This is a genomic window from Promicromonospora sp. CA-289599, from assembly GCF_050936155.1.
GTDB lineage: Bacteria > Actinomycetota > Actinomycetes > Actinomycetales > Cellulomonadaceae > Promicromonospora.
Window position 1 is genome coordinate 2,335,922 of record NZ_JBNJNI010000001.1, and the last position, 55,772, is coordinate 2,391,693.

At 69.7% G+C, this 55,772-nt stretch carries 49 protein-coding genes, 4 tRNA genes, 3 rRNA genes and 1 riboswitch (2 of these 57 running past the window's edge); of the genes, 17 read left to right on the plus strand and 39 right to left on the minus strand.

Going from position 1 to position 55,772, the window contains the following annotated elements; genetic code table 11:
• Both ACQEVI_RS10375 and ACQEVI_RS10380 read right to left on the minus strand, forming a co-directional pair.
• A protein-coding gene (locus ACQEVI_RS10375; RefSeq protein WP_432897863.1) for an ABC transporter permease crosses the window boundary here: on the minus strand, window positions 1-1,154 show its 5' portion. It extends 541 nt beyond the left edge of the window; 1,154 of the gene's 1,695 nt are visible here — the first part of the coding sequence; it begins with the start codon at window positions 1,152-1,154; the stop codon falls past the left edge of the window.
• Window positions 1,130-2,215, minus strand: a complete 1,086-nt coding sequence (locus ACQEVI_RS10380; protein ID WP_432897866.1) for a thiamine ABC transporter substrate-binding protein — start codon at window positions 2,213-2,215, stop codon at window positions 1,130-1,132. The genes ACQEVI_RS10375 and ACQEVI_RS10380 overlap by 25 nt, the downstream gene beginning before the upstream one ends.
• A riboswitch (TPP riboswitch) is annotated at window positions 2,210-2,314 on the minus strand. (Overlaps the previous gene by 6 nt.)
• 37 nt (window positions 2,315-2,351) lie before the next feature.
• On the opposite strand from ACQEVI_RS10380, the gene ACQEVI_RS10385 reads away from it, so the two are divergent.
• The 3 genes from ACQEVI_RS10385 (at window position 2,352) to ACQEVI_RS10395 (ending at window position 3,418) form a co-directional block, all read left to right on the plus strand.
• Window positions 2,352-2,633 carry a DUF4235 domain-containing protein gene (locus tag ACQEVI_RS10385; protein WP_116677200.1) on the plus strand — a complete coding sequence of 94 codons (282 nt, stop codon included), beginning with the start codon at window positions 2,352-2,354 and terminating at the stop codon, window positions 2,631-2,633.
• Between the two features lie 78 nt (window positions 2,634-2,711).
• Window positions 2,712-3,182: a cyclic pyranopterin monophosphate synthase MoaC gene (gene moaC / locus ACQEVI_RS10390; protein WP_432897871.1), complete on the plus strand. Its 471-nt coding sequence runs from the start codon at window positions 2,712-2,714 to the stop codon at window positions 3,180-3,182.
• Entirely contained in the window at window positions 3,179-3,418 is a 240-nt protein-coding gene (locus tag ACQEVI_RS10395) for a MoaD/ThiS family protein (RefSeq protein WP_432897874.1), read from the plus strand. Before moaC ends, ACQEVI_RS10395 begins: the two co-directional genes overlap by 4 nt.
• A 29-nt stretch (window positions 3,419-3,447) precedes the next feature.
• Here the strand turns inward: ACQEVI_RS10395 and ACQEVI_RS10400 are convergent, their stop codons facing one another.
• From ACQEVI_RS10400 to ACQEVI_RS10410, 3 genes are all read right to left on the minus strand, one after another.
• Window positions 3,448-3,945, minus strand: a complete 498-nt coding sequence (locus tag ACQEVI_RS10400; RefSeq protein WP_432897877.1) for a MogA/MoaB family molybdenum cofactor biosynthesis protein — start codon at window positions 3,943-3,945, stop codon at window positions 3,448-3,450.
• Window positions 3,942-4,883, minus strand: a complete 942-nt coding sequence (locus tag ACQEVI_RS10405; RefSeq protein WP_432897880.1) for a sulfite exporter TauE/SafE family protein — start codon at window positions 4,881-4,883, stop codon at window positions 3,942-3,944. Before ACQEVI_RS10405 ends, ACQEVI_RS10400 begins: the two co-directional genes overlap by 4 nt.
• A 186-nt stretch (window positions 4,884-5,069) precedes the next feature.
• Window positions 5,070-5,528 carry an RrF2 family transcriptional regulator gene (locus tag ACQEVI_RS10410; protein ID WP_432897883.1) on the minus strand — a complete coding sequence of 153 codons (459 nt, stop codon included), beginning with the start codon at window positions 5,526-5,528 and terminating at the stop codon, window positions 5,070-5,072.
• Between the two features lie 111 nt (window positions 5,529-5,639).
• Here ACQEVI_RS10410 and ACQEVI_RS10415 point away from each other — a divergent pair, with 111 nt between their 5' ends.
• The 4 genes from ACQEVI_RS10415 to ACQEVI_RS10430 are packed head-to-tail and all read left to right on the plus strand — an operon-like array spanning window position 5,640 to window position 8,693.
• Window positions 5,640-6,050: a TOBE domain-containing protein gene (locus ACQEVI_RS10415; RefSeq protein WP_357451482.1), complete on the plus strand. Its 411-nt coding sequence runs from the start codon at window positions 5,640-5,642 to the stop codon at window positions 6,048-6,050.
• Window positions 6,047-6,850 (plus strand): molybdate ABC transporter substrate-binding protein, encoded by an 804-nt coding sequence (gene modA / locus ACQEVI_RS10420; protein ID WP_432897887.1) that lies wholly within the window; start codon window positions 6,047-6,049, stop codon window positions 6,848-6,850. The genes ACQEVI_RS10415 and modA overlap by 4 nt, the downstream gene beginning before the upstream one ends.
• Window positions 6,847-7,614, plus strand: a complete 768-nt coding sequence (locus tag ACQEVI_RS10425; protein WP_432897890.1) for an ABC transporter permease — start codon at window positions 6,847-6,849, stop codon at window positions 7,612-7,614. Before modA ends, ACQEVI_RS10425 begins: the two co-directional genes overlap by 4 nt.
• Entirely contained in the window at window positions 7,611-8,693 is a 1,083-nt protein-coding gene (locus ACQEVI_RS10430; RefSeq protein ID WP_432897893.1) for a sulfate/molybdate ABC transporter ATP-binding protein, read from the plus strand. Before ACQEVI_RS10425 ends, ACQEVI_RS10430 begins: the two co-directional genes overlap by 4 nt.
• Before the next feature lie 29 nt (window positions 8,694-8,722).
• Here ACQEVI_RS10430 and ACQEVI_RS10435 read toward each other — a convergent pair whose 3' ends face one another.
• The 11 genes from ACQEVI_RS10435 to ACQEVI_RS10485 all read right to left on the minus strand — a co-directional run bounded on the left by ACQEVI_RS10435 (window position 8,723) and on the right by ACQEVI_RS10485 (window position 21,316).
• Window positions 8,723-9,979, minus strand: coding sequence for an AGE family epimerase/isomerase (locus ACQEVI_RS10435; protein ID WP_432897896.1), 1,257 nt, complete (start codon window positions 9,977-9,979; stop codon window positions 8,723-8,725).
• 194 nt (window positions 9,980-10,173) lie between these two features.
• Window positions 10,174-10,290, minus strand: a 5S ribosomal RNA gene (rrf, locus tag ACQEVI_RS10440).
• A 150-nt stretch (window positions 10,291-10,440) separates the two neighbouring features.
• A 23S ribosomal RNA gene (locus tag ACQEVI_RS10445) occupies window positions 10,441-13,568 on the minus strand.
• 586 nt (window positions 13,569-14,154) lie between these two features.
• Window positions 14,155-15,676: ribosomal RNA gene (locus tag ACQEVI_RS10450) — 16S ribosomal RNA — on the minus strand.
• The 16S, 23S and 5S rRNA genes sit together here, the layout of an rRNA operon.
• A gap of 707 nt (window positions 15,677-16,383) precedes the next feature.
• On the minus strand, window positions 16,384-17,070 hold the full coding sequence (locus ACQEVI_RS10455; RefSeq protein ID WP_432897899.1) for a 3-oxoacid CoA-transferase subunit B: 687 nt from the start codon (window positions 17,068-17,070) through the stop codon (window positions 16,384-16,386).
• Window positions 17,067-17,780, minus strand: a complete 714-nt coding sequence (locus ACQEVI_RS10460) for a 3-oxoacid CoA-transferase subunit A (protein WP_432897901.1) — start codon at window positions 17,778-17,780, stop codon at window positions 17,067-17,069. Before ACQEVI_RS10460 ends, ACQEVI_RS10455 begins: the two co-directional genes overlap by 4 nt.
• A complete protein-coding gene (locus ACQEVI_RS10465; RefSeq protein WP_432897904.1) occupies window positions 17,777-18,970 on the minus strand; it encodes a thiolase family protein in 1,194 nt (397 codons plus the stop codon). Before ACQEVI_RS10465 ends, ACQEVI_RS10460 begins: the two co-directional genes overlap by 4 nt.
• 72 nt (window positions 18,971-19,042) lie before the next feature.
• On the minus strand, window positions 19,043-19,837 hold the full coding sequence (locus tag ACQEVI_RS10470) for an IclR family transcriptional regulator domain-containing protein (RefSeq protein ID WP_432897907.1): 795 nt from the start codon (window positions 19,835-19,837) through the stop codon (window positions 19,043-19,045).
• Between the two features lie 291 nt (window positions 19,838-20,128).
• A complete protein-coding gene (locus tag ACQEVI_RS10475) occupies window positions 20,129-20,779 on the minus strand; it encodes a PAS and ANTAR domain-containing protein (protein ID WP_432897909.1) in 651 nt (216 codons plus the stop codon).
• 163 nt (window positions 20,780-20,942) lie between these two features.
• A tRNA-Arg gene (locus ACQEVI_RS10480) sits at window positions 20,943-21,015 on the minus strand.
• A 209-nt stretch (window positions 21,016-21,224) separates the two neighbouring features.
• Window positions 21,225-21,316, minus strand: a tRNA-Ser gene (locus ACQEVI_RS10485).
• A gap of 238 nt (window positions 21,317-21,554) precedes the next feature.
• Here ACQEVI_RS10485 and ACQEVI_RS10490 point away from each other — a divergent pair.
• Entirely contained in the window at window positions 21,555-23,267 is a 1,713-nt protein-coding gene (locus ACQEVI_RS10490; protein WP_432897912.1) for a GMC oxidoreductase, read from the plus strand.
• A 91-nt stretch (window positions 23,268-23,358) separates the two neighbouring features.
• On the opposite strand, the gene ACQEVI_RS10495 is transcribed toward ACQEVI_RS10490, so the two are convergent.
• The 5 genes from ACQEVI_RS10495 to ACQEVI_RS10515 form a co-directional block, all read right to left on the minus strand.
• Window positions 23,359-23,443, minus strand: a tRNA-Ser gene (locus ACQEVI_RS10495).
• Window positions 23,444-23,569: 126 nt separating this feature from the next.
• The gene (locus ACQEVI_RS10500) at window positions 23,570-24,208 is read right to left on the minus strand and encodes a GTP-binding protein (RefSeq protein WP_377141902.1); all 639 of its coding nucleotides are present in this window, start codon (window positions 24,206-24,208) and stop codon (window positions 23,570-23,572) included.
• Between the two features lie 172 nt (window positions 24,209-24,380).
• Entirely contained in the window at window positions 24,381-24,791 is a 411-nt protein-coding gene (locus ACQEVI_RS10505) for a DUF742 domain-containing protein (RefSeq protein ID WP_020017526.1), read from the minus strand.
• A 10-nt stretch (window positions 24,792-24,801) separates the two neighbouring features.
• Entirely contained in the window at window positions 24,802-25,251 is a 450-nt protein-coding gene (locus ACQEVI_RS10510; RefSeq protein WP_020017525.1) for a roadblock/LC7 domain-containing protein, read from the minus strand.
• A 42-nt stretch (window positions 25,252-25,293) separates the two neighbouring features.
• Window positions 25,294-29,457 (minus strand): ATP-binding protein, encoded by a 4,164-nt coding sequence (locus ACQEVI_RS10515; RefSeq protein WP_432897917.1) that lies wholly within the window; start codon window positions 29,455-29,457, stop codon window positions 25,294-25,296.
• Between the two features lie 142 nt (window positions 29,458-29,599).
• Between ACQEVI_RS10515 and ACQEVI_RS10520 the strand changes: the two genes are divergently transcribed.
• Window positions 29,600-30,577 carry an NAD(P)H-quinone oxidoreductase gene (locus ACQEVI_RS10520; RefSeq protein ID WP_432897920.1) on the plus strand — a complete coding sequence of 326 codons (978 nt, stop codon included), beginning with the start codon at window positions 29,600-29,602 and terminating at the stop codon, window positions 30,575-30,577.
• A gap of 94 nt (window positions 30,578-30,671) precedes the next feature.
• Entirely contained in the window at window positions 30,672-31,295 is a 624-nt protein-coding gene (locus tag ACQEVI_RS10525; protein WP_432897923.1) for a bacterial proteasome activator family protein, read from the plus strand.
• A 59-nt stretch (window positions 31,296-31,354) separates the two neighbouring features.
• On the opposite strand, the gene ACQEVI_RS10530 is transcribed toward ACQEVI_RS10525, so the two are convergent.
• From ACQEVI_RS10530 to ACQEVI_RS10540, 3 genes are all read right to left on the minus strand, one after another.
• Window positions 31,355-32,473, minus strand: coding sequence for a hypothetical protein (locus ACQEVI_RS10530; protein WP_432897926.1), 1,119 nt, complete (start codon window positions 32,471-32,473; stop codon window positions 31,355-31,357).
• A 104-nt stretch (window positions 32,474-32,577) separates the two neighbouring features.
• Entirely contained in the window at window positions 32,578-33,153 is a 576-nt protein-coding gene (dcd, locus tag ACQEVI_RS10535; protein ID WP_377225883.1) for a dCTP deaminase, read from the minus strand.
• Between the two features lie 23 nt (window positions 33,154-33,176).
• The gene (locus ACQEVI_RS10540; protein ID WP_432897929.1) at window positions 33,177-33,662 is read right to left on the minus strand and encodes a TM2 domain-containing protein; all 486 of its coding nucleotides are present in this window, start codon (window positions 33,660-33,662) and stop codon (window positions 33,177-33,179) included.
• 156 nt (window positions 33,663-33,818) lie between these two features.
• Between ACQEVI_RS10540 and ACQEVI_RS10545 the strand changes: the two genes are divergently transcribed.
• Window positions 33,819-33,892, plus strand: a tRNA-Gly gene (locus tag ACQEVI_RS10545).
• A 104-nt stretch (window positions 33,893-33,996) separates the two neighbouring features.
• Here ACQEVI_RS10545 and ACQEVI_RS10550 read toward each other — a convergent pair.
• Together ACQEVI_RS10550 and ACQEVI_RS10555 are read right to left on the minus strand one after the other, a co-directional pair.
• Window positions 33,997-34,374 (minus strand): hypothetical protein, encoded by a 378-nt coding sequence (locus tag ACQEVI_RS10550; RefSeq protein WP_432897932.1) that lies wholly within the window; start codon window positions 34,372-34,374, stop codon window positions 33,997-33,999.
• The gene (locus tag ACQEVI_RS10555; RefSeq protein ID WP_432897935.1) at window positions 34,362-34,661 is read right to left on the minus strand and encodes a hypothetical protein; all 300 of its coding nucleotides are present in this window, start codon (window positions 34,659-34,661) and stop codon (window positions 34,362-34,364) included. Before ACQEVI_RS10555 ends, ACQEVI_RS10550 begins: the two co-directional genes overlap by 13 nt.
• A gap of 140 nt (window positions 34,662-34,801) precedes the next feature.
• Between ACQEVI_RS10555 and ACQEVI_RS10560 the strand changes: the two genes are divergently transcribed.
• Entirely contained in the window at window positions 34,802-35,527 is a 726-nt protein-coding gene (locus tag ACQEVI_RS10560) for a GntR family transcriptional regulator (RefSeq protein WP_432897938.1), read from the plus strand.
• Window positions 35,528-35,580: 53 nt separating this feature from the next.
• Here ACQEVI_RS10560 and ACQEVI_RS10565 read toward each other — a convergent pair whose 3' ends face one another.
• Window positions 35,581-36,492 (minus strand): hypothetical protein, encoded by a 912-nt coding sequence (locus ACQEVI_RS10565; RefSeq protein WP_432897941.1) that lies wholly within the window; start codon window positions 36,490-36,492, stop codon window positions 35,581-35,583.
• Between the two features lies 1 nt (window position 36,493).
• Window positions 36,494-37,534 (minus strand): SPFH domain-containing protein, encoded by a 1,041-nt coding sequence (locus tag ACQEVI_RS10570; protein WP_432897944.1) that lies wholly within the window; start codon window positions 37,532-37,534, stop codon window positions 36,494-36,496.
• A gap of 88 nt (window positions 37,535-37,622) precedes the next feature.
• Here ACQEVI_RS10570 and ACQEVI_RS10575 point away from each other — a divergent pair, with 88 nt between their 5' ends.
• Entirely contained in the window at window positions 37,623-38,399 is a 777-nt protein-coding gene (locus tag ACQEVI_RS10575) for an NUDIX hydrolase (protein WP_432897947.1), read from the plus strand.
• On the opposite strand, the gene ACQEVI_RS10580 is transcribed toward ACQEVI_RS10575, so the two are convergent.
• Together ACQEVI_RS10580 and ACQEVI_RS10585 are read right to left on the minus strand one after the other, a co-directional pair.
• Complete coding sequence (locus tag ACQEVI_RS10580) at window positions 38,368-39,420, minus strand: pirin family protein (RefSeq protein WP_432897950.1); 1,053 nt, start codon at window positions 39,418-39,420, stop codon at window positions 38,368-38,370. The two genes, ACQEVI_RS10575 and ACQEVI_RS10580, sit on opposite strands and share 32 nt — an antisense overlap.
• 522 nt (window positions 39,421-39,942) lie before the next feature.
• A complete protein-coding gene (locus tag ACQEVI_RS10585; RefSeq protein WP_432897953.1) occupies window positions 39,943-40,767 on the minus strand; it encodes a hypothetical protein in 825 nt (274 codons plus the stop codon).
• Window positions 40,768-41,257: 490 nt separating this feature from the next.
• On the opposite strand from ACQEVI_RS10585, the gene ACQEVI_RS10590 reads away from it, so the two are divergent.
• The gene (locus tag ACQEVI_RS10590) at window positions 41,258-41,863 is read left to right on the plus strand and encodes a TetR/AcrR family transcriptional regulator (RefSeq protein ID WP_432897956.1); all 606 of its coding nucleotides are present in this window, start codon (window positions 41,258-41,260) and stop codon (window positions 41,861-41,863) included.
• 99 nt (window positions 41,864-41,962) lie between these two features.
• On the opposite strand, the gene ACQEVI_RS10595 is transcribed toward ACQEVI_RS10590, so the two are convergent.
• From ACQEVI_RS10595 to ptsP, 3 genes are all read right to left on the minus strand, one after another.
• Window positions 41,963-43,099: a magnesium and cobalt transport protein CorA gene (locus ACQEVI_RS10595; RefSeq protein WP_432897959.1), complete on the minus strand. Its 1,137-nt coding sequence runs from the start codon at window positions 43,097-43,099 to the stop codon at window positions 41,963-41,965.
• A gap of 311 nt (window positions 43,100-43,410) precedes the next feature.
• Complete coding sequence (locus tag ACQEVI_RS10600; RefSeq protein ID WP_432897962.1) at window positions 43,411-44,289, minus strand: sugar phosphate isomerase/epimerase family protein; 879 nt, start codon at window positions 44,287-44,289, stop codon at window positions 43,411-43,413.
• A 93-nt stretch (window positions 44,290-44,382) separates the two neighbouring features.
• The gene (gene ptsP, locus ACQEVI_RS10605) at window positions 44,383-46,032 is read right to left on the minus strand and encodes a phosphoenolpyruvate--protein phosphotransferase (RefSeq protein ID WP_432897965.1); all 1,650 of its coding nucleotides are present in this window, start codon (window positions 46,030-46,032) and stop codon (window positions 44,383-44,385) included.
• 209 nt (window positions 46,033-46,241) lie between these two features.
• On the opposite strand from ptsP, the gene ACQEVI_RS10610 reads away from it, so the two are divergent.
• Entirely contained in the window at window positions 46,242-46,748 is a 507-nt protein-coding gene (locus ACQEVI_RS10610; protein WP_432897968.1) for a PTS sugar transporter subunit IIA, read from the plus strand.
• 98 nt (window positions 46,749-46,846) lie between these two features.
• Here the strand turns inward: ACQEVI_RS10610 and ACQEVI_RS10615 are convergent, their stop codons facing one another.
• From ACQEVI_RS10615 to ACQEVI_RS10630, 4 genes are all read right to left on the minus strand, one after another.
• The gene (locus ACQEVI_RS10615) at window positions 46,847-47,500 is read right to left on the minus strand and encodes an HAD family hydrolase (protein WP_432897971.1); all 654 of its coding nucleotides are present in this window, start codon (window positions 47,498-47,500) and stop codon (window positions 46,847-46,849) included.
• 62 nt (window positions 47,501-47,562) lie between these two features.
• Window positions 47,563-48,495: a hypothetical protein gene (locus ACQEVI_RS10620; RefSeq protein ID WP_432897974.1), complete on the minus strand. Its 933-nt coding sequence runs from the start codon at window positions 48,493-48,495 to the stop codon at window positions 47,563-47,565.
• A 249-nt stretch (window positions 48,496-48,744) separates the two neighbouring features.
• Window positions 48,745-50,691 (minus strand): NHL domain-containing thioredoxin family protein, encoded by a 1,947-nt coding sequence (locus ACQEVI_RS10625; protein WP_432897977.1) that lies wholly within the window; start codon window positions 50,689-50,691, stop codon window positions 48,745-48,747.
• A 10-nt stretch (window positions 50,692-50,701) separates the two neighbouring features.
• Entirely contained in the window at window positions 50,702-50,917 is a 216-nt protein-coding gene (locus ACQEVI_RS10630; RefSeq protein ID WP_432897980.1) for a hypothetical protein, read from the minus strand.
• A gap of 260 nt (window positions 50,918-51,177) precedes the next feature.
• Here ACQEVI_RS10630 and ACQEVI_RS10635 point away from each other — a divergent pair, with 260 nt between their 5' ends.
• Both ACQEVI_RS10635 and ACQEVI_RS10640 read left to right on the plus strand, forming a co-directional pair.
• Window positions 51,178-52,263 (plus strand): hypothetical protein, encoded by a 1,086-nt coding sequence (locus tag ACQEVI_RS10635; RefSeq protein WP_432897983.1) that lies wholly within the window; start codon window positions 51,178-51,180, stop codon window positions 52,261-52,263.
• A 230-nt stretch (window positions 52,264-52,493) separates the two neighbouring features.
• Window positions 52,494-52,838, plus strand: a complete 345-nt coding sequence (locus tag ACQEVI_RS10640; RefSeq protein WP_432897985.1) for a hypothetical protein — start codon at window positions 52,494-52,496, stop codon at window positions 52,836-52,838.
• A 70-nt stretch (window positions 52,839-52,908) separates the two neighbouring features.
• Here the strand turns inward: ACQEVI_RS10640 and ACQEVI_RS10645 are convergent, their stop codons facing one another.
• Together ACQEVI_RS10645 and ACQEVI_RS10650 are read right to left on the minus strand one after the other, a co-directional pair.
• On the minus strand, window positions 52,909-55,095 hold the full coding sequence (locus ACQEVI_RS10645; protein WP_432897988.1) for a prolyl oligopeptidase family serine peptidase: 2,187 nt from the start codon (window positions 55,093-55,095) through the stop codon (window positions 52,909-52,911).
• Between the two features lie 65 nt (window positions 55,096-55,160).
• Window positions 55,161-55,772, minus strand: partial view of a cytochrome c oxidase assembly protein gene (locus tag ACQEVI_RS10650; RefSeq protein WP_432897991.1) — the final stretch only. Its footprint extends 1,437 nt past the window's final position; 612 of the gene's 2,049 nt are visible here — the last part of the coding sequence; its start codon lies off the right edge, out of view — the gene reads right to left on this strand; the stop codon is at window positions 55,161-55,163.

Here is a 55,772-nt window from a genome sequence, read left to right on the forward strand (position 1 = left end):
CCGACCGACCGCGGCCGCCGGGACACCACGAGCGCCACGAGACCGCCGACCACCAGGGCGATCACCGTCGCGGCCAGTGCGGTCCGGAGCGAGGTAGCGGTGGCCTCCCACACGGTGACGACCAGTGCGTTGCGCTCACCGGTGGTCCCGAGCGCCACGTAGTTCCCTGGTCCCCAGGAGCCGTCGGGCTCGCGGAAGCTGCGGGTCACCAGGCCGGCCAGCGGCAGCACCATGAGCCCGCCGACGATCGCCGCGCCCACCAGCGCCGTCGTCATGTCCTGGGGCGACCGCCAGGACAACCGCCTGGCCGAGCCGTGCGTGGACACGAGGCGCAGCGCCGCCTCCCGCCGGCGGCGGGCCCGGGCGGACACCGCGAGGGCGCCCGAGATGACCACGAGCTGCAGGATCGAGAGCACCGAGGCCGTCCGCAGGTCCAGGAACTGGGTGGTGCGCGTCCAGATCTCGGTCTCGATGGTGCCGTACCGCACGCCGCCGAGGACCAGCACGACCCCGAAGGCGGTGGCGCAGAACAGGAACACCACTGCGGCCGCGGACGCGACAGCGGGCGCCAGCGAGGGCAGCGTCACCGTGCGGAAGACCCGCGCGGGCCCTGCCCCGAGCGACGCGGCGGCCTGCTCGGTCCTGGGGTCGAGCCGTTCCCACAGCCCGCCGACGGTCCGCACGACCACCGACACGTTGAAGAAGACGAGGGCGACGACTATCCCGGCCAGCGACTCCTCCAGCCTGAGGAAGCCGAGCGTGCCGCCGGGCGCGAACAGGGTGCGGAACGCGACGCCGACCACGACGGCGGGCAGCACGAACGGCACCGTCACGAGCCCGCGCACCAGTACCCGGCCGGGGAACGACCGGCGGTAGAGCAGGTACGCGAGCGGCAGTCCGAGCAGCACCGAGAAGGCGGTGCCGAGCACAGCCTGGGTCAGGGTGAGCCACACGAGCCGCCACGTGCGCGGGCTGGACAGCACCTCCGCGAAACCGGTGAGGTCGAGCACGCCGTCGGGCACGAACCCGCGGACCACCAGCGCGGCCACGGGCCAGGCGAAGAAGACGGCGAGGAACCCGAGGGGGACGGCGACCGCCGTCCCCCAGAGCAGCGGCGCGGGCCGCAGGCTCAGCCGACTACGGTCTCTGTCCACCGCTCTATCCACTCGTCGCGGTGCTCGCTCACCTCGGCGGGATCCACCTCGAACGGCGTCTCCGCCTGGGGTGCGAACTTCTCCCAGTCGGCGGGCAGCTCCGTGGCGGGGTCGGCCGGGTACATGTACATCGACTCGGGCAGCGCGGCCTGGGCGTCCGCGCCGAGCAGGAAGTCGACGAACGCCTGGGCGCCCTCCGGGTTGTCCGACCCGGCGAGCACCCCCGCGTACTCGACCTGCCGGAAGCACGTCTCGAGCAGCGCGCTGGTGGTCGACCCGGAACCGTCCTCGCTGACGGTGAAGGCCGGCGAGGTCGCGTACGACAGGACGAGCGGGCGCTCGCCGCCCTCACCCGCGCCCGAGAAGTCCACGTAGTAGGCGTCCTCCCACGAGTCGGCGACCTTGACGCCGTTGTCGACCAGGGACGCCCAGTAGTCCTCGAACCCGTCCTCGCCGAACGCCCCGACGGTCGCCAGCAGGAAGGCGAGCCCGGGCGACGACGTCGCGGGGTTGCTCACCACGAGCAGGTCCCGGTACTCCGGGTCGGCCAGGTCCTCGAGCGTCTTCGGGACCTCGAGGTCCGACTGCTCGAACCAGGCCTCGTCCGCGTTCACGCAGACGTCGCCCTGGTCGATCGGGGTGAGCGCGCCGCCCAGCTGCTCGACGCCGTCGGGCAGGTCCGCCGGGGTGTACTCCTCGACGACCCCCGCCTCGAGCGCGCGGGACGCGAAGGTGTTGTCGATGCCGAAGACGGCGTCGCCGAGCGGGGCGTCCTTGGTCAGCACCAGCTGGTTCACCAGGGTTCCGGCGTCGCCCGCCGCGCTGACCTCGACGGTCAGCCCGGACTCCTCCTCGAACTGCTCGACGACCTTCTCGTCGAGCGCCCAGGAGTCGTGGGTCACGAGGGTCACGGTGCCCGACGCCGCCGGGTCGCCCCCGCCGGTCCCGGAACCATCGGACCCAGAGCCGCCGCACCCGGCGAGCAGGAGCGCCACGGAGAGCGCTCCGGCGGCCGGAACAACATGGATGGTGCCCGTGCGAGCACCGGTAGGACGCAACATCGTGCCTCGACTTCCTCCGCCGGTCTTACCCGGATCAGGTTCAAGGGTCTGCGGTGTTCCGCACTCTCAGCGCCGTGTGGCGCTCCCCTGTCGTGTCCGGCCAGCCTACTGGCTGGTCGGACGCTACGGTGTAGGGATGGCCAAGATCGAGACGGAACAGACACTCGCCGAGAAGGTCGGCACTCTTGCCCTGACGCTCGCGGCCGGCTGGGTCGCGCAGAAGGCGGTCAGCATGATCTGGAAAGGCGTGACCGGTAACGACGCGCCCAGCAAGGCGGACGACCCGGAGCTGGACCTGGTGCAGGCCACCGTGTTCGCGGCGGTCGCCGCGGGCACCGCGGTGTTCGCGAAGCGCATGGCGGCGAAGGGCGCGTCCACCGCCGCCCTGCGGCTCGCCGCCCGGCGCGCGGCACGCTGACCGCACGCCGTCTCAGGTGCCGGCCGGGTTCGGCCCGTGCCGGTTCGGCCTGCGAGCCCGACGTGACACCCTGGTCCCGTGAGCTTCACGCACCTTGACGACCGCGGCCAGGCCCGCATGGTCGATGTCACCGCCAAGCAGCCGACGATCCGCTCCGCCACCGCGACGGGCAGCGTCCGCTGCGGTCCCGACGTCGTGCGGGCGCTGCGCGACGGCGCCGTCCCCAAGGGGGACGTGCTGGCCGTGGCCCGGATCGCCGGGATAGCGGCCGCGAAGAGGACGCCGGAGCTGCTGCCGCTCGCGCACGTGATCGGCGTGCACGGCGCCGCGGTGGACCTCGAGGTGACCGACGACGGCGTCACGATCACGGCGACCGTCCGCACGGCCGACCGCACGGGGGTCGAGATGGAGGCGCTCACCGCGGTCGCGGTCGCGGGCCTCGCCGTCGTCGACATGGTCAAGGGCCTGGACAAGTCCGTCTCGCTCGCGGACGTGCGCCTCGAGCGCAAGACGGGCGGCAAGTCGGGCGACTGGGAGCGTCCGGCATGATCACCGTCCGCTATTTCGCCGGCGCCCGGGAGGCCGCCGGTGTCACCACCGAACAGCTCGGCGGCCCGACGTCGGTGGCCGCCCTCCGCGCTGCCCTCACGGCAGCGCACCCGCGCCTGGCGGACGTGCTGCCGAAGTGCGCCCTGCTGGTGGCGGGCGCCCGCACGACGTCCGACGACGCCCAGGTCCCGGACGGCGCGACGGTAGACGTCCTGCCCCCCTTCGCGGGCGGCTGACCCCGCTCAGGTGTCCGACCCGGCTCGGGTCAGTGGTCGCCGCCGACGAGCTGCGAGCGGACGTGCGGCCAGAGCGTGAGCACCACCTGGAGCCCGTCGCGCACCCCGCCGGACGACCCGGGCAGGTTCACCACCAGCGCGCGCTCCCCGTCGGCGGTGCCGGCGATCCCGGCCAGCCCCCTGGAGAGCGCGGCGGTAGGGACGCCCGCCGCGATGCCCTGCTGACGGACGGCCTCCGCGATCCCCGCGATCTCCTGATCGATCACCTCGCGCGTGCCCTCGGGGGTGAGGTCCCGCGGGGCGATCCCGGTGCCGCCGGTGGTGATGACGAGCCGCGCGCCGTCGTCGAGCACGGCACGCAGCACGTCCCGGACCGACTCGACGCCGTCGGGCACGAGGTGCTGATGCACGTCGGTGAGCCCGGCCTCTTCCAGGAGAGACACCGCCGTCGGACCAGACCGGTCCTCGGCCTCGCCGCGTGCACAACGGTCGGAGACAGTGATCACCGCTACCCGGTCGGACGTCATACCGACACGCTATCGGCCTCCGGCCCGTGGGGCTTGGCTGCCTCAGCGGGCTCGGCAGTCTCGGCAGTCTCGACGGCCTTGTCGCGACGGTACGCGCGCACCGACCATGCAACGGCGGCGGCCCAGACCACCCAGATGATCACGTACACGGTGTTCATCAGGACAGGGCCCGCGGCGATCCAGTCGCTGTTGAGCAGCGTGCGCGAGTTCGTGAGGATGATGACGCCACCCACGAGCGAACCGAGGACGCGCGGGGGCACGAGGCGCACCAGCCAGGCGGCGATCGGCGCGGCGATCAGCCCACCGATGAGCAGAGCCAGCACCCAGGTGAAGTCGATGCCCTCGCCGCTGAGGCCGACGAAGAAGCCGATGCTCGCCGCGATGGCCACGAAGAACTCGCTGGTGTCGATCGAGCCGATCACCTTGCGGGGCTCCATGCGGCCGCTCGCCAGGATCGCGGGGGTGCCCACCGGGCCCCAGCCACCACCGCCGGTCGCATCCATGAAGCCGGCCACGAGGCCGAGCGGCGTGAGGAAGCGCCGGCGCAGCGGCTTGTCCGAACGCGCGGGGAGGCCCTGCACGGTGAACCGGAGCAGCACGTAGAGGCCGAGCGTCAGCAGGATCAGCGACATCACCGGCTTGGCGATCTCGGTGGAGAGGGACGACAGGAAGGTGGCGCCGGCGAACGCACCGATGGCGCCCGGGATGCCGATGCGGGCGACGACCTTCCAGTCCACGTTGCCGAAGCGCCAGTGCGAGGCGCCGGAGGCCAGGGTGGTGCCGATCTCGGCGAGGTGCACGGTGGCCGACGCCGCAGCGGGGTTGGTGCCGATCGCGAGCAGCAGGGTCGTGGAGGTCACGCCGTAGGCCATACCCAGACTGCCGTCCACAAGCTGCGCGCCGAGGCCGACGAGCGCCAGCAGGATCAGGGTTCTCATGGTCGTGACCTTCCAGGCCCGGGGAATACGGCGGAGGCCGCACCCGTGCGGCCGGCGCCAGAGTAACCGACTAATCCGATCGGAAACAACAGTCATCTCATAGGTCGGATAAATGTGCATGGCAAAGCCGGGTGAAAGCTCTGGGACTCGTCAGAACCAGGGCCAGGAACCGGGCTTCGGCAGGGATCAGGAATTGGCCCAGGCCGACTCGCCCTGCGTGAGGGCGCGGATGCCGTCCGGCAGCGTGCCACCCACCAGGTCGGCGAGCGACACCGCCTCCAGCACGGCCCGGACGTTGGCGCGCAGTGCCACCCACACGTGGAGCAGTGGTGCGGCCGGACCCTGGAACTCCAGGTCGGACGGCCGGGTGCCGCGGACGAAGACCAGCGGACCGTCGACGGCCCGCACCACGTCGGCGACGGTGATCGAGTCGGCCGGGCGCGCCAGCCGGTACCCACCGCCGGCCCCGCGATGGCTCGTGACGAGCCCGTCTCGGCGCAGGTCGCTCAGGATGCCCTCCAGGAAACGGTGGGGGATGTCCTGTGCCCGGGCCAGCGCCTCGGCGCGGACAGGTCCGTCGTGGTCGGCCGCCGCCAGCTCGGCGGCTGCCCGGACGGCGTAGTCGGCTCGTGCGGAGATCCTCATGCACTCATTCTCTCCTGTACCCCCGCGCACGGTGTGCCGATCGATCGCGGTTCCGCAGACCAGGCAGCACCTCCCATATGAGTCCGCAGATTCGGTGATAATCTCTACCATGTGCCGCACATGAGGATTCGAGAGGCCGCCGCGTACCTCGGCGTCAGCGACGACACCGTGCGCCGCTGGATCGACCGCGGGCTGCTCGGCGTCCGCACCGACGACTCCGGGCGCAAGGTCGTCGACGGTTACGAGGTAGCGATGGTGGCGCGTGAGCACGCCTCGCCACCCGGCCTGCCGCCAGGTCTGCGCAGCTCCGCGCGCAACCGCTTCGTCGGTCTGGTGACCGCTATCCAGGCCGACACCGTCATGGCACAGGTCGAGCTGCAGTGCGGGCCGTTCCGCGTCGTCTCGCTGATGAGCAGCGAGGCCGTGCGCGACCTCGGGCTCGAGCCGGGTTCGGTGGCGGTGGCCGTCATCAAGTCGACCAACGTCGTGATCGAGACCGAGGATCGGCCGGGTTCCGCATGACGTTCCGCATGGAGGGGTATCGACGCCGGCTGACGATGGGCACGCTGGCCGCTGGGCTCCTGGCCGCGGGCACGCTGTCAGCCTGCAGCGGATCACCCCGGGCCGACGGCGGGGACGCGCCGCCCGACCGGACGCTCACCGTCTACGCGGCAGCGTCGTTGACCAGCACGTTCGAGCAGATCGCCGCGGACTTCGAGGCGGCGCACGACGGCGTCTCGGTGGAGCTGTCCTTCGCCGGCTCGTCGGACCTGGTCGCCCAGATCCAGCAGGGAGCCCCCGCGGACGTCTTCGCGTCGGCGGACACCGCGAACATGGACAAGCTCGCCGCGGACGACCTGCTGGCAGGGACGCCCGTCGACTTCGCGGCGAACACCCTCATGATCGCTGTCCCGCCGGGCAACCCCGCGGGTGTCGCATCGCTCGCGGACCTGGCCGCGGACGACCTGAACCTGGTCGTCTGCGCACCCGAGGTACCGTGCGGCGCGGCGACGGAACAGGTCGAGCAGGCGGGCGGCGTCTCGTTCTCCCCCGTCAGCGAGGAGCAGAGCGTCACCGACGTCCTGAACAAGGTGATCACCGGCGAGGCCGACGCCGGCCTGGTCTACATCACGGACGTCAGCGCCGCCGGCGACCAGGTCGAGGGCATCGAGTTCCCCGAGTCGGACGACGTCGTCAACGTGTATCCCGTCTCGGCTCTCCAGGGCAGCCCGCAGCCCGAGCACGCCCAGGAGTTCGTCGAGGCCCTGCTGAGCCCGGACGGGCAGAGAGTGCTGTCCGACGCCGGCTTCGTGGCGTCATGATCCCCCGGTGGGTCGCCGGGGTCGCTGCGGTGGGTGCGCTCCTGGTGGTGCTCCCCCTCGCGGCGCTGGCGGCCCGCGTGGACTGGCCGAACTTCTGGACCCTGATCAGCAGCGAGTCGTCGGTGGCGGCGCTGCTCCTGAGCCTGCGTACCTCGGCCGTGAGCACGCTGCTGTGCCTGGTGGTGGGGATACCGCTGGCGCTGGTGCTGGCCCGCGCCCGCTTCCCGGGAATCAACCTGCTGCGTTCGCTGGTGCTGGTGCCGCTCGTGCTGCCGCCTGTGGTGGGCGGGATCGCGCTCCTGTACACCTTCGGACGCCGCGGACTGCTCGGTGAGTCGCTCGAGGTGGCGGGTCTCCAGATCGCGTTCTCCACCACGGCCGTCGTGCTGGCGCAGACGTTCGTCGCTCTGCCGTTCCTCGTGATCAGCCTCGAGGGCGCCCTGCGTACGGCAGGCACCCGGTACGACGTCGTCGCCGCGACCCTGGGCGCCCGGCCCACCACCGTCCTGTTCCGGGTGACGCTGCCGCTCGTGTGGCCCGGCCTGTTGTCCGGCACGGTGCTGTCCTTCGCGCGTTGCCTGGGCGAGTTCGGCGCGACCATCACGTTCGCCGGCAGCCTGCAAGGGGTCACACGGACGCTGCCGCTGGAGATCTACCTGCAGCGGGAGACCGACCCGGACGCGGCGGTCGCGCTCTCCCTCGTCCTCGTGGCGGTCGCCGTGCTCGTCATCGGCTTCACCCGCCGTAGCCGGAGCGCCCTGTGAGCCTTGTCCTCTCCGCACATCTCCCGGACCGCGACGTCCAGCTCGATCTCGAGGTCGCCGACGGAGAGACCGTCGCGCTGCTCGGTCCCAACGGCGCCGGCAAGTCCACCCTCCTGGCGGTCGCGGCCGGGCTGCTGCGCCCGCACGACGGCCGGGTCACGCTCGACGCCCGCACGCTCACCCACGTCGAGGCGGGCCGCATCCGCACCTGGGTGCCTCCGCACGCACGTCAGGTGGCACTGCTGGCGCAGGACCCCCTGCTGTTCCCACATCTTTCGGTACGGCAGAACATCGCGTTCGGGCCCCGGGCCCGCGGCGTTTCCCAGCCGTCGGCCGGCGCGGAGGCCGACCGCTGGCTGGACCGGATCGGCCTGGCAGATCTGGGTGAGCGACGCCCGTCCGCGATCTCCGGCGGGCAGGCCCAGCGGGTGGCGGTTGCTCGGGCACTCGCGACCGAACCCCGGCTCCTGCTGCTCGACGAGCCGATGGCCGCCCTCGACGTCGACGTCACTCCCGCGCTACGACACCTGCTGCGCGAGGTCCTCAGCGAGCAGACCGTCGTCATCGCCACGCACGACGTCCTGGACGCGCTCCTGCTCGCCGACCGAGTGGTAGTGCTCGACGGCGGCCGCGTCGTCGAGCAGGGCCCGACCCGCGAGGTGCTCTCCCGGCCTCGGAGCGCGTTCGCTGCTCGCATCGCGGGCCTGAACATCGTGGCGGGCACCTGGTCCGACGACGACGGCGGGATCCGCGCGGCGACCGGCGTCGTCGTCCACGGCCTGCCGCACGACGACGGCGGGGGCGCCGACCGGGTGCCGCCCACGGCCGGGACGCCGATGATCGCGGCGTTCCGCCCGACGGCCGTCTCGGTCTTCCCTGCCCGCGCGACGGGCTCCCCCCGCAACTCCTGGCCGGTCACGGTCACCACCCTGGAGCCGCACGGTGATCTCGTGCGGGTCCGGGCCGGGAACCTCAGCGCGGACATCACGCCTCGGGCGGCGGCCGACCTCGCACTCGCGCCGGGCGACCCGGTCTGGTTCACGGTCAAGGCGACCGAGGTCGACCTGTACCCGACCTGACGATCCGCGCCCGGCCGGGAGCGGTGCGGTCAGGCCAGGATCTGGCCGGCCCGCTGTGCGGAGGCCGCGAACGAGCCGGTCAGCGGCAGCTCCGGCAGGATCACGGCCTGGGCGGCGTGATAGACGTCAGGCTTGCCGATCCACGTGCGGCCCGACGGCCGGTTCTTCGTGTCGAGCTCATGGTGCCAGGAGCCGTGCTCGACGTCGATGAGGTTCTCCCGGATCCAGGCCCACCACGCGGCCTCCAGCTCCGCATAGCGCGCCTCACCGGTGACTCGCCCCAGCACCTGCGCGGTCGCGACAGCCTCGGCCGCGACCCAGTGGAAGCGCCGCGCCTCCACCGGTGTGCCCGACCAGTCGGTGGTGTAGACGAATCCGCCCCCCTCGGGGTCCCATCCGTCGGCGACCGCTCGCTCGAACAGGGCGACGGCGGCCTGGGTCCGTCGACCGGACGTGTCCGCCTCCGCATCGATCTGCAGCAGCAGCCGAGCCCACTCGAGTCCGTGACCGGGTGTCGCACCGTATGGCTTGAACGGGTCGTGTGGCCGGTCAGCGTTGTACTCGAGGAGCGGGTTCCACGCCGCGTCGAAGTGCTCAGGGATCCGCCAGCCGTTGGACTCCGCCCAGCTCACCACACGATCACCGATGGCCGCGGCACGGTCCAGCCACAAACTGTCCCCGGTCGCGGCATGCGCTGCCAGCAGCGCTTCGACGGCGTGCATGTTCGCGTTCACACCGCGGTAGTCGGAGGTCTCTGCCCAGTCGCGCGACCGCTCGTCGAGGTGCAGCTCCTGCTCCTGCTCCCAGAACCGCGCGTCCAGCACCGCGAGAGCCTTGGTGAGCAGGTCCGACGCTCCCGCTATGCCCGCGATCTTGCCGGACGACGCGGCCAGCACGACGAAGGCGTGCGCGTACGCCTGCTTCGTGCCGACGACCTCGTCACCCTCACCCCGAGCCGCAAGCCAGCCGTCGTGCTCCGCGTCGCCCAGGACGTCCTGGAGACCACGGATGGCTCGCGCGGCATACTCGTCGGCACCGCTGACCCCCAGCAGATGTCCCAACGCGAAGACGTGCGCCATACGCGACGTGATCCACGTTTCCACAGGGTGTGAACTGTCAGGCCGCCCATGATCGTCGAGCCAACAGGCAGCCCCGTCCTCACGAACCGACGCCTCGGCGAAACGCAGCAGCGAGACGAAGTGGTCCCTGCGCCATGCCGACTCACTCGTGCTCGAGGGTTGGATGTTGGTGGAGTCCGCGCCGGTGCGGGTTATGTCTGCGTTCACATGGCCACGATAGCCGCGGTCGATGTATCCCCGGCAAGTTTGCCCAGCGCACGGCCGGCCGGAGCTCTCGACCGCGACATTGCTGGCCGGCGCTCCGCCCTACAAAAGGGTTCGGGAATGCAGGTAGGGGGTGGAGCCTGGCACCCCAGCCCTTACGGGCCGTGTGCTGGCTCCACCCCCTACCAGGAATGGTTGTCCGGCGGCGTCCTACTCTCCCACCCCGTCTCCAGGGCAGTACCATCGGCGCTGTAGGGCTAAGCTTCCGGGTTCGGAATGGGACCGGGCGTTTCCCCCACGCTAAGACCACCGTAACACTATCGAGACAGACAAAACCCTCACCCACCCACCAACCAAACCCGTTAAGAGAATGGTGGTGAAACAAGGGGGTCTGGTGCCCGTGACTCGGGAACCGCATAGTGGACGCGAAACAAAACCTTGAGCATTATTAACAGTAAAGTTGTGTTGTGAAGTTATCGGCAGTTAGTACCGGTCAGCTCCGACAGTCTTTAGTCCTGTCTTCCACATCCGGCCTATCAACCCAGTGGTCTGCTGGGTGCCTCCCACACAAAGTGTATGGAAACCTCATCTCGAAGCAGGCTTCCCGCTTAGATGCTTTCAGCGGTTATCCCTTCCGAACGTAGCCAACCAGCCATGCTCCTGGCGGAACAACTGGCACACCAGAGGTTCGTCCGTCCCGGTCCTCTCGTACTAGGGACAGCCCTTCTCAAGTTTCCTGCGCGCGCAGCGGATAGGGACCGAACTGTCTCACGACGTTCTAAACCCAGCTCGCGTACCGCTTTAATGGGCGAACAGCCCAACCCTTGGGACCTACTCCAGCCCCAGGATGCGACGAGCCGACATCGAGGTGCCAAACCATGCCGTCGATATGGACTCTTGGGCAAGATCAGCCTGTTATCCCCGGGGTACCTTTTATCCGTTGAGCGACGGCGCTTCCACAAGCCACCGCCGGATCACTAGTTCCGACTTTCGTCCCTGCTCGACCTGTCGGTCTCACAGTCAAGCTCCCTTGTGCACTTGCACTCGATACCTGATTGCCAACCAGGCTGAGGGAACCTTTGAGCGCCTCCGTTACATTTTAGGAGGCAACCGCCCCAGTTAAACTACCCACCAGGCACTGTCCCTGATCCGGATCACGGACCGAGGTTAGACATCCGAAGCGATCAGAGTGGTATTTCAACAATGACTCCACCCGAGCTGGCGCCCTGGCTTCACAGTCTCCCACCTATCCTACACAAACCGCACCGAACACCAATACCAAGCTATAGTAAAGGTCCCGGGGTCTTTCCGTCCTGCTGCGCGTAACGAGCATCTTTACTCGTAGTGCAATTTCGCCGAGTTCGCGGTTGAGACAGCGGAGAAGTCGTTACGCCATTCGTGCAGGTCGGAACTTACCCGACAAGGAATTTCGCTACCTTAGGATGGTTATAGTTACCACCGCCGTTTACTGGGGCTTAAATTCTGAGCTTCGCCTTACGGCTGACTCGTCCTCTTAACCTTCCAGCACCGGGCAGGCGTCAGTCCGTATACATCGTCTTGCGACTTCGCACGGACCTGTGTTTTTAGTAAACAGTCGCTTCTCCCTGGTCTCTGCGGCCCTCCCCGCGTCCCCCAGCAAGTGGGTTAACGGTTCAGGCCCCCCTTCTCCCGAAGTTACGGGGGCATTTTGCCGAGTTCCTTAACCACGATTCTCTCGATCGCCTTAGTATTCTCTACCTGACCACCTGAGTCGGTTTAGGGTACGGGCGGCTAGTCCCTCGCGTCGAGGCTTTTCTAGGCAGCATAGGATCACCAGATTCCCGCATACACGGTCTCTATCAGCTCTCACCCTATATGCCCCACGGATTTGCCTATGGGACGGGCTACGACCTTGGACATGGACAACCATCGCCACGCCTGGCTACCTTCCTGCGTCACCCCTGTTAACACGCTTACCTACTACCGGATCAGGTCCCACGCCTCCCCAACGATGAGACCCGAAGGTCTCGGTGCTGGCTCGGGGTGGTTAGTATCACCGGGCTCGGTATGGGCGGTACTTCGCCGGTAGGAGAATATCAACTCCTTGTCCATCGACTACGCCTGTCGGCCTCGCCTTAGGTCCCGACTTACCCAGGGCGGATGAACCTGGCCCTGGAACCCTTGGTCATTCGGCGGACGGGATTCACACCCGTCATTCGCTACTCATGCCTGCATTCTCACTCGTGTAGGCTCCACCGCTGGATCACTCCGCGACTTCACTGCCCACACGACGCTCCCCTACCCACCCACACACCTGAACACACAGAACAAGTCTGGTGCTGGGCTAACGTATGAGTGCCACGGCTTCGGCGGTGTGCTTGAGCCCCGCTACATTGTCGGCGCGGAATCACTTGACCAGTGAGCTATTACGCACTCTTTCAAGGGTGGCTGCTTCTAAGCCAACCTCCTGGTTGTCTGTGCAACTCCACATCCTTTCCCACTGAGCACACGCTTTGGGGCCTTAGCCGGTGATCTGGGCTGTTTCCCTCTCGACCACGGAGCTTATCCCCCGCAGTCTCACTGCCGCGCTTACGACTTACCGGCATTCGGAGTTTGGCTGACGTCAGTAACCTGGTGAGGCCCATTAGCCATCCAGTAGCTCTACCTCCGGTAAGAAACACGCGACGCTGCACCTAAATGCATTTCGGGGAGAACCAGCTATCACGAAGTTTGATTGGCCTTTCACCCCTAACCACAGGTCATCCCCCAGGTTTTCAACCCTGGTGGGTTCGGTCCTCCACGCCGTCTTACCGGCGCTTCAACCTGCCCATGGCTAGATCACTTCGCTTCGGGTCTAGACCCGGCGACTGAATCGCCCTATTCGGACTCGCTTTCGCTACGGATACCCCACACGGGTTAACCTCGCCACCGAGCACTAACTCGCAGGCTCATTCTTCAAAAGGCACGCCGTCACCCCTGCTCACCCCTAAGGGCTGGAGGCTCCGACGGATTGTAGGCACACGGTTTCAGGTACTATTTCACTCCCCTCCCGGGGTACTTTTCACCTTTCCCTCACGGTACTTGTCCGCTATCGGTCACTAGGTAGTATTTAGGCTTAGCAAGTGGTCTTGCCAGATTCACACGAGATTTCACGGGCCCCGTGCTACTTGGGATCCCCTCAACCAGGCCGCACCATTTCGTCTACGGGACTCCCACCCACTACGGTCCGGTATTCAACCCGGTTCGACTATGACACGACTTTCTTACTGGCTGAAGAACTGTCAGATTCTTCCAGAAGGTCCCACAACCCCGCACACGCAACGCCTGACAGCTTGACACGCATACGGTTTGGCCTCATCCGCTTTCGCTCGCCACTACTCACGGAATATCTCTTCCTGTCGGTACTGAGATGTTTCACTTCCCGACGTTCCCTCCACACGCCCTATACATTCAGGCGCGGGTAACCGAACATGACTTCGGCTGGGTTCCCCCATTCGGAGACCCTCGGATCACAGCTCGTCTGCCAACTCCCCGAGGATTATCGCAGGCTACAACGTCCTTCTTCGGCTCCTAGTGCCAAGGCATCCACCAATGTGCCCTTAAAAACTTCAGGCAACACTACAATCACAGAAACCAAGATGACCACAAAACAACAACCACAAGCCAAAGACCCATGGTCGTACATTCTTGCGATCGCAATCTTGGAAAATTTCAAAGATGCTCGCGTCCACTATGCAGTTCTCAAGCAACGGACGAACCCACCAGGCAAACCCGTGACACCACACCCAACAACTAGGCCAGTCCTCAGACCAGTCAGCGTGAGCGGGTATGACACGAACCAAGTGACCCGTACTCGATCCAGAAACACACAACCTTGCCTACCCCCGAAGGGACAAGCCGGCCGGTTGTCTCAGGACCCAACAGTGTGCTTGGCGAACCCCCGACCACCCGGCAGACCGCGTTCCAACCCGTCACGACCCTCCGAGGAGGACACAACCGGCGTACTAGCAATCAGCCCAGGCAGGGCGACTCTTCGTCAATGTTCCACCCATGAGCAACCATCCCAGACGCGTACGGCCTGGGCCTGGCCTCTGCCACCAGCACCAACCATCGCCCCCACCCCGTGAAGGATGAACACGTGCTCCGTAGAGCGGCCGGCGTCCCCACTATGTGGGGCCTGATGGAGATGAGCTCCTTAGAAAGGAGGTGATCCAGCCGCACCTTCCGGTACGGCTACCTTGTTACGACTTAGTCCCAATCGCCAGTCCCACCTTCGACCACTCCCTCCCTTGCGGGTTGGGCCGTGAGCTTCGGGTGTTACCAACTTTCGTGACTTGACGGGCGGTGTGTACAAGGCCCGGGAACGTATTCACCGCAGCGTTGCTGATCTGCGATTACTAGCGACTCCGACTTCACGGGGTCGAGTTGCAGACCCCGATCCGAACTGAGACCGGCTTTTTGGGATTCGCTCCACCTCACGGTATCGCAGCCCTCTGTACCGGCCATTGTAGCATGCGTGAAGCCCAAGACATAAGGGGCATGATGATTTGACGTCATCCCCACCTTCCTCCGAGTTGACCCCGGCAGTCTCCCATGAGTCCCCGGCATGACCCGCTGGCAACATAGGATAAGGGTTGCGCTCGTTGCGGGACTTAACCCAACATCTCACGACACGAGCTGACGACAACCATGCACCACCTGTGTACGAGTGTCCAAAGAGTTCGTTATCTCTAACGCGTTCTCGTACATGTCAAGCCTTGGTAAGGTTCTTCGCGTTGCATCGAATTAATCCGCATGCTCCGCCGCTTGTGCGGGCCCCCGTCAATTCCTTTGAGTTTTAGCCTTGCGGCCGTACTCCCCAGGCGGGGCACTTAATGCGTTAGCTGCGGCACAGAACGAGTGGAACCCGCCCCACACCTAGTGCCCAACGTTTACGGCATGGACTACCAGGGTATCTAATCCTGTTCGCTCCCCATGCTTTCGCTCCTCAGCGTCAGTAACTGCCCAGAGACCTGCCTTCGCCATCGGTGTTCCTCCTGATATCTGCGCATTCCACCGCTACACCAGGAATTCCAGTCTCCCCTACAGCACTCTAGTCTGCCCGTACCCGATGCAAGCCCACAGTTGAGCCATGGGATTTCACACCAGACGCGACAGACCGCCTACGAGCTCTTTACGCCCAATAATTCCGGACAACGCTTGCGCCCTACGTATTACCGCGGCTGCTGGCACGTAGTTAGCCGGCGCTTCTTCTGCAGGTACCGTCACTTTCGCTTCTTCCCTGCTGAAAGAGGTTTACAACCCGAAGGCCGTCATCCCTCACGTGGCGTCGCTGCATCAGGCTTTCGCCCATTGTGCAATATTCCCCACTGCTGCCTCCCGTAGGAGTCTGGGCCGTGTCTCAGTCCCAGTGTGGCCGGTCGCCCTCTCAGGCCGGCTACCCGTCGACGCCTTGGTAGGCCATTACCCCACCAACAAGCTGATAGGCCGCGAGCCCATCCCCCACCGAAAAACTTTCCAACACCCACCATGCGGCAGGTGCTCATATCCGGTATTAGACCTCGTTTCCAAGGCTTATCCCGAAGTAGGGGGCAGGTTGCTCACGTGTTACTCACCCGTTCGCCACTGATCCACCCAGCAAGCTGGGCTTCACCGTTCGACTTGCATGTGTTAAGCACGCCACCAGCGTTCGTCCTGAGCCAGGATCAAACTCTCCGTAAAAGAGAAACATCCACACCCACCCAAGAGGCGAGCGTGAACAATGATACCGGCCAGACCAATCTGATGATTAAGATCTGTCCAAAACAACCCCCACAACGATGCGACCCGACTAACCGGACGGTCAGACAAGGCCACACCCGCAAGGGGTTAAAACATTGGCATTGACTATCAAGCACACTGTTGAGTTCTCAAACAACCGACGCACACCGTCAGGACCGCAATCTTTCCGATCGCTTCCCTGTCCGGGGCAACTTCTCTAACTTACCAGAGTCGAACCCGCCTCGCAAACTTGCTGATCCTGTTGGATCTGCATGCTCTACAAGAGAGGATCCGCATCTGATATCCCGCAAGGCAATTAAACTGCCCTGCATCAGAGATGGGATCCAGCCCCGGCGCGGCCACCCGGGCCGTTTCCGGCCCCGTGTCCGTCGGCCCGTCGGGCTGACATCCAGAACAGTACGTCAGGTGCAGGGGTGCGTCAAAGCCGCGGCCCGTGACGGCGGACACAGAAGCGCTGTTCACCGGCTGTTTTTCCAAGAGCACCTCAGGTCTGAGAGGTCCGCAGCCATGCAGGACTGCCTCAGTCGCAGCCGGGAGCGGCTTATTGGCCGCAACCAGACCAAGAACTCACCTCGTCGGCCATGTCTACGTAATCTTTGGTTCAGATTTCGCCATCGCGCCGAACCGGCCGTGCCACCACACCGGCACTAGGCCTGGCCGGAAGCCAGTCCCAGGCCCAGCATCTCCTCGAGCTGCCCGTGCGAGACCCCGAAGGCCTCGACCAGACGCGCCCCGGCGCCGAACGTAGGCCCGACGTCGATCACCGCGACGTCGCTGTAGATCCGCGACACGCAGCCGACACCTGTGAGCGGGAGCGTGCACTCGCCCACGAGCTTGGGCCGGCCGTCCTTGGTCAGCAGCTTCATCATGACGACGCTTCGCTTGGCGCCCACTGCCAGGTCCATCGCCCCGCCCACTGCGGGTACGGCCCCGGGGCTGCCTGTGGACCAGTTCGCCAGGTCGCCCGACGTCGACACCTGGAAGGCGCCCAGTACACAGACGTCGATGTGACCTCCGCGCATCATGGCGAACGAGTCCGCCTGGTGGAAGTACGCGGCACCCGCCAGCTCGGTGACAGGGACCTTGCCCGCATTGATCAGCTCCGGGTCCACGAGGTCCGCCCGCGGTGACGGCCCCATGCCGAGCAGCCCGTTCTCCGTGTGCAGAGTGATGCCGGAGTCGGCCGGCAGGTGGTCGGCCACCAGCGTCGGCAGCCCGATCCCCAGATTCACGTACGAGCCGGGCCGGATGTCTGCGGCTACACGAGCCGCGAGCTGCGCCATGGAGAGCGGGGCCCTACCGCGCGAGCCCGCCGTAATCGTCTCCGCGCTCATGATGCGGCTCCTCGTTCTGCGGGCTGCGCGCCCGCGAGTGTGGTCGCGCCGTCGATCTCCACCACGGCGTCGACATAGATACCGGGGGTCACCACCGTCTCGGGGTCGATCGATCCGACCGGGACCACCTCCGTCACCTGCGCCACCGTCCGGCGCGCGGCAGTGGCCATGACCGGCCCGAAGTTCCTGGCCGTCTTGCGGTAGACGAGGTTGCCGGCGCCGTCGGCCCGGAATGCCTTGACCAGGGCGAGATCAGCGTGGATCGGTGACTCGAGGACCATCGGGACGCCGTCTACCACGCGTGTCTCCTTGCCCTCGGCCAGCGGGGTCCCGAAGCCGGTCGGGGTGAAGAAGCCACCCAGGCCGGCGCCGGCCGCGCGGATCCGCTCGGCGAGATTGCCCTGCGGGACCAGCTCGAGCTCGATCCGGCCCGCGCGATAGGCCTCGTCGAAGTGCCACGAGTCCACCTGCCGGGGGAACGAGCACACGATCCGGCGGACGCGGCCCAGGTGGACGAGGCGAGCCAGGGCATCCTCACCGTTGCCGGCGTTGTTGGAGACGACGACGAGATCGCCGGCGCCCTGCGCCAGGAGCGCCTCGATGAGCTCTACCGGCTGACCGGCCGGCCCGAACCCGCCGATCATCACCGTCGAACCGTCGGCGACGTCGCCCAGTGCTTCCTGGGCGGTCCGCGCGAGCTGGACAGTCATGCGGTGGCTCGCACGTTCTCCAGCACCACTGCCATGCCCTGCCCCACGCCGATACAGATCGCCGCGACGCCCCACCGCTGGTCCTCCGCGACGAGCCGGCGCGCGAGCGTCCCCAGGATCCGGGTGCCCGAGGCACCGAGCGGATGGCCGAGCGCTGTCGCGCCGCCCCAGGCGTTGACGATGTCGAGGTCCACGCCCCAGTCGTCGACGCAGGCGAGCGACTGGGCGGCGAACGCCTCGTTGAGCTCGACAGCGCCGACGTCGGCCCAGGCGATACCACTCTTGGACAGTGCGCGGTTGACGGCTTCCACGGGGGCATACCCGAAGTACTGCGGCTCGTTGGCGACCGACGCACGGCCCACGATGCGGGCGAGCGGCTCCAGGCCGGTGTGGTCGGCCGCGGAGCCCGAACCGATCAGTGCGGAGCTGGCGCCGTCCGTCAGCGGAGAGGCATTGCCCGCGGTGATGGTGCCGCCCTCTGCGCGGAACGACGGCTTCAAGGCGGCCAGCTGCTCCACGGTGCTGCCCGGGCGAACGGGTTCGTCCCGCAGCAGATCGGAGCCGGGGTACGCCGTGACCAGGTCGTCGTACCGGCCTGCCTCCCAGGCCTCGTGCGCCAGCCGGTGGCTGCGCAGGGCGAACTCGTCCTGGCGCTCTCGCGTGATGCCGTACTTCTCCCGGAGGCGTTCGGTGGCCTCGCCGAGGGACACGGTCCAGTCGGGCTGCATCCGCGCGTTGACCAGCCGCCAGCCCAGCGTGGTCGAGACGAGCTCACCGTTGCCCGCCGGATAGGCACGCTCGGGCTTGCGCATCACCCACGGTGCGCGGCTCATCGACTCGACGCCGCCCGCGACGATCACGTCTGCGTCGCCCGACTCCACGGCGCGAGCCGCCTGGACGACTGCCTCGAGCGACGAGCCGCACAGCCGGTTCACGGTGATCCCGGGAACCGTCACGGGCAGCCCGGCGAGCAGGACTGCCATGCGCGCCACATTCCGGTTCTCCTCGCCGGCACCGTTCGCGTTGCCCAGGATGACGTCGTCGATCCGGGCAGGATCCAGGCCGGGCGCCCGGCGTGCCTGCTCCCCCACGACGAAGGCCGCGAGGTCGTCGGGGCGGATCGCTGACAGCGCCCCGCCGTAACGGCCGAAGGGAGTGCGCACCGCGTCATAGACGTATGCGTGTCTCATCGATCCAGACCCCTGTCTGTTCGCTGTGCGCACACAAGTTCGAGATGCGCACACTCACGCTAGCAGCCGAGCTCAGGTCTGGATACGGGCCAGATCCGCCTCGATCTCGCGGGCCGCACGCAGCAGCGCCGGGAGTATCTCGGTGGCCATCTGCTCGACCGGCCCTCGACGGACGGGTGCGGAGACGTTGACAGCGGCGACCACCCGTCCCGCCCCGTCGCGCAGGGGCGCGGCGACGGAGCGCAGGCCCTCCTCGAGCTCCTGGTCGACGAGCGCCCAGCCCTGCTCCCGCACGGTGGCCAGCTCGGCACGCAGCACTCCCTTGTCCGTGATGGTGCGAGGGGTGAGCGGCGCGAGGGTGACGGCGGCCAGGAGGGCCTCGCGCTCGCCGTCCGGCACGTGTGCCAGGACGGCGCGGCCCATCGAGGTCGCGACCGCCGGGAACCTGGTGCCGATCTGGATCGCCGCGGACATGATGCGGTGGGTCGCCACGCGGGCCACGTACACGATGTCGGCGCCGTCGAGCACCGCCACCGACGACGACTCCCCGACGTCCTCCGCCAGCTGCTCCAGGTGAGGCTGCGCCACCTCCGGCAGCGACAGGCTCGACAGGTACGCGTACCCGAGCTCGAGCACCTGGGGTCGCAGCGCGAAAACCCGCCCGTCGGTCACGACGTACCCGAGCTCGACCAGGGTGTGGAGGAAGCGCCGCGCGGACGCCCGGCTCAGCTCGGCCTCCCGGGCGACCTCGCTCAAGGTCATCCGGGCGCGGTCCGTACCGAACGCGCGGATCACGGCCAGGCCGCGCTCCAGCGACTGCACGAACTCGCCCGACCTGGTGCCGGCGTCGTGAACGATCTCCCTCATCCGAGGTCCTCCCTCTGCCAGCGTGCGCGTCCGCTTCGCATCCTCGGCCGGGTCTCCGGCCGCTCCAGCTCGCACACGTGCGACCGGGGGGTGCGTCACCTGGGCAGCACGCCCGCCCGGAACTTCCCAGGGCCGCCGCCGGAACGCATCGTTGAGTTCCGACGTCCGCCCTGGCGACCCTCCGAACGGGTGTGCCGCACGTGAACGTAGCGACAGCCGCAGGCCAGGTCAACAGTCGAGTGGCCTGGGTCACAACCGTGACCCGATCGGGATATGCGGAGCTGCGTACCGCTAACCGGCAGATGGGCGGGAGCGCGCCGGTGTCAGGGCAGCGATCACCTCTTCCGTCGATCCTCCGGAACGGGCCAGCTCGACGATCTGCCGAGCGACGTCCCGCACGGGGACGTTCGTGTCGTTGGAGATGCTGCGCAGGCGCGCGAACGCCTCTTCGGCGTCGACGTTCATGACGAAGGCGATCACGCCCTTGGCCTGCTCGATGGACGCACGCGTCGCCGCTGACGCGCGGATCGACTCGTTCGCCACCTCGTTCGCATGAGCCTTGACCGCAGCGGTCACATCGACGAAGTAGCCGACGAGTGCACCGACCTGGCGTGTGTCAGGGTCGCGGCTGCCCTGCCCGACGACGGTCAGTGTCCGCTCGCGCCCCCGGGCATCCATGATGCGGTGCACACTGCTGAACGGCTTGCCCGTCACCGCGGCAGTCGCCAGGACGCGGGACACACGGGCACGGTCGGCGGGATGCTTGTGAGCGAGGATGAGAGCCGTGGTCACGACTACCTCGCCGGGCTCGAAGCCGTGGATCTGGAACGTCTCGTCCGACCACCACCACGCCTGCGTGGCCAGGTTGTAGCGGTAGCGCCCTACTACGTGGTTCAGCCCGAGCGTGAGAGCACGCTCGATCTCCAAAGGCTCAGCGGTCATCTGTGCAGTCCTCCTGCGCGTGGTGCGCCGATGAGCCGCGGCCTGACTCGATCCCGAGCGTAGCGGTTGATCCACCGTCACCGGAACCCGAGGAGAAGATCAGTGCCCTACGAACGACGAGGCCCCGGCCAGCGTTTCCGCTGGCCGGGGCCTCGTCCTGCTGTGCGCCCGAAGGGATTCGAACCCCCAACCTTCTGATCCGTAGTCAGATGCTCTATCCGTTGAGCTACGGGCGCCTGTCGTACTACTTGCCACCTGCCTGCCGTTCGCACGGCCGACCGACGAGAACATTACCGCCTGTTCGGCGCGGGCCCAAACTCAAACCCACGATTCCCGAGGAGAACTCCGTCACAGCCCTCCGCAGCGCTCGGTCCGCGAGCTGAACCGACGTTCCGAAGCCTCTGACAGAAAAGGCCCCGGGCGTCACGCGCGGCCGGGACCTTCCTGGCGGAGACGGAGGGATTTGAACCCTCGAACGGGTTGCCCCGTTACCACCTTAGCAGGGTGGCGCACTAGACCTGACTATGCGACGTCTCCTCGCGGCGGCTCTGCTCAGGCAGGGCCATGCCGCGCGGCCCAGGCTACCTGCCGTACGGCGAACTGAGCAAAGCGGAGGAGCCGACGGCGCCCCGATCGGCCCCGCATCGCCGTCATCCCGCCGATTTTTTCTTGTGAACACGTTGCCGGCCGGGACGGGTACAGCTCCCGGACCGCCGCCCATCACCCCGTGGTGCTCGTATTTCATGCCGCGTCAATAGCGAGTACATTCGCAGACATGGACTACGACGTCTTGGTGATCGGGTCGGGCTTCGGTGGCAGCGTGGCCGCCCTCCGCCTCACCGAAAAGGGCTACCGCGTGGGCGTGCTCGAGGCCGGCCGGAGGTTCGAGGACCACGAGTTCGCCGAGAACTCCTGGCACCTCAAGCAGTTCCTGTGGGCGCCGGCGCTGGGCTGCTACGGGATCCAGCGCGTGCGCCTGCTGCGCAACGTGCTGTGTCTGACGGGCGCAGGCGTGGGCGGTGGTTCCCTGGTCTACGCCAACACGCTCTACCGTCCGCTCGACCCGTTCTACGCGGACCCTGCGTGGTCCCACATCACCGACTGGAAGACCGAGCTCGCACCGTACTACGACCAGGCGGAGCGCATGCTCGGCGTCGTCCAGTACCACGGCCGGTCCCCCGCCGACGAGGTCGTCCGGAGCGTCGCCGAGGACATGGGTGTCGGCCACACCTTCCGCCCCACCCGCGTGGGCGTGTACTTCGGGCCCGGTGGCGCCGAGTCCCCGTCCCCGGGGCAGTCCGCCCCGGACCCGTTCTTCGGCGGCGCCGGCCCGGAGCGCACGGGCTGCACCGAGTGCGGCGAGTGCATGACCGGCTGTCGCCACGGCGCCAAGAACACCCTGGTCAAGAACTATCTCTATCTCGCTGAGCGTGCGGGCGCCGAGGTGCACCCGCTCACCACGGCCCACGGCGTCCGCCAGCTGGCCGACGGCAGCTACGAGATACGCACCCACCGCACCGGCAGGAAGTGGGGCGTCAAGCGCACCTTCACCGCCCGGCAGGTGGTCCTCGGAGCCGGCACGCTCGGCACCCAGCGCCTCCTGCACGCCATGAAGGACTCGGGCACCCTGCCGCGGCTGTCGGAGCGGCTCGGGCACCTCACGCGGACCAACTCGGAAGCACTGCTCGGCGCGATGACGCACAAGGTCGGCGCGACGGACTACTCGCGCGGCGTCGCCATCACCTCGTCCTTCTACCCGAACGAGAGCACCCACATCGAACCCGTGCGCTACGGGCACGGCTCGAACGTCATGGCGGCGCTGCAGCACGTCCTGGTCGACGGCGGGCCGTTCCGGTTCGCTCGCTGGATCGGCGAGCTGGGCAAGAACCTGAAGTGGCTGCCCGTGCTGATGGACTGGCGCCGCTGGTCCGAGCGGACGGTCATCGCGCTGGTCATGCAGGCTCACGACAACTCACTGGTCACCCTCACCAGGCGTTCGCCGTTCGGCCGGTTCATGACGTCGAGGCAGGGCACCGGCGCACCGAACCCCAGCTGGATCCCCGAGGGGCACGAGGCGGTACGCCGCATGGCCGACAAGCTGGGCGACGGCGAGGTCGAGGGCGTCGCCGGCGGTACCATCGGCGACCCGTTCAACATCCCGCTGACAGCGCACATCCTCGGCGGCTGCGCGATCGGGTCCGACGCCGGGAGCGGCGTCGTCGACCCCTACCTGCGCGTGTACGGCCACGACGGCCTGCACGTCATGGACGGGTCGGCGGTGACCGCGAACCTGGGCGTGAACCCGTCGCTCACCATCACGGCCCAAGCCGAGCGTGCCTGCGCGCTGTGGCCCAACGCAGGCGAGCCGGACGCCCGTCCGGCCCTGGGATCGTCCTACGTACCCGTGGAGCCGGTGCGCCCTGCCTCCCCGGTCGTGCCGGAGGCGGCGCCGGCGGCGCTGCGCCTGCCCATCGTGGGCATCAGCTGACCGCCAGGACCGCGAAGTAGGGCGCCTGTCCGGCTTCTCCACGGTTTACCCGTGCAGAAGCCGGACAGGCGCCCTACTTCGCGGTCCTCAGCGGAGGGCGAGGGATTCGAACCCCCGGTGCGTTGCCGCACAACAGTTTTCAAGACTGTCACATTAGGCCGCTCTGTCAGCCCTCCTCGCGCCTCACGTCCCGAAGTACATCGGGAAGGGCGGCGCGGCCACACAGTCTAACGCCCAACGAGACAGCGACGGCGGGCCGCCCACCCGGGTGGCCCGCCGTCCGCTGAATGCTGGAGAGTCGCTCAGCCCTGCGCCTGTGCGCCGGACCGGAGCTGACGCATCGCGAGCTGGACCAGCGCGATCAGCGTCTGCTTGGTCGCCGCCCGGGAGCGCGCGTCCGTGTAGAGCATCGGCACGTGCGCGGGGATCTGCAGTGCTTCGCGCACGTCCTCGAGCCGGTGCTTGGCCACGCCGTCGAAGCAGTTGACGCCCACGACGAACGGGATGTTGCGCGACTCGAAGTAGTCGATCGCCGGGAAGCACTGCTCCAGGCGGTCGGTGTCGACCAGGACGACCGCACCGATCGCACCGCGTACCAGGTCGTCCCACATGAAGAGGAAGCGGTCCTGGCCCGGGGTGCCGAACAGGTAGAGCCACAGGTTGCCCGGGAGCTCGACACGGCCGAAGTCCATGGCCACCGTGGTGGTGGTCTTGCGGTCGGTGACGCCACCTGCGTCGTCGACGCCGACCGAGTGCTCGGTCATGGCGGCTTCGGTGTTCAGTGGTTCGACGTCGGAGATCGAGCCGATGAACGTCGTCTTACCGACGGCGAAGCCACCGGCGACGACGATCTTGACGACCGTGGGCGCGGTGCGCTCGGCCGCGGGCTGAGCACCAGGAGCGGTCTGCGCGCCGGCGTTGCCGGCCGGAGCCTGCTGCATCACCGGCGGAGCAGGCTGCGCCTGCGCCGGACGGGACGCCTGTGCTGTGGGCGCCGGAGCACCGCCGCCACCACCCAGCACGCTCTGGCGCGCAGGCGTGCTCGAGGAAGCGGTCGCGGTGCCGGCGTTACCCGACACCGGGGCCCAGTTGGGACCGCTGCGGGCCCCGCCGTCAGAGGGCGGAAATGCCATTCAGAACACTCTCCAAGACGCTCAGCGACAGGCCCGAGTTCGAGCTGCCGTGGCCTGTGTGGACGTTAACCGGTGTCGAGGTGTGTACGGTCACGTGCCCTTCCTCCTGCATGTCCGCCACGAGAATCCGGACGACACCCAGGGGCAGCCGCAGAAGGGCCGAGAGCTCGGCGATCGACACGTAAGTGTGCGCGGCGTGCTGGAGGATCGCGCGTTTCTCGGGTGGCAACCCAAAACTGCTTACAGCGCCTGGCAATACCTCAACGAGGGCCTCAAGCGGCAGGTCGGAGAGCTCCGACCGTACCCGGCCTCCGGTGACCGCGTAGGGGCGCACGGTGGACGTCTCACGGACGTCCCCCTGCCCCTGGGAACCGAAAGGTGCGTACGTCATGGTCGAGTCCTCATCCCACGCTGGCGGCTCGGGTCTGCCCATCGACCGGGAGGCTGCCACGCATCTCCGAGATCAGCTGCGGCGTGAGCGTGGCTTCGGTGCGGGACACCAGGAGAGCCATCTCGTAGCCGATAAGACCGATGTCGCACGTAGCCTCCGCCACCACGCCGAGCACTGACCCGTTCGAGACATTCATCAGGAAAAGGAAGCCGTTGTCCATCTCGATGATTGCCTGACGGACATTACCGCCGTTGAGCTGACGAGATGCTCCACGCGTAAGGCTTGACATACCCGAAACGATTGCCGCGAGCTGATCACCGCTCGTCCGGTCCAGCTGGTCGGACATCGCCATGAGCAGGCCGTCTGCCGACACGACCAGCGTGTGCCGGCTGCCAGGAACCGTACGCACGAAGTTGTCGAGCAGCCACCCGAAATTCGTTGCTTCGGTGCTGAGGGTCACTCTCTGTTCCTCCTAGTCAGAATCCACAGACGCGCTTGCTTGTCACCGCGACTGCGGCGCTGAGTCAGGGACATGATTCACGGTCGAGGGTGCCCACGTCGAGTCCCCATCGGCCTTCTTGCCGTTCGCGTTCCCCGTTTCGCCCTCTTCGACGGACTCCGAACGACCACGGGCAGTGGCCGACTGGAACGCCGAGAGACGTGAGCGAAGCTGCTCGGGATCACGGTCGATGCGAGCCGAGAGGCGCTCGACAGTGGGATCCGCCCCGGTGCCGGAGGCACCGCGAGTGCGGCGAGTCAGACCACCGTTGGCAACCTCGGTGTTGACGGCTGCCGGACGGTACGAGTCGTTCTCCTTCACATCATCTTCCTGGAAAGCCCCTCGGCGAAGGAGGCTCGTCATCTCCTCGTAGAGGACCGCCGAAGCCGTCCACTCCGACCGTGCCTCCACCGAGTCCCGCACGTACTCCGGGTCGAGCGGGTCCTTCCCGTCGCCGTCCGTGCCGGCGGCCCGCTTGGCGAGCGGCGCAGGCGAACCGTACGTCGGGTCGTACACAGCACCCGTCGGGTACGGCTCGCTGAACTCGCGGATCGGCTCGCGAACCGGGGCCTCGAAGGACTGCTGCACTGCCGCCATCGGCACGGCCTGTGTGGCCGGGCCCGAGTCGAACGAGGTGGGTGCCCGCTCCGGCGCCGGGGCCGGAGCCGGTGCCGCTGCGCGCGGCGCCGCGTCGACGAACGGGTTGCTGCCGTGGGTCGGAGCCGGAACGGTCGCATGCGCCTGGGTGGGCATCGGAACCGTGCCGCCCGGGGGAGCGCTCGGCACGGCAGGCATCGCCGACGTCAGCGACTCCTGGACCGCCCGCTGGTAGCCCTCCTGGTATCCCCGCTGGTAGGTCGGGTCTGCCACGGGCTGCTGCGGCTGCGCCGGGGCAGGAGCCTGGACCGGGAAGGCCCCGGTCATCGGCCCCGCCGCCTGCGGCGCGGGAACGCCCTGCGGTACGTACGGCGCCTGGAAGTCCTGCGGCACCTGCAGGTCCTGGAAGTCCTGCGGCGGGGCGCTGGGCGTCTGGAAGTTCTGCGGCGGCAGGTTCTGCCCCTGCAGGTTCTGCGCCGCCTGGAAGCTCTGCGTCTCCACGTTCGACGCACCGAACGCGGGCACGTCCGCGGCAGGGCTGCTCACGGTCTGGATCGGACGTGATGCCGGCCGCTCCTGCGGCTGGTAGGCACGCAGCTCGCCCGTGGCCGGCTGGCCCGGACGGCGACCGAACAGGCCGCGCTTCTGCTGGGCCGGCTTGGCACCCTGCTGGGCGCCCGATGCGGTCGAGCGACGGCTCGGGAGGTCCGCCATGAGCTCTTCGAACGCGGGCAGTGCCTCGAAGGACGAGTCCGGCCCCTGCAGGCCGTCCGCCCCGAAGCCCTGCGACTGCTCGTCGTCGCCCTGGAACGAGCCACCGAAGCTCGCCGGCGGTCCGCCGAAGCTCCGGGCCGGAGCCGGTGCGGCAGGCGCCTGAGCGCCTCCGGCAGCCGGGAACCGCATGACGTCGGTGTCGGACATGCCCGGCAGCGCGGCCGGGTCCTGGGTCACCGGGTCGAGCTGCAGCGACTGCGGCCCACCGGCGTCCGGATCGATCGTGTTCAGCGAGCGGAAGCTCGAGAAGAGCGCACTGCGCTGGTCGACGTCCACCGCGACCGGCGTGGTCTCCTCGAAGACCGGTGCGATCGGCTCCTCCGGCTGCTGCGGTGCCCGCTGACGGCTCGGGAGCGAGCTGCCCTCGGACACGTTCGACGGCGGTGCCCACGCGTTGTCGTCGCCCTGGTACTCCTGCGGGAGCGACGGCGTCTGGATCTCGGGCAGGACTATCGAGCCGGTCGGCGTCGTCTCCGCCATCGGCTGAGCCGCGGTCGAGCTGCGGCGCCGAGCCAGGCCGAGCGCCGTCGTACCGTCCGTCAGCGCGTTGATGTCGACCTGCTGCGCGACGGGCGCCGGCTGCGCCGCGAAGGCGGCAGCGGCGATCTGCGACGTACCGGTCGGGACCGGCAGGCCGCCCTGCTGCGGGAGAGAGGTCGTGGCCGGCGACGCCGCCGAGACGGCCGACGAGCCGAAGGCGTTGGCGGGTGCACCGCGCATCGCACCGGTGCCCGGGCCGGTGGCCAGGCCACCGTTGAACTGCGAGGCGGCCGCCTGCGTGTTGGCCTCCAGCGGGTCCGTGGGCATCGGCAGCGGCATGGCGTTGTCCGGCATGAACAGCACAGCCGGGAAGCGGACCGTCACCTCGGTGCCGGTGCCACCCTCGCCGACGCCGAACTCGACCTGGGCGCCGAGCCGGTCGGACAGCCGACCGACGACGTAGAGGCCGAGGCGCTGGGCGCCGACGGCGTCCGACGCGGCGTGGCTGAGCACCTTGCGGTTGGCCTCGGCGACCTCAGCGGGGTTCATCCCGAGGCCGTGGTCGCGGACCACGACGGTGACGAACTGCTCGTCACGCGCGGTGGTGACCTCGACCGGGGTGTGCGGCTCGGAGAACATCGTCGCGTTCTCGAGGAGCTCGGCCAGCAGGTGCGCCGCGTTCAGCGCGTTGTGGCCGAGCATCATCGGGTCGACGACGAGGTTCAGGCGCACCCGGTCGTACAGCTCGATCTCGGAGGACGCCGTACGGATGACGTCGGAGACCGGCATGGGCTGGCGGACGCGACGACCCGAGTCGATGCCCGCGAGGACGAGGAGAGACTCCGCGTTGCGGCGCATCCGGGTCGCGAGGTGGTCGAGGCGGAACAGGTTCGACAGCGTCGACGGGTCTTCCTCGGAACGCTCGAGGTCGTCGAGGAACGCGAGCTGCCGGTTCAGGAGCACCTGGTCGCGGCGGGCGACGTTGACGAACATCTCGGCGATCGAGCCACGGAGAGCGGCCTGTTCACGGGCCACGTCGATGGTGGTCCGGTTGACGTCGTTGAACGCGGCGGCCAGCTGGCCGATCTCGTCCGACGACTCGACGGTGATCGGGTCCAGGTCGATGCTCGGGCCCTGGCCAGGCACCGAGACCTGCTCCACCAGGGTGGGCAGGCGGTCACGGACGACGCCGGCGGCCTGGGTGAGGCGGCGCAGCGGGGAGACCAGACGACGGGCGATGACGAGCGCCGTGATGATCGAGAAGCCGAGGGCCGCGATCGCGATACCACCGGTGAGGTACGCGCGGTTCGCGGCGACGTCGGCCCGCTCCTGCGCGAAGGCCGAGGCGTCCTCGCGGACGGCGTCGCGGACGATGCGTGCCTCGTCGACCCACTTGGCCGACTCGTCGCGGAACGCCCCGGCCTGTGCGTCCTGGATGGCCGCGAGGTCACCGCGCGCGATCTGGTCACGAACGCTGCCGTAGATGCCGTCCATGCCGGGGACCTGGTAGTCACCCGGGATGCGGTCGTACAGGTCCTGCGTCTCGTCCCACTCGCGGTCACCCAGGTTCACCAGGTCCGCCGCGCGCAGCGCCAGGGACCGGGAGGCCGCCTCGCCCTCCGGGTGGTTCTTGAAGATCCCGAGCGTCATGGCGACGACCGGGCGCTCGTAGGTGTTCGTGAGCATGAGCTGGTCCATCGAGTGGTACGCCTCGAGGCGGGTACCCAGCTGACGGTCCTCGGACGTGTCCGCGATGGCGTCCATCACCTCGAGGGCCCCGTCGATGTAGCCGCCGTACGCCTCGGTCGCCGCCTGCTCGGTGAGCCGGCCGGCCGCGACCTTCTTCTGCACGTCGGTGATGGCCGCGCGGTCATCGATGGTCTCCGCGACGGCGGTCTTGACGCGCTGGTCCAGCATCGAGATGTCGATGCCGAGCAGCTGCTCGTCGCGCTCGTCGAGTGCCGTGATCGTCTGCGCCTGGGCAGCCGGGGCGGCCCACACCGGGGCGCCGTCCTTGATGACCGGCTCGCCGTTCTCGTCCAGCTCCGGCGTTCCCTGGAGCAGCGCGCGACTGGCGTCCTCGCCTGCGTCACCGTTGTCGATCATCGCCACGATGTTGAGCGACCGTTCCTGCGCGAAAGTCGTGCCTGCCGCGTCCTGGTACTCCAGCGCGGCGACGAGATCACTCGTCTGCTGCGCGCGCATCGCGTCGACCACAGACAGGCCGATGATGTACGCCGCTGCGATGACCAGGACGATGGCAGGCGTGACCAGTGTCGCAAGAACTTTCCCGCGCACTCCCAACCTGCGGAACATGCGTACCTCTCTCCATCACTGATCCGGAAGGGGGTGGCGTGCTTCTGCTCGCCGAGCATCCCTCGGTGCTGCGTACAAGTTACCGGCACCCGGTTTCCGCTGGCGACCTTCGTGAGGCCACACGGAAGTAGGCTTCATCGATGTGCGAGCCGTCACGATATCTGGACCGGGCCCATCAGGGAAACTCTCCTTTTCATCCCTGAATCACCCGATTGCTGGCCAAAGGGACGTGGTGATCACCGTCGCTGCAGCCGGCGTGAACCGTGCTGACCTGCTCCAACGCGCCGGATACTACCCCCCTCCGCCGGGTGCGCCCGACTGGCCGGGTCTTGAGATATCAGGAATTGTGAAGCGTGTTGGCCCCGGCGTGTCGCGATGGCGCGCCGGTGACCGCGTGGTCGCGCTGCTCGAGGGCGGCGGTTATGCCGAGGAAGTCGCGGTCCGCGAGACGCAGGTGCTCCCGGTTCCCGGCGGCATCGACCTGGTCGATGCGGCGGCCCTTCCCGAGGCCGCGTGCACGGTCTGGAACAACCTCGTGGACGTCGGCCGGCTGCGCGCCGGGGAGTGGGTACTCGTCCACGGCGGCTCGGGCGGCATCGGCAGCTTCGCGATCCAGGTCGCCCGGGCGCTCGGCGCGCACGTGGCCGCGACGGCCGGCGGACCCGAACGCACCGCCCGCTGCGCCGAGCTCGGGGCCGACCTGGTCATCGATCACCGGGAGCAGGACTTCGCGGACGAGATCCGGCGGGCGACCGACGACCGAGGTGCGGACGTGGTGCTCGACCTCCTCGGCGGTGGCGCGCTCGGCGACAACGTCCGAGCGCTGGCCAGGGGCGGGCGCCTGGTGGTCATCGGCATGCAAAAGGGTCGCCGGGGCGAGCTCGACCTCAGCGAGCTCCTGGCCCGGCGCGGGACGGTCACCGGGACGCTGCTCAGGTCCCGGCCTGCCGACGAGAAGGCGCGCATCGTTGCCGATACCGAACAACACGTCTGGCCGCTGGTCGCGGACGGGCGCGTGCGGCCCGTGGTGCATGCCCGCATCCCGTTCGCGGAGGCCCAGTCCGCGCACGACCTGCTGGAGTCAGGGGAGGCGTTCGGCAAGGTTCTGCTGGTGCCCTGATCACGGTGTGCCTATATATAGGCATGGTCGACAATTTCGGCCGCGCCGAGATGCTGCAATGCGGACGACAGGAAATCCGGGCAAGACTGGACTCATGACCGATGAGCGAGCCATCCCCCAGCCAGACGAACGGCGCGACGACCGTCCCGAAGCAGCACCCACCGTGCACCCTCAGGTGGTGACGCCAGACGGCGCCGCCGTGCCGTCCGGACGCAAGCCCGAGGGCGCGGCAGAGGACGCGGCCAACGAGGCCGAGGCCGTCGTGGGTCAGGTCGAGGAACCGGCAAAGGTCATGCGCATCGGTGGCATGGTCAAGCGGCTGCTCGACGAGGTGCGTGACGCCCCGCTCGACGAGGCGGCACGCACCCGCCTGGCCGAGATCCACGAGCGCTCGATCCGCGAGCTCGAGGACGGCCTGTCCCCTGACCTCGTCGACGAGCTGCACCGGATCACCCTGCCGTTCTCGGACGACTCCGCGCCGTCCGACGCCGAGCTCCGGGTGGCGCAGGCGCAGCTCGTGGGCTGGCTCGAGGGCCTGTTCCACGGCATCCAGACGGCGCTCGTCGCGCAGCAGATGGCTGCCCAGGCGCAGCTCTCGCAGATGCGCCGTGCGCTGCCGCCCGGCTCGGCGGCGTTCGGCCCTGGCGGTCCCACCATGCCCGGCGCGCAGGACGAGGAGCCCGGCGGCGAGCGCCGGACCCCCGGCCAGTACCTGTGACTCGCTGGTCCTGACGCGTTCGCCCTGCCGGTCCCCCCGGGGCCGGCAGGGCGGGGTGCTCAGAGGTCGGAGGGGTCTACCAGAAAGCCATCCTCGTCGGCGATCTCGCCTCCCGCCGCGGCGTGGACGGCGCCGGCAAGGCGGGCCACCAGCTCCGCAGCGCGCTTCCGCGCGACTCGTAGCTCCATGGACGGGAACTCGCGCTGCGACTCCACGAGGTCCTGCGGCTCCCAGTGCACCCAGTAGCGCACGGCGCCCTGCTCGGCCCACGGCAGACCGCGCAGCAGGCGCGGCAGCTTCTCCTCGCCGGAGATCTCCACCGAGACGATCCCGTCGACCTCGAGGTCCACGATCAGCCCGTACCCGTCCAGGACCCGCGGACCCGTGAGGGCCTTGATGTCGTAGTCGTCGGCGGCCGCGTGCAGCCTCTTGCGCAGCTCGGGGTCCAGGGGGTCGCCGGGGTAGAGCGGCTTGTCGGCGATGCCCCGGGGCGGGCCGCCCCACTCCTTGCCCTCCATGTGGAGGCGGGCACGCGGGTGCACCTTCTGCAGGATGGTGAGCGCGGCCTGCGGGTCGAGCCAGACGTCGGAGTAGACCGTCATGTCGATGGCCGCGCCGGCGTCAGGGGTGAGCACCACGCCGGCGCCGGGCTTCGCCGTCGGGCTGCCAGGGGCGTCCCAGTGGCCGCCCACGTCCAGGCGGAGGGAGCCGCCCAGCCGGCGCGCGACCGAGACGAGCCACTCGACCAGGCGGCGCTCCTCGCGCTCGGGCATGCCGGCCGCGAAGGCCCGTCCGATGCCGTCGCGGTCGCCCGCCGGGAACGGCACCTCGCCCCGTTCCCGGTGGCAGACGATGTCGAAGGCCATCTCGGCCCCCGGCGGGACGCCGAGATCGAAGCCTTCACCCACGGGCTGGTACGGGCCGTTCATCACGGCGTGCCGCGAGACCCGCAGCACGCCCACCTCCTTGCCCTGCGCGCGACGCACCTGTGGTGCACCCACGACGTTGCCGGGGAGGATACCGGCCGGCACCACGTCCCAGCGGGTAGCGGAGAAGCGAGAGAGGGCGAGGACCTCGATCTCGTCCAGCTCCACGTCGCCAGGCACTGTCAGCACGTGCCGTGCCTGGTGCGCCTGCGCAACCGTGCGCGGCAGGAGCGGAAGCTGGGGAGCGGCCATCGGGGTCCCTTCTGACGTCCAGGTGTGTGTGCCCGGTCCGCGCCGGGCACCCGGGAGCCTACCGCTCGCCGAGTGCTGTCGGCGGCAGTGCCCGGCCCCGGCGGTCAGACCTCGGTACGGTGGAAGTTCTGCGAGGAGCGGGACGCCGTCGGGCCGCGTTGACCCTGGTAGCGGGAGCCGTAGAGATCCGATCCGTACGGGTGCTCCGACGCCGACGACAGCCGGAAGAAGCACATCTGCCCGATCTTCATGCCGGGCCACAGCTTGATCGGCAGCGTCGCGACGTTGCTGAGCTCCAGCGTCACGTGCCCGCTGAACCCGGGGTCGATGAAGCCGGCGGTCGAGTGGGTCAGCAGGCCGAGCCGCCCCAGGGAGGACTTGCCCTCGAGGCGGGCGGCGACGTCGTCGGGCAGGGTGACCGCCTCGTAGGTGCTGCCGAGGACGAACTCTCCCGGGTGCAGCACGAACGCCTCGTCGTTGTCCGCCTCCACCAGGCGGGTCAGCTCCGGCTGGTCGGTCGCGGGGTCGATGAACGGGTACTTGTGGTTGTCGAAGAGCCGGAAGTACTTGTCGAGGCGCACGTCGATGCTCGACGGCTGCAGCATCGACGGGTCGTACGGGTCGAGGACTACGCGGTCGGCCTCGAGCTCGGCACGGATGTCGCGGTCGGAGAGGAGCACCCCGACACGGTACTGGGCCTCCGTCACCACTGCAGCGGCTTGTGCTTCGCGTCCACCGACCAGTAGCCCTTGCGCATCACGAGGTAGAGGATTCCTTCGATGCCGCCCCAGATCGCCGGCACGAACCACGCGTTCCCCAGCGACACCGCGGTGATGAGCAGCATGATCCAGCCCAGGCCCTTGTAGCCGAGGTAGAACCGGTGTGCGCCCACCACGCCGAGCAGGATCCCGAGCAGGCCCGCGGTGATGCGCGACTTGCGCCCCGGTACGTGCTCAGCGGGCGGCGTGGGACGGTCGTAGTCGTACTGCTGCTGATAGTTCGCCGGGGCCGCGCCGGACGGAGACCTGACCGGGCCTGCCGGGGTCTTCGGGGTCTTCGGCGTCTTCATGGCGCGCGTCGCACCGGGTGGCGGCGGAGGGGGCGTCGGCTTGCTCGGCGGACGCGGGGGCAACCGCTTCGTCTCCTGGTAGATCGGCTCGGTGGGCTTCTCGCTGGGATGCTCGCTCACGACTGCTCCGGCTGCTCGGCGACACTCGCTCCGAAGTCCGGTTCGGGCATCCGGGCGAGGTTGGGTATGATCAGGTCGCGCGCCAGGTTCACGGGCGCTGTTGCGGAACCCTAGCGGGATTCTGAAACAGCAGTTACTCGGGCAGAACCGGACGATGCGGGTGTAGTTCAATGGTAGAACTTCAGCTTCCCAAGCTGATAGCGCGGGTTCGATTCCCGTCACCCGCTCCAGCACGAAACCCCTGGTCAGAAGGATCTGACCAGGGGCTTCGTCCGTTCCCGCGGCCGGACCGGCTCAGCGTCGGACCCGCGGTGCCCGTTCTTGAGGGCTGGGTTCAGCCCCGCACCGGCGCAGTCAGGTGCAGGGAGACCGCCAGCCCGCGTTCGGCGGCCGGGACCCAGCCGCTCCAGCACCGCCACACCTGCGGGCCCTCGCTCTCGTGGTGCCCATGACGCTCGGCCAGGTGGAGCATCCTCGCGAGCCGTGCGGCGTCGGCCACCCGTGCGGCTACGACGTCGACGGTCAGCACGCCCACCACGTCGTCCTCGAGGTCGAGGTGGTCGACACCAGCCCGGACGTCCAGGGTGTGGATGTCGAAGATGTGCGCGATCAGAGCGGTGACCCCGACGAGCTCCGCGAGGTGCGCGCCCGGCGTCGGGCAGTGGTCGGCGCCCGGGTCCGCGTCGCAGGAGCCCCCGGTCACGTCGGCCACGCGCGGATCGACCGCGCGGTCCCCCGCAGCTCGGCGTAGACGAACATCTCCATGCCGTTCCAACGGCCCGTCCACACCGTGAAGCCCGGCTTCGTGGCCGGGTAGTCGGTGGCGACGGTGATCCCGAGCTGGGCCGCGATCTCCGCCCCCTCGGCCAGCCGTGCCGGGTGCACGACCAGATGGTCGCGAAACACCTCTACCCACTTGATCCGCGCGTCGCCAACTTCCGCCAGCAGGTCCGCCGCACCAGCCGCTGAATCGGCCAGGCTGCCCGCTATCGTCGCCATCTCTCCCACCTCTCCGCGCCTACCTCTAGGCGCATAGACAGCCTGTTGGGCGTGAACTGGGCGCCGCAACCGCTACGCCGAAAAGTTGCGTATACGCACTGGCTGCGGGTTAGGTGGGTTCCGTGTCTAGAGAGGGACGTGTGACTGCCGCAAGCATCGCCAAGGATCTTCGTGCCGCGATCCGCTCCGGGACCTACAAACCGGGCGATCGTCTTCCGAGCGAAGCAGCGCTCATGTCGAACTACGGCGTGGCGCGCATGACCGCGCGCCACGGCCTGTCGATGCTCAAGGACGAGGGGCTGACCGTCACCCGGCACGGCTCCGGCGTGTTCGTCCGCGCCTTCGAGCCGATCGTGCGGGACACCACAGGCGGCAAACCCGACGGCAGCTCCACGGTGACCGCCGAGATCGACGAGACCGGCGCCGGGCTCACCGTCCGCACGCTCGCCGTCACCGCAGAGGCAGAAGCGCCCGAGAAGGTGCGGACGACGCTCGGGCTCGCCGAGGGCGACAAGGTGACCGTGCGCGAGCGGCTCCACCTGCGCGAGCGCAAGCCTGTGCTGTTCGCGACGTCGTACCTGCCCGCGTCGATAGCTGCCGGAACGCCTATCGCCGCCCAGGAGGTCGGGCCGGGCGGCACCCACGCACGCCTCACCGAGGCCGGACATGCGCCGGTGCGGTTCCGCGAGGACGTAGTGGGCCGGATGCCGACCATCGAGGAGATCGAGGAGCTACGGATCGAGCCTGGCACACCGGTGCTGTCGGTCACGCGCACCGCGTTCACCGAGGACGGCACGCCGGTCGAGGTCAGCTACGTGGTGCTCGACGCCGGCGAGTTCATGCTCCGGTACGACATCGACGGCTGAGACGTTCAGGCCGCCGCGGCCGGTCGGCCACGGCGGCGCCGAGCGCCCCGGTCTCACACGAGCCGGAGCTGTCGCTCCGCGACCCCGATCCGGATCTCCTGTCCCCACGACACCTCAAGCCGGTCGCTCTCCATCCCGTCCCCGAACACGACGAGCCGGTCGGACTGGACGGTGACCACGAGCTCGCCGTCGCCCCCGAGCGTGCCCTCCGTCATCGTGACGCCGGTCGCGGGCGACGGCCAGGCCTCCCGGACGAACCAGGCCAGCGCCTGGTCGGTGGGTGCGGGCAGCCGTCGTCCGCCACGATCGTGCGCGATCGAGGCGGACCAGCCGGTCGCGCCGGTGCCCGTGCTCACGATCAGGCCCGACGACGACTGCCGCTCCGCGCCCTCACCGACGGTCAGCACGTAGCGCGCCGACTGGTGGCTCACGTGCCCCAGGAACAGTTCGTTGACCGCGCGCAGCTCCTGGCCGTCGTCGAGCCGTGCGCGCGCCATCGTGAGCTCGTCGCACCGCACGACGGACGGCGGCTCCCCCGCCCTGCCCCGCGGGTCCGCCAGGCCGGCGATGATGTCCGCGACCGCGTCGGCGTCGTGCCGTACCAGGACGCCGAGGTTGGCCTCCGGCTCCGGATTCACGCCGATCACGAGCTGCCGGTCCAGGTACTTGGCCGCGTTGGCGACCAGGCCGTCCTGGCCCACCACCAGCACGACGTCCTCCGGCGCGAAGAGGAAGCGGTCCAGGTCGGCCCGCTCCACCTCCGCGAGAGCCCAGTCGGACGGCACGCTCGCCGCGACCGCCCGGCGGGCCGACGCCGCGGCCTCGTGCCGGGCCTCGACATCCGCCAGGGTGCGGCCGCGGGTGCGGAGGAAGAACTCCGCCTGGCCACGTGTGGCGTGCCGGTCGAGCAGCTCGTCGAGCTCGGTGCGGCGGTGCACCAGCACCGCCCGGGTGCGCAGACCCACCTCAGCGCTCCGCGGTCGGCGGGCCATCCGACGCCGGTGCACCGGCCGCGGGTGCGGTAAGCGCACCCAGCAGCCCGCTCACCAGATCCGGCGTCACGGTCAGCGAGCCCACGTTCGGCAGGTGGGCCGCGGCCTCGCGCAGGGCGAGCGCCGCGAGCACGTCGCGCCCGACGTTCGCGTAGATCTTCATGAGCGCCGCCTCCTTGGCCGCCTCGGCCTCGCCGAGCTGCCGCAGGGAGGCCGCCTGAGCAGCCGCTGCGATCTCGCGCCGCTCCGCTTCGGACCTGGCCGACACCAGGGCGGCTGCCGCGGCTTCCTCGGCCTCCCTGCGCTTGTTCGTGCCCTCCTGGGCGACGAGCTGCTCGCGCCGGGAGGCGAGCTCGATCTGGCTCGCCAGCTCGTTCTCGGCGATCTTGCGCTCCCGTTCGACGGCGACGGCGCGGCGCTCGTAGGTGGCCCGGTCGGCCTCGGACTGGAGCCGCTCGCGCACGGGCGTGCGCAGGGCCTTCTCCACGTCGCCCTCCGGCCGGACCGCCAGCACGCGCACGCCCAGCACCTCGATGCCGGTCGCGACCAGGCGCGCGTCGTCGCCGAGCCCACCGAGCGCCGTCCGGACCCGTCCGATGCCGGACGCGAGCGCGTCGGCGAGGTCCAGCGTGGCGATCAGGTCGACGGTAAGGCTCTGGGCGAGCTGGCCCACGATGGCACCCACCTGCTGGCGACCGCTCGCCTCCTGGCCCGCGCCGTGGACGGGGAAGATGCCGAAGTCCAGCCGCTGGGAGGCGAGGACGGGGTCACCGAACCGGTAGGTGACGTTCGCCTGCACGCTCACGTCCTGCTGGTCACGAGTGACCGCGTGGAAGAGGACCGGGAGCTCCTGGTCGGTGGCGGGCACCTCGCTGAGCACCGACGTGTCGGGGCGGAACCAGAAGGCCTGTCCCACACCCTCGTGCCGTAGCCGGCCCTTGCTGAGGTGAACCACGTAGTCGCTCGGTGAGCCCAGGAACTTGCGGATCCAGGGGTAGCGCTTGATCGTTGCCATCGTCGACCTCTCCTCGGGTTCTCGTCAGATTGACGATAACCGGCTCTTCGGCTTTTCGTCAAGATGACGAGAATGTACGGTCGATGTCATGGCCCGAACATCACCCGCTCGCACCGCAGTACCCGCCACGGCGGGCTCCTTTCCCGTGACGGTCGACGTCGTGGCGCTCACCGTGCGCGCCGGAGTGCTGCACGTGCTCGTCGTCGACCGGCTCCTGGAGCCGTTCCGGGGACAGGCCGCACTGCCGGGCGGGTTCGTGCTGGCGGACGAGACCCTGGAACAGGCCGCGGGGCGTGAGCTCGAGGAGGAGACAGGGCTGACCGTCCCAGCCCGAGCGGCCGGCGCGGGCCCGTGGCACCTGGAGCAGCTGCGTACCTATGGTCCGCTCGGCCGAGACCCTCGTGGGCCGGTGCTGTCCGTGGCCTACCTGCTGCTCGCCCCCGCCTTCGGGCTCCCGGAGGCCGGTGGCGACGCGGCCGAGGCGCGCTGGGTCCCGGTGATCGAGGAGGGCAGGCCGCTCGCCTTCGACCACGACCAGGTCCTGGCCGACGGCGTCGAACGCGCCCGGGCGAAGATCGAGTACTCACCGCTCGCCGCGGCGTTCTGCCCGCCCGAGTTCACGGTCGCGGAACTGCGCGGAGTCTACGAGGCGGTCTGGGGCACGCAGCTGGACGCGCGCAACTTCCACCGCAAGGCGACCGGTACGCCGGGCTTCCTGGAGCCGACCGGCCGCCTCGGCGGGGGCGGCCCCGGGCGGCCGGCGGAGCTCTACCGGCTCGCGTCCGGCGTGGACCCGGCGGCCGCCGTGCTGCACCCCCCGTTGCTGCGCTCCGTCAGCCCTGGCCGGGCCGCGCCCTCGGCTTGAGCCGCAGATCCGGTAGTGCCGGGGCCCGCAGCGGCCCGCTCGCGTAACCCTGGACCTGGCCGAACCGGCGTCCGGCGGCACCCGCGGCGTAACCGGTCGGTCCACCGTCCGGTCCCGAGGGGTCCAGCTCGGCGACCAGCGCCATCCAGTCGTCGCGGGCCCGCGCGATGTCCTCGTGCGTGCGGCCCATGAAGTTCCACCACATGATGACGTCCTCGGCGAAGGGCAGACCGCCGATCAGCACGGCTCGCACCGGTGCGCCCCCGGCCGCGCGCACCACGAGGGTGGGCCGCCCGGGCGCCGCGTAGCCAAGGCCGGCCGGCGGCACCGCGCAGCCCTCGAAGGTCACGTCACCGCTGTCCACCAGCAGGGCGTGCTCGTGGTCCGCGTCGACGGCGAGCCGGAGCTCCGCGCCCGGTTCCAGGTCGATCTGCGCTCCCACGAGCGGCGTGTACGTCGTCGCGGGTGAGTCCAGCCGCTCGCCCGCCACCACCAGCTTCCCGATGAACACCTGCACGACGGCGCCGTCGTGCCGCGCGACCGGAAGGTCGCCGTGGTGCTCGAAGTGCGGATCGATGCCGAGGGCCGACCCGGGCAGCGCCGTCCACAGCTGCACACCGTGCAGGACGGGCGGGCGCCCTGCGGGCGACTCCTCCGAGTGCGAGATGCCCACCCCCGCCGTCATCAGGTTGAGCTCGCCCGGCCGGACCGCCTGCAGCGAGCCCACGGAGTCGCGGTGCACGATCTCGCCCTCGAAGAGCCAGCTCACCGTCTGGAGCCCGGTGTGCGGGTGCGGCGGGACCTGCATGCCCTCGCCGACCGAGACGTCGTCAGGGCCGTAGTGGTCGCTGAAGCACCACGCCCCTACGAGGGACCGGGCGCGCTGCGGGATGGTGCGTCGCACGTTCATCGCCCGCGGGCCGCCCAGCGGGACGTCGCGTGGGCTGAGGAGCTCGATGCCGTCGCCCTGCTCGCCCGCCGCGCAGACCTGTTCGGCCGGCCGGGTCTCGAGGTTGCTCATGCGCCGAGCCTAGATCCAGGCGCGGGCCCGCGGGACCCTCCGTCCCGGGACACGGCCAGGGCCCCCGGGGCAGGCCGGGGGCCCTGGCACAACCGCGCACCCGTGGTCCACCCTCAGTGAGGACCAGAGCGCCGTGTCGACGTCACGGCCCCGAAGCATCCGTCAGACCTGGAGCACCAGGCCCGTTCTCCACGGACGTCCGGACGCGGGCGGTCTTCCGGCCCCGTTCAGAACCTGTGGCGTCATCCACAGCCCGCACCGCGGCACGGGACGTCCTGTCGTTCTCCGGTCAACCATGTGTCCGATGCCCGGGCCGGTCGGTACTGCTGCAGCGCACCGCATCTGCACCCGAATCTTCGAACCATTGCCACGTTTCTATCCGCGTGTCGCACGACCGGCAACTGCTCCAGCGTTGTAATTTTCACCCCGCCTTTGCCCACAGTTCTGTCCACAGGAACAGGCGCGGATTTCCCGCACCGCCCACAGGGCTGTGGACAAAATCTGTGGATAACTAAAGGGTGATCAAACCCAGGCGCGGGACCCCGGGGCGCTGCCCGCCGCCGGGTCGCTCCGTGCCTCCAGCTCCTCCGACCCGGTGACGAAGCCACCGTCGTCCACGAGAATCCCCCCGATCCGGCTCTGGAGCGCCACCGCCAGCCGGGCGAGGGAGGCGCGCATGCGGGCCCGGGCGATGACGTGCAGACCGGACGCCTGCTCGAGCTCGAGCTCGTAGGGGTCAGCGGGGGCCCAGCTCAGGCGGTAGGCGAACGGCCCGTAGCTGCGCCAGTCCAGCGCACCGAGCGCGCGCGGCACCCGGTCGACGCGCTCGACGTCGACGACGAGCGCGCCGTCGTACGCGGTGCTGCCGGCGAGCGTGTAGCGCGGCGACCCGTCCGGCGTGGCCTGCTCGGCGGAGACGTCGGCGGTGGCGATCAGCGAACGCAGCATCGGCAGCACGTCGCCCGGCAGGAGCACGTGTGCGGCGTAGAGCGCCACGTTGACCGACGCGGCAGGGTCCGGGACCAGCGGCTGTCTGCCGTCCGTGAGCACCGCGCCACCGGACTTGCGGGCCGCCGCGACCATCCACTGCACTATGCGCAGCTCCTCGCCCTGCGGCAGGGCGTGCGGAAAGGTGCGGGCGATGCCGTCCCGGTCGCCGTACGACGTCGGAGCCGCGCCGCGGACGTCCCGCAGGCCGTCCGCGCGGGCCACCGAGTACGCCTCGGCCTTCGCGGCGGAGATGCTGAGCTCGGCGAGGTGCGCCTCGCCGACCTCGAACGGGCCGGTCGCGACGTGCCCTTCGCCCAGACGCATGACACCAGGCACCAGCGCGTCCGGCTGCGCCATGCCTCGGAACCGGGCACCGGCCATCCGCCGAGAGCTTGAGGTGCGGGTCGGTTCTCGGAGCCACTCGACGTCTGAGAACCACGCGGCAGCAAGTTCGCTGACGGTGACAGGGCCGTTCGTACTGGGCAGGATCAGAATGTGACCCGAGGCGTGTTCCGCTGGAATCACACCCGCCAGAAATGTCATGCGCCGCACTTTACTGCGGCTCACTTTCCGCGATGATGCAGGCATGTTACAAAGAGGAAACACGTTCGTGACAGCAGGAGCGGTTTATTTGGGCAGCGTCCGACATGTATGCCTTTGGATATTCATTGGCGACTGAGTCTCAGTGCAATCGGATAGAAATTCCGCCACCAGCCCTCGCAAGGACGGCATACGAGGGGCTTAGGGCCACCGGCGCCACCAAGGCTCTCCTTGTTGCCGATCCGGACAGGCCCGCACCGCGATCCTGGGTTCCAGTTACCTGACGAAGCGTGCATATGATGTCAGCATGCCCAAGATCATCGGGAAGAGCCTGCACGAGCACCGGCAGATGACCAGGCACAAGCTCTTCACCGCTCTGTCCACGCTCATGGCGGAGCGCGGGTTCGACACCATCACGCTGGCCGACATCGCCGCAGCGGCGAACGTCGGCCGGACGGCCGTCTACAACCACTTCCACGACAAGGAAGCGCTGCTCCTCGGGTTCATCACGCACGAGACCGAGCAGTACGCCCACACGCTGGAGCGCGCGCTCGACGGCGTGGACGATCCCGTGGAGCAGCTGCGTACCTACATCCGCCAGCAGGCTCAGCTCACCCGCGTCTTCCACCTCGCCCCCGGGCCGGACCTGCGGACCGTCCTGTCCCGCGCGACGCTGCAGCGCCTGCGCGAGCACGCCGACATCGTCGAGGCGATCCTCCGACGGATCCTCACGGCCGGGATCGATGCGGGCACGTTCCCGCCCCAGGACATCGAGCCGACGGTGCATCTCGTCAACGCCTGCCTGTCCGGCCGACTCATCCCCGACGAGCCCGTCGCCCGCGAACGCACCATCCGCGCCGCGGAGTCGTTCGTGCTGCGCGCGGTCGGGGCCCGGGAGCGCGTCCCCGCCTGAGCCGGAGGTGCAGCGCAGGGTGGGGGCCGAGGAACGAGGCACCCGCCCGAAGCGGAACCGCAGGCTCAGGCGGAACAAGTAGAGCCTGAGCGTGACGGTCTAGATCCAGCGCTTCCAGCGGAAGACGCCGAACAGCCCGACGCTCACGGCCAGCATCGCCACGAGAGCGACCGGGTAGCCGTACGCCCAGTCGAGCTCCGGCATGACCTCGAAGTTCATGCCGTAGACCGTGCCGACGAGCGTCGGGGCGAACAGGATGGCCGCCCAGCCCGAGATCTTCTTGACCTCCTCGCCCTGGCGGATGCTGACCTCCGACAGGTGCTTCATCTCCTCGTTCTGCCGCTGCGCGACGAGGGTCGCGGCGACGGTCAGGATGTCGCGCAGCGCGGCCCGGAAGACCTCGATGCGGTCCGCGGCCTCGGTGAGGTGGTCCGCGACGTCGCGCAGGTAGGCCTGCAGCTCCGGGTCCACGCCGTACTTGTCGGCACCCTTGGCGAGCGAGGCACACAGCGCCTGCTCGGGCCGTACGGCGCGCTGGAAGTCGATGACCTCGCGGGACAGCTCGTAGATGCGCCGCGACACGTCCGGGGCGCCGCCCCAGACGTCGGACTCGATCTCGTCGATGTCGTGGTCCAGGCCCGCGACGACGGGTGCGTATCCGTCCACGACGCTGTCGAGGATCGCGTACAGGACGGCCTCGGGCCCCCGCGAGAGCATCGCGCGGTCCGACTCCAGACGGCTCCGTACGGCAGCCAGGTCCGGCGAGGCGCCGTGGCGCACGGTCACCACGAAGTCGGGGCCGACGAAGACGTGCAGCTCGCCGAACTCGACCTCCTCGGCGTCGTCCAGGTAGCGGGCCGCGCGCAGCACCACGAACAGGGTGTCGCCGTAGCGCTCGATCTTGGGGCGCTGGTGCGCCTGGATCGCGTCCTCGATGGCGAGGGGGTGCAGGTCGAACTCGCGCGCGAGGGACGTCAGCTCGGCCTCGTCCGGCCGCTCCAGCCCGATCCACGCCATGCCGCCGGGCCGGGAGCGGAGTGCGCTGAACGTCTCCGCGAGGTTGTCGTAGCCGGCGGTGCGGATGCCGTCGTCGTAGATCGCGGCGGCGACCACCGACGAGCGGGGCGCGGGCGCGACGGGGTGCGGGGCGACGTCGGGCACCACGTGGACGGTGCGGCGCGGCCGCCGGACGCCGAGCAGCGGCCGAGAAGGGCGGGAGGGCAGGAACGTAGCCATGGGGAACTCCTGGGGGTCGAGCGCAGGAAAAGGACTGCGAACGGACACCGCAGCGGAGACGGCCGAACGACCGGTGGACCTCACGCCCGAGAAGGGCGGAGCGCACCGGTGCGCGAGAACCCGCGAGAAGGCGGGAGGGGAACCGTCAGCTCAGCTGCGGTTCGGACTACTCGGAGGCTCGCTACGTGTCATGCGCGCCACCTCCTTGGCCCAAGCGGCGGATCGCCGCGCCGTACGTTCTCGACAGAGGCCAGTCTAGCCACGTCGAGAAGCAGAATCGAACCCTTTCGAGAGCAGGATCACACAACTCGTCACCAGGCGTCGTGAGGACGGTGGTGCACACCGGGCGGAGTCTGGAACTCCTGCGGCGTCGGGGACAGGTAGGCGCGCGCGAACTCCAGCGAAGCGGCCAGGTCGTCGTGCCGTTCGGCGGCGGTGCGCGCCGCCCGCGTGGAGATCTCCACGCAGACGTCACCGCTCCAGCGCCGCGCGACCAGCTCCTGGAGCACCTTCTCGGCCTGCATGCTGCCGCGACCGGGCACCAGGTGCTCGTCCCGGGCCCCGAAGTTGCCGTCCGCCAGGTGCACGTGCCGCAGGCGGTCGCCGAACGTGTGGAGCAGCGTCAGCGCGTCCTGCTGCGCCACGCTCGCGTGCGACAGGTCGAGGGTCACAGCATCGTAGTCGTGCTCGGCCGGGTCCCAGCCGGGCAGGTACGCCTGGAACTCGCGCTTGCCACCGCGCCACGGGTACATGTTCTCGACGGCGATCGTGACCCCCGTCGTCTCGCTCAGCTCCCGCACCTGCTCCTGGAACTGCCGGGCGTACTTGTACTGCCAGCGGAACGGCGGGTGGACCACGACGGTCCCCGCGCCGAGCTCGAGAGCCATCTCCGCGGTCCGTTCGAGCTTGGCCACCGGGGAGCGGCCCCAGACCCGCTGGCTCACCAGCAGCGTCGGCGCGTGCACCGAGCGCACGGGCATGCCCGTGTCGGCGGCCAGCTTCGCGAGGGACCGAGGGTTCTGGGTCACCTCCTCGGACCAGACCATGACCTCGACGCCGTCATAGCCGAGCTCGGCCGCCGACTCGAAGGCCAGCGGCACACGGCGAGGGAAGACCGAGGCCGTCGAGAGTGTGACCTGCACGTCAGGTGCAGCGGGCTCGTGCGGTTCGGTCCGAATCGGTTCGGGCATGCGGGCCACCTTAAAGCGCCTACGTGAGTGTGATGTGACCAGTGGGTTCAGATGGGGTTCAAGTGCGGGTTCAGGTGCGGGTTCAGGTGCGGGTCAAGTGAGCAGACGTTCCTGCACGACGTCGCGTGCCGCCTGCGCCGTCGAGCACTCGAGCACTGTCCGCGCCAGCTCGACGCACTCGTCCCGGGACACGCCGGCCAGGGTGCCTGCGACGTCGGCCAGCGCGCGGGGGGTCATGGACAGAGACGTTACGCCCAACCCCACCAGGACAGGAGCGAGCAGCGGATCTGCCGCCGCCTCGCCGCACACGCCCACGGGAGCACCATGCATCGCGCCGCCCTCACACGCCACTCGGACGAGCTGCAGGACGGCGGGCTGCCAGGGCGTCGACAGCGCGGCGACGCCGGCCAGGTCGCGGTCCGCCGCCATCGTGTACTGCGTGAGGTCGTTGGTGCCCAGGCTCGCGAACGACACCTCGGCCAGGACGTGGCGCGCCTGGAGCGCGGCCGCCGGCGTCTCGATCATCACGCCCGACTGCTCCAGCCCGTGGGCCGAGCAGGCGGCCGCGAAGTCGCGCGCCTCGTCGACCGTGGCGACCATCGGCGCCATCACCCAGACCTCGGCGGTCTCGGCGGCGGCGGCCTGCGCTATCGCGTCCAGCTGACGGTCCAGCACGTCCGGGTGCGCGACGGCGGTACGCAGCCCGCGCACACCGAGCGCCGGGTTGTCCTCGTGGTCCGGGGTGAGGAACCGGAGCGGCTTGTCGGCGCCCGCGTCGAGCGTCCGTACGACGACCCGGCGGCCCGGGAAGTGGGACAGGACCGCCCGGTAGGCGGTCACCTGCTCCTCGACGCTGGGCTCCTCGCCCCGCCCGAGGAAGCAGAACTCGGTGCGGAACAGGCCGACGCCGCGCGCACCGGCGGCGGCGGCGGCCTGGGCTGCCGCAGGGTCCGCGACGTTCGCCACGAGCTCCACCTCGGACCCGTCACGCGTGACGCCCCGGCCGTCGAAGGTGGCGGCGGTGATGCGGCGTCGGGCGCCCTCCACCTCCGCGGGCGACGGGGCACGCAGGACGACGCCGACCGTGCCGTCGACGACTATCTCCTCGCCGTCGCTGAGGTCGCCGGCTCCGGGCAGCGCCACGACGGCGGGGATGCCGAGGGCACGGGCCAGGATCGCCATGTGCGAGGTGGGGCCACCGCGCGCCGTGACGACCGCCGTGACCACCGCCGGGTCCAGCATCGCTGTGTCGGCCGGGGCGAGGTCGCTCGCCACCAGCACGAACGGATGCCCCGGGTCGGGCACACCGGGCGGGGCCGCCCCCGTGAGCGCCGCGACGATGCGGTCCCGGACGTCCCGCACGTCGCGGGCACGCTCCGACATGGGCGGGCCGAGGGCCTCGAGCTGGTTGGCCACCGAGCCGGCGGCGTCCCACACCGCACGCTCCGGGGTGAGCCGGTCCTCCCGGACCCGCCGGGCGGCGCCCGCGGCAAGGGTCGGGTCGGCGGCCATGGCGGCGGTGACCGCGAGCACGTCGGCCGCGGTGCCCGACGCGCGGCTCGCCCGCTCCGCGAGGTCGGCCTCCACCCGGGCGGCGGCCTCCTCGACGGCACGAACGGCCTCGTCGGCGGAGCCCGACAGGCGGGTCGTCCTCGGCTCGGGCACGCGGGCCGGCATCCGGACCACCGGACCTGCTGCGCGCCCCGGGCTCGCCGGAACCCCCGTGAGCCTCTCGCTCGTCATCCGTACGCTCCCCAAGGCTCGTCGTCGCGTGCGCTCGGAACGTTACACGCGAGCGCTCCGCCGGGCGAGGCTCGGTTTCTCGGCGGAGACCGCACCTGGACGGGCTGCGGGACGGATGCGTCGGGCGGAAGCCCCACGCCGGACGACGAGACCGCCAGGCCAGGCAGAGACTGCCCTCGTGGAAGTCCACGGTCTGACAAGATGACACCATGGCCGAGGCCCTGATCGTCGGATCCCCCGTCGTCGGACGGGTGGTCGCGATGCGCGACGTGCCCGATCCCGTCTTCGCAGAGAGCATCGTCGGCCCAGGCCTCGCCATCGATCCTGACCTCGAGCTCGGGGGGCGCGTCGTCGCACCGTGCGCCGGGACGGTGGTCAAGCTGCACCCGCATGCGTTCGTGCTGCTCGTCCCGTCCGCCGAACCGCCCGTGCAGGGCGAGCCCGCAGGACCCGCCGGTGGCCGGGGTGTGCTGGTACACCTCGGCATCGACACGGTCCAGCTCAAGGGTGCGGGCTTCGACCTGCTCGTCACGGAGGGCGAGGCGGTGGCGGCCGGACAGCAGCTGATCGCCTGGTCCCCCACCGAGGTGTCCGACGGCGGCCGCTCGTCCCTGGTGCCGGTCGTCGCCCTGGACCTCGGGCCGAAGGGCCTGGAGGAGCTGGTCCGGCCGGGCGTCCGGGTGCAGGCCGGTGACCCATTGTTCCGCCTCCCGTGACCGTCCTTCCCGGACCTGTCAGACACTCCGGGAGGTGTCAGACGCTCAGGTCACCTGGGTGACCTGTGGGTCTGACAGGTTCGTGAGGTTCTGACAGGTCAGGCGGATCGCGCGGTCAGCACCCCTGGCAGCTCGGCCAGCGAGTCGATGACCGTCGCCCGCGTGGCCTCCGGTCGGAGCGCATGGAGGTAGCCCCACGGGCCGCGGCGCAGCAGGATCGGCAGCATCCCGGCGTCGGCTGCGGGCAGGACGTCGTTGTCGAGCCGGTCGCCCACGTAGGCGATCTCCTCGGGCGCGACCCCGGACAGCTCCGCGACCCGGGCGAAGAACCCGGGCTCCGGCTTCTGGACACCCCATTCGTCGGAGGTCCGGATCGCGCTCGCCGGCAGGTCCATCGCCTCCAGCGCGGCGCGCGCCTCGGGCGGCTGGTTCCCCGCGATGACGACGTCGAAGCCCGCCTCGCGCAGCGCGGTCAGGGCCGGCCGGACGTCGGGATAGAGGTCGTCGGCGTCGAACCCGTTGCGCAGGCCGTCCGGGTCCTCCCGGGCCCAGCGGGCGATCTCGGCCTCGACGTCCAGACCCGGCCGCAGCATCTCGAAGGCGTCCCGGTGCGGCAGATCGAGCGCGGCACAGCCGCCGAGCACGCCGAGGAAGGTGAGCGGCGGGACGCCGAGCCGCTCGGCCCAGCCGAGCCAGATCCGGGACTCGTCGATGAGCGTCTCGCCGACGTCGAACACCACGGTGCGCACCATGGGCCCGACACTAAGACGTGTCAGACCCTCGAGTCACTCGGGTGACGTGAGGGTCTGACACGTCAGGGGGATCGGAGGTGGCGGGTGAGGATCGCGAGGACGCGTTCCGGTTCGGTCCTTGCCGCGGACGCCGGTAGACGAAGGTGGATCGATCCGTCGCCGTTGTCCAGCTCGGCGTCCCGCAGGAGATCGTCGTACCAGCGGGACGCGTCCATGTGTCCGATCCCGTCGATCTCCACCACGAGCCGTCGCCCGTCGTCGAGAACCCATTCGGCGTCGAGGAAGCGGTGCCTTCCCCGGGCATCGATCCGGTGTTCTTGGCGCTTGGGCTCGGGCAGGCCGTTTCGACGGCACAGCCGGACGAAGTCGATCTCGCTGAGGGCATCTGATCCACCCCGGACGTCGGCGACGCTGCGGCGCATGAGATCACGGAAGCGCACCTGGCCCACCCTTTCGAGCTGGTCCCACAGCTGCTCGGGCGAGGCCTTTCGTTGCTGCACCACCGCGGCGAGCAGCCCGACGGCGGTCCGGGGCGACTCCTGCCAGGCGGCCGCATCGACCGCGCACCGTTGCACCGTGTGAACGGGCAACCGGTCCACGCGCATGATGTCCTCGGGCGCAGGTCGCCTCGACTCGTGCACGACGACGCCGGGGAGCCGCCGCGTCTTCGCACCTCGCGGCACCACGATGTGCGTGCCCTCCCGATCCCAGCCGCGCAGCCCATGCTTGGCGAGGCCGGTCCACGAGCCGAGTGCTACCGGTGGTTCGGCGTCGAGGACCGCTACCCAGAGTTCTGCCTCACGCGGCAGGGGCCCCGTGTGCAGTACGACGACATCGCTCGTCGCCGCGCGCCATCTTCGGGCGGCGAGCTGGCTGGCGACATGCCGGGCGGAGATTCCGACGCCGGCAAGCTGGGCGCGGTTGACCACCGCATGCTGACGGCGAGCGAGCTGCACCAGCCCGGGTGTCCGCTCGAAGTTTCGTGATCCGGTCATGCCTGGATCCTGCGCCGGCGGTCGTCGCCGCCGTCGGGCGCCCTCGGCAGCCTGTGCACAGAACCTCCTTACCGGCTCGTGTGGTCGCACTCGAAGCCCTGGAACCGCGTCGCGAGGGTCTCCCGATGCGGCCGACAAGTTCTCGATCTGCGTTCCCCACCCGCAGTTGTCAGACCTCCCCGCACGTGTCAGACCCTCAAGTCACCGGGGTGACGTGAGGGTCTGACACGTGCGCGGGTTTCTGACAGGTCAGCCGCGGAGCGGGAGCGTGAGCCCGGCATCGCCGTCCGGCACCACGCGGACCGGGACGCCCCAGTCCTGCTGTGCCAGGTGGCAGGCAGGGAACACGTCCGGATCGGGCTCGCCGTTCGGCAGGAGGGGCACCTCGTCGCACGACGCCGCCTTGGCCGTCACGTGCAGGATGCCCTCGGCCACCTCCGGGTTGATCACCAGGTCGCGGAACAGGTCGGTGCCGTTTCCGGCCCCGGACAGCAGCAGCTCGGGCGGGGTGGCACTGACCTGGAGCGACGTCGACGGGCCCCACCGGTCGTCGAGCTTCTGCCCCGGCGCGGGCACGAACGGCACGTCGAGCCGGAGCGGTCCGGCGCCGACGTCGGTCGCGGGCCGGGCCATCCGGTGCGCACCGCCGTCGAGCACCTCGCCCGCCAGGCTCGCCGGGAGCGCGATCCGCGTGAGCCGGTGGGCCGCCGACTCGACGACGACCAGGTGCACCGCGCCGTCCACCACCTCGACGAGCACGTCCGACGGCTCGGCCAGGTCGGTCGCGAGCGTTGTCACCTCGCCCGCGGCCGGGTCGTAGCGGCGCACCGCGCCGTTGTACGTGTCGGCGACGACGACGGAGCCGTCGGGCAGCGTGGCCACACCGAGCGGATGCTGCAGCAGCGCCTGGTCGGCAGCGCCGTCGCGGTGCCCGAAGTCGAACAGGCCCCGGCCGACGGCGGTGCGGATCTCCGCGCCGCCGTCGTTTCCGGGGGTGATCCGGCGCAGCGCCGACGTCTCCGCGTCCGCGAGCCAGACGGACCCGTCCGCGGCGCGCGCAAGGCCGGACGGCTGCGCGAACCAGGCGCCGGCGCCCGGCCCGTCCTCGAGCCCTTCGTTCATGGTCCCGGCGAGCAGGCACACGCTCCCGTGCCCCTCACGCGCGACGGGGTCGAAAGCCCAGAGCGTGTGGTTGCCGGCCATGGCTACGACGAAGGCCCCGAGCTCGGGCGACCACTCGACGTCCCACGGCGAGGAGAGGTTCACGGCGCGCGCGGGGTAGTCCTCGCCGGCGTCGAACGGCATGGCCGGACCGGAGCGCAGCACGTTCTCCTGACCGCCGACCATGAACTGCCGACCAGTGCCCGCGACGGTGCGGACGGCGCCGTCGGACAGGCGCACGCCGCGCAGCACGTGGTTGACCGTGTCGGCGACCACGACGTCGTAGCCGAGGCTCGCCGTCAGGTCGTCCGGCACCAGGCACAGCCCGTTCGGCTCCGAGAACCGCGCCTCGCCCGGCCCGCCGGCGACCAGACCGCGCTCGCCCGAGCCGATGCGCCGCACGAGCGTCTCGCCGTCCGGCGCCAGCTCGGCCAGCGAGTGGTGCCCGGCGTCCGCGACCAGGAGATTCGCGTTCGGCAGAGCGAGAGCCTTCGCGGGGAACCGCAGCGTGCCCGACGCCGGAGCGGGCGGCACGTACGGACCCGCGCCGCGGTGCAGCGTGCCCTTGGCCGAGTGCTCGGCGATCAGCTCGGTCACGAGGGCGGCTATCGCGGAGCCGTGCCCCTCGCCCGCCATCTGCGCGACGATGTACCCCTCGGGGTCGATGACCACGAGCGTGGGCCAGGCGCGAGCGGTGTACGCGCCCCAGGTGACCAGCTCCGGATCGTCCAGGACCGGGTGCCGCACCTCGTACCGCTCGACGGCGGCCGCGAGCGCCTCGGGGTCCGCCTCGTGCTCGAACTTGGGCGAGTGGACGCCCACGATGACGAGCTCGTCGCGGTGCTGCTCCTCGACCTCGCGCAGCTCGTCGAGGACGTGCAGGCAGTTGATACAGCAGAAGGTCCAGAAGTCGAGGATCAGGACACGGCCTCGAAAGTCTGCCAGTGACAGCTCTTTGCCGCCGGTGTTCAGCCAGCCGCGCCCGACGAGCTCGGACGCGCGGACCCGGGGAAGGTTCTGGACTCCTGTACGCACGAGCCCATTGTCACTCTCGGGGAGAGGCGTCCTGCCCGTTGTCCGGCCTGCGGGCGCGCCACTGCTCGACGAGTGCCTTGTCGGCGCGCCGGCGCGTCAGATCACTCTTGCTGGAGTGCACTGCCGCCCGGTGCGCGAGCAGGGCAGCGCGGTCCCGCTCGAGGGCCCACATGAGGGCCTGTCGCACGTCGGTGCGGGTGATCCGCACGCTCCGCGTCTCGTCCATCGTCCCGATCATTCTCGCCGTTCCCTGTCTACCGGCGTCCAGAGCGGGCACCGCCAACGGATCAAGAGGTTTCCCGAGGATGTTTTGTGACATCTCAGGTCTTCCTGGCTTTCACCCGGTCATGGTTGGGTGGTAGCAGAGGAACGTACCGCGCAAACCTGGCGGGGCGATATCCGCCTATCGGATGACTTTCTGGGGCATATCGGCGTGTCGCCCCTGTGGGGACCATGTGTGTTGGTGGGTGAGGAGAGGATCAGGGCATGGACCGCGACCAGGCCAGGAAGATGAAGGAGCAGCTCGCAGCCTTCGCCCGAGAGCTCGCCGAGAAGCATGGAGCAGTGGCAACACCGAGGTCCCTGGGCGCGCAGACGGAGTCGGAGGCTGCCGACGTCGTACGCGCTCCCACCCTCGCGCTCGGGCTCGTGCCCCAGGCGGGGGGCGGCTTCGGGATCGCCGTCCGCTACCGCCTGGGGATTCCCCGGGCCCGCTCGATAGTGCGCAAGGTCTCGGCCGAGATCGGTCCCGAGGCCGACGTCCGGCGGACCGGGCGCATCCGGCCCGTGAGCGAGCTGGGTCCGCGCCCGCCCGCGCCCACGTCGCAGGCCGACGGCGACACGGACCGGCGCCGTCCGCTGCGGCCCGGCATCTCCATCGGCCACGTGGGCGTGACGGCCGGAACGCTCGGCGCGTTCGTGACGCGCGCGGTCCCCGGCGGCGGCGACCGTGCCGGGGGCGACGCCGGGGACGGTCAGCTCTACGCGCTCTCGAACTACCACGTGCTGGCCGGATCCCCCGAGGCCAGGCCCGGCGACGTCGTCCTGCAGCCCGGGCCCGCGGACGGCGGGCTGCCGCCGGGCGACCGGATCGGCGAGCTGACGCAGGTGGTGGACCTGGATGCGCTGGAGCCCGCCTACACGGACGCCGCCATCGCGCGTCTCGACCGGGTCCCTGTCGACTTCGACTACCCCGTGGGACGCGTGGTCAAGACCGCGCGTGCCCTCGGCGGCGAGATCGTCGGCAAGGTGGGCCGCACGACGTCGGTCACGCGCGGGCGGGTCACCGCCATCGAGCTGGACGACGTCATCGTGGGCTACGAGGATCTCGGCGCGCTCAGCTTCGACGACCAGATCGAGATCGAGAGCCTCGACGACCAGCCGTTCTCGCGTGGCGGCGACTCGGGTGCCCTCGTGTACCGAGAGGATGGCGTGGCGCTCGGTCTCCTGTTCGCCGGGTCGGAGTCCGGCGGCCCCAGTGGCAAGGGGCTCACCTATGCCAACCCGATCGACCAGGTGCTCGAGATCCTTGGGGTCGAGCTGGCCAGGGAGCCACCTGGCCCGTTCGCCTGAGCCAGGCACCCGTTCGACGGCGTTCGGTCTGCGCACCAGCGTTTCCCGTGCCGGGCGTGTCGGTCCCGCCGGCCGGGGGCGCGGGCGTGTCCGTGCGGCGCGTCGAGCGGCACAAACCCGCTGACCTGCGAAGGCGCTGCGGACCTCCTGAAGGGTGGCCCGACCGGCGGGGAGCGACGAGCGAGGGGGTAGACACGGGGGACACAATGGATGACCAGGAGGTGATCGGGATGGCAACACTCGACGAGGCTCGGTCCGCAAAAGCCGCATTACGGCAAAAGGTGACCGGGCTCGACGGTGTGATCGGAGTCGGCGTCGCCCCTGAGTTCACGACGTCCCTCGGGAAGCCCCCGCGTGAGTACCCCGCACAGAAGCACGCGCAGTCCGGCACGTCCGGTAGATCATCGGTCGAGGTGCTGGCCGAGGAGGTCTCGGTCGAGCAGGTGACCGGGTCCGGCGGAAGCTGGGTCCTTCAGGTCAACGTGACGGACCCTCGCCTCGTGGACCAGGTCCCGGAGGAGATCGACGACGTCGCCGTACGCGTGCGCGTCGTCGGCGCGGTCCGGGCGGGCTGAATCACAGGCATTGCCGAGGTAGAGCGTCTGTCCGGACGCACGCTCTACCTCGGCAATGCCTGTGCTCGGGTCAGCCCAGGGTGGTCGGGAGGTTCGGCGTCTCGTCCAGGAGCCGCTCAGCCAGGAATGCCGAGACGACCTGGTACCAGACCTTGGCGTTCTGCGGCGTGAGCACCCAGTGGTTCTCGTCCGGGAAGTACAGGAAGCGGTGCTCGGTCTCGCCGTCGTCGGAGGCGGGCAGACCCGACTTCGTCAGCAGCTCGAACCACAGGCGCAGGCCCTCGCCGATCGGGACGCGATAGTCCTTGTCGCCGTGGATGACCAGCATCGGGGTGCGGATCTCCCCCACTGCCAGGTGCGGGCTGTTCTCCAGCGCCATCTCCGGCGTCATCTCGCGCGCCCAGTAGTAGCCGGCGTCCGTGGTGGGGCCGAACTGGTCCAGCGCCCACAGGCTGGCGTGCGTCACCACCGCCTTGAAGCGGTCGGTGTGCCCGGCCACCCAGTTGGCCATGTAACCGCCGAACGAGCCGCCCATGGCGGCCGTACGCGTCTCGTCGATCTCCGGCAGCGCCTCGGCGGCGTCGGTGATGGCCATGAGGTCCGTGAAGGGTGCCTGGCCCCAGGCGCCCCACCCGCGCTGGATGAACTCCTGGCCGTACCCGGTGGACAGCGCGGGGTCGGGCAGCAGCACCGCGTACCCCTGGGCGACCATCAGCCACGGGTTCCAGCGCCAGCTCCAGGCGTTCCAGGAGCCCAGCGGGCCGCCGTGGATCCAGAGCAGGAGCGGGGCCTTGGCCTCGGGTCCGGCGTCGGCAGGGAGTGCCAGCCAGGCGCGCACCCTGGAACCGTCCTCCGCGGTGGTCTCGATCTCGGTGAGGCGGCCCGGCAGTGCGGGAGCCGCCACCGGCGAGCGCAGCAGCGTGGCGGCGACCGGCGTCCGCTCCCCCGGTGCGCCCGAGGCGAGGAAGGCCGCCAGGTCGACCCGCACGGGCTCGGCCGGGGCCTCGTAGGAGGCGCGCAACGCGAAGAGCGTGGCGCCGTCGGACGTGACCGAGAGGTCGGAGAAGACCGCGTCGTCGGCGGTCAGCTTCTCGACGGTGACGCCGCTGCCCGGGAGCGCCCCCGAGAACGTGAGGACGAAGACCGGCCCGCGGCCGTCGTCGTCGGCCTGGACCAGGAGGCCGCTGCTGTCCGGGAGCCAGGTGGGCCGGCCGGGCCAGCGGTCCCAGTCGTCGGCGAGGACCACCGGCTCGGCGGAGCCGTCGGTGGGCACCAGGGCCAGGCGGACCACGGGGGCCTCGGCAGGGGACGAGATGGACTCGGTCACATAGGCGACCCAGGCGCCGTCGGGCGAGATGCTCGGGCCGCCGGCATCGGCGTCCGGGTCGTCGACGAGCACCCTGCGGTCGCCGGTCACCGTGTCGACGACGACGAGGGTGCTGCGGGTCGCGGCGCCGGCGTCGGGCACGCTCCAGGTGGTGACGAGCGTGCTGCCGTCGGCGGACAGGTCCGCGGAGTGCTCCTCGAGGTGGCGGCCGGGGCCCGTGACGTCACGCAGGTCGAGGTGCTTGCCCGACGACGGGTTCTCCTCCTCAGCGGTCTCGCCCTCGGCACCGGTGCTCCCGGGGGCGTCGGGCAGCGGAGACGCCGGCTCGTCCGTGAGCGTCGCGAGGTCGCCGGCGAAGCGCCGCACCTGGTCGGGTCCGAGGTCGTGGTCCCAGAACCGCACGGGATAGCCCGTGTGCAGGATCGCGGAAACCTTCTGGTCCTTGCGGGCCTTGCGGAGGTCGGCGTCCTGGGTCAGGCCCTTCGCGGAGGGCAGGAGGCTCGTGGCGATGCTCACCGTGTCGGCCTCGCGGGCGGCGAGCGCCCCCGAGGCGCCGCCGGGCGGGGTCGCGATGACGCGGGCCTCGCCGCCGTGGGCGGGCAGGAGCCAGAGGGCCGACGTCGGTTCGGTGGCCGAGCCGGCCGGGGTGCCGTCCGGGTCGGGCCTGGCCGAGGTGAAGAGGAGGTCGCCCGAGCGGGTGAAGACGGCGGACGACTCACCCTTCGTGGAACGGGTGAGCCGCCGGGCCGGCGCCTCACCCGCCGGGTCGAGCTCCCAGAGGGCCGTGCGGTAGCCGGTGCGCTCGGCGTCCAGCGTCTGGACTGCTGCGACGACGCGGGTGCCGTCCGGGCTGGCCGTGAGGCCGGCGAGGCGCGGGATCGCTACGTAGTGGTCGAGGTCGTGGAACGGGGTCTGCGGAGATTCGCTCACCGGACACGTCTACCACGCACACCTCTGGTCGTGGGTGCGATTTTTGCGCCCACGACCCGGGCCGGTCAGGGATCTACCTGCCTGGTTGCCTGTTGGGCCTTCTGCGCCAGCATCTCGTTGTACGCCTCCAGCTCGGCGTCGCCGTCCCGTTCCGCCTTGCGGTCGTTCCGCTTGGCCTCCCGCGCGTCGGACCGGGCCCAGGAGATCGCTACGCCTACCGCGAGCAGCAGGGTCGGCAGCTCACCGATACCCCAGGCGACGGCGCCGCCCTTCTGCTGGTCCTCGATCGCGCTCGGCCCCCAGGGGCGGCCCATGAGCCCGAACCAGTCGGGCACGAGCAGGGCGGTACCGGACGTGAGCGTGACTCCGAAGAAGGCGTGGAACGCCATGGTGGCGAACAGGAGCACGAGGCGCAGGGGGTACCCGGGACGCGACGGCCCCGGGTCGACGCCGACCAGGGCGTTCGCGAAGAGGTACCCGACGAGCGTGAAGTGGGCGATCATCCACAGGTGGCCCGCGTAGGTCGTGAGCGCGAGCTCGAACAGGGGCGTGAAGTAGAAGACGATCATCCCGCCCGCGAACAGGACCGCTGCGACCACCGGGTTCGCCATGAGCCGGCCGAATGTCGAGTGCACGAGCACCAGCACCCATTCGCGCGGCCCGCGGGAGCCGTCCTT

What these genes read in the sequence shown, in the direction of transcription:
- ACQEVI_RS10400 (WP_432897877.1), bottom strand. Translation starts at nt 3,945, where the DNA reads ATGACGTCCGACCGGGTAGCGGTGATCACTGTCTCCGACCGTTGTGCA.
- ACQEVI_RS10640 (WP_432897985.1), top strand. Translation starts at nt 52,494, where the DNA reads ATGGCAACACTCGACGAGGCTCGGTCCGCAAAAGCCGCATTACGGCAA.
- ACQEVI_RS10620 (WP_432897974.1), bottom strand. Translation starts at nt 48,495, where the DNA reads ATGACCGGATCACGAAACTTCGAGCGGACACCCGGGCTGGTGCAGCTC.
- ACQEVI_RS10610 (WP_432897968.1), top strand. Translation starts at nt 46,242, where the DNA reads ATGGCCGAGGCCCTGATCGTCGGATCCCCCGTCGTCGGACGGGTGGTC.
- ACQEVI_RS10385 (WP_116677200.1), top strand. Translation starts at nt 2,352, where the DNA reads ATGGCCAAGATCGAGACGGAACAGACACTCGCCGAGAAGGTCGGCACT.
- ACQEVI_RS10490 (WP_432897912.1), top strand. Translation starts at nt 21,555, where the DNA reads ATGGACTACGACGTCTTGGTGATCGGGTCGGGCTTCGGTGGCAGCGTG.
- ACQEVI_RS10615 (WP_432897971.1), bottom strand. Translation starts at nt 47,500, where the DNA reads ATGGTGCGCACCGTGGTGTTCGACGTCGGCGAGACGCTCATCGACGAG.
- ACQEVI_RS10570 (WP_432897944.1), bottom strand. Translation starts at nt 37,534, where the DNA reads ATGGCAACGATCAAGCGCTACCCCTGGATCCGCAAGTTCCTGGGCTCA.
- ACQEVI_RS10465 (WP_432897904.1), bottom strand. Translation starts at nt 18,970, where the DNA reads ATGAGACACGCATACGTCTATGACGCGGTGCGCACTCCCTTCGGCCGT.
- ptsP (WP_432897965.1), bottom strand. Translation starts at nt 46,032, where the DNA reads ATGACGAGCGAGAGGCTCACGGGGGTTCCGGCGAGCCCGGGGCGCGCA.
- ACQEVI_RS10585 (WP_432897953.1), bottom strand. Translation starts at nt 40,767, where the DNA reads ATGGCGCAGCCGGACGCGCTGGTGCCTGGTGTCATGCGTCTGGGCGAA.
- ACQEVI_RS10630 (WP_432897980.1), bottom strand. Translation starts at nt 50,917, where the DNA reads ATGGACGAGACGCGGAGCGTGCGGATCACCCGCACCGACGTGCGACAG.
- ACQEVI_RS10405 (WP_432897880.1), bottom strand. Translation starts at nt 4,883, where the DNA reads ATGAGAACCCTGATCCTGCTGGCGCTCGTCGGCCTCGGCGCGCAGCTT.
- ACQEVI_RS10505 (WP_020017526.1), bottom strand. Translation starts at nt 24,791, where the DNA reads ATGACGTACGCACCTTTCGGTTCCCAGGGGCAGGGGGACGTCCGTGAG.
- ACQEVI_RS10380 (WP_432897866.1), bottom strand. Translation starts at nt 2,215, where the DNA reads ATGTTGCGTCCTACCGGTGCTCGCACGGGCACCATCCATGTTGTTCCG.
- ACQEVI_RS10530 (WP_432897926.1), bottom strand. Translation starts at nt 32,473, where the DNA reads ATGGCCGCTCCCCAGCTTCCGCTCCTGCCGCGCACGGTTGCGCAGGCG.
- ACQEVI_RS10595 (WP_432897959.1), bottom strand. Translation starts at nt 43,099, where the DNA reads ATGGCTACGTTCCTGCCCTCCCGCCCTTCTCGGCCGCTGCTCGGCGTC.
- ACQEVI_RS10515 (WP_432897917.1), bottom strand. Translation starts at nt 29,457, where the DNA reads ATGTTCCGCAGGTTGGGAGTGCGCGGGAAAGTTCTTGCGACACTGGTC.
- ACQEVI_RS10460 (WP_432897901.1), bottom strand. Translation starts at nt 17,780, where the DNA reads ATGACTGTCCAGCTCGCGCGGACCGCCCAGGAAGCACTGGGCGACGTC.
- ACQEVI_RS10575 (WP_432897947.1), top strand. Translation starts at nt 37,623, where the DNA reads ATGGCCCGAACATCACCCGCTCGCACCGCAGTACCCGCCACGGCGGGC.
- modA (WP_432897887.1), top strand. Translation starts at nt 6,047, where the DNA reads ATGACGTTCCGCATGGAGGGGTATCGACGCCGGCTGACGATGGGCACG.
- ACQEVI_RS10455 (WP_432897899.1), bottom strand. Translation starts at nt 17,070, where the DNA reads ATGAGCGCGGAGACGATTACGGCGGGCTCGCGCGGTAGGGCCCCGCTC.
- ACQEVI_RS10395 (WP_432897874.1), top strand. Translation starts at nt 3,179, where the DNA reads ATGATCACCGTCCGCTATTTCGCCGGCGCCCGGGAGGCCGCCGGTGTC.
- ACQEVI_RS10475 (WP_432897909.1), bottom strand. Translation starts at nt 20,779, where the DNA reads ATGACCGCTGAGCCTTTGGAGATCGAGCGTGCTCTCACGCTCGGGCTG.
- ACQEVI_RS10525 (WP_432897923.1), top strand. Translation starts at nt 30,672, where the DNA reads ATGACCGATGAGCGAGCCATCCCCCAGCCAGACGAACGGCGCGACGAC.
- ACQEVI_RS10555 (WP_432897935.1), bottom strand. Translation starts at nt 34,661, where the DNA reads ATGGCGACGATAGCGGGCAGCCTGGCCGATTCAGCGGCTGGTGCGGCG.
- ACQEVI_RS10600 (WP_432897962.1), bottom strand. Translation starts at nt 44,289, where the DNA reads ATGCCCGAACCGATTCGGACCGAACCGCACGAGCCCGCTGCACCTGAC.
- ACQEVI_RS10425 (WP_432897890.1), top strand. Translation starts at nt 6,847, where the DNA reads ATGATCCCCCGGTGGGTCGCCGGGGTCGCTGCGGTGGGTGCGCTCCTG.
- ACQEVI_RS10635 (WP_432897983.1), top strand. Translation starts at nt 51,178, where the DNA reads ATGGACCGCGACCAGGCCAGGAAGATGAAGGAGCAGCTCGCAGCCTTC.
- ACQEVI_RS10410 (WP_432897883.1), bottom strand. Translation starts at nt 5,528, where the DNA reads ATGAGGATCTCCGCACGAGCCGACTACGCCGTCCGGGCAGCCGCCGAG.
- ACQEVI_RS10580 (WP_432897950.1), bottom strand. Translation starts at nt 39,420, where the DNA reads ATGAGCAACCTCGAGACCCGGCCGGCCGAACAGGTCTGCGCGGCGGGC.
- ACQEVI_RS10590 (WP_432897956.1), top strand. Translation starts at nt 41,258, where the DNA reads ATGCCCAAGATCATCGGGAAGAGCCTGCACGAGCACCGGCAGATGACC.
- ACQEVI_RS10470 (WP_432897907.1), bottom strand. Translation starts at nt 19,837, where the DNA reads ATGAGGGAGATCGTTCACGACGCCGGCACCAGGTCGGGCGAGTTCGTG.
- ACQEVI_RS10500 (WP_377141902.1), bottom strand. Translation starts at nt 24,208, where the DNA reads ATGCAGCAGGCTCCGGCCGGCAACGCCGGCGCGCAGACCGCTCCTGGT.